58 protein-coding genes (1 of these 58 running past the window's edge) are annotated in these 57671 nt (G+C 47.6%); 54 read left to right on the forward strand and 4 right to left on the reverse strand.

Going from position 1 to position 57671, the window contains the following annotated elements; all coding sequences use genetic code 11:
- Positions 1 to 144: 144 nt before the first annotated feature.
- Both HUG15_RS10865 and HUG15_RS10870 read right to left on the reverse strand, forming a co-directional pair.
- The gene (locus HUG15_RS10865) at positions 145 to 1461 is read right to left on the reverse strand and encodes an IS1380 family transposase (RefSeq protein WP_200128630.1); all 1317 of its coding nucleotides are present in this window, start codon (positions 1459 to 1461) and stop codon (positions 145 to 147) included.
- Between the two features lie 230 nt (positions 1462 to 1691).
- Positions 1692 to 2300, reverse strand: a complete 609-nt coding sequence (locus tag HUG15_RS10870; RefSeq protein ID WP_200128631.1) for a CPBP family intramembrane glutamic endopeptidase — start codon at positions 2298 to 2300, stop codon at positions 1692 to 1694.
- A gap of 238 nt (positions 2301 to 2538) precedes the next feature.
- Here HUG15_RS10870 and HUG15_RS10875 point away from each other — a divergent pair, with 238 nt between their 5' ends.
- The 34 genes from HUG15_RS10875 to HUG15_RS11040 all read left to right on the forward strand — a co-directional run bounded on the left by HUG15_RS10875 (position 2539) and on the right by HUG15_RS11040 (position 34097).
- Complete coding sequence (locus tag HUG15_RS10875; RefSeq protein WP_200128632.1) at positions 2539 to 2796, forward strand: stage VI sporulation protein F; 258 nt, start codon at positions 2539 to 2541, stop codon at positions 2794 to 2796.
- Between the two features lie 749 nt (positions 2797 to 3545).
- Positions 3546 to 3746, forward strand: coding sequence for a DUF2768 domain-containing protein (locus tag HUG15_RS10880; protein WP_246476578.1), 201 nt, complete (start codon positions 3546 to 3548; stop codon positions 3744 to 3746).
- Positions 3747 to 3772: 26 nt separating this feature from the next.
- Positions 3773 to 4501 carry a hypothetical protein gene (locus HUG15_RS10885; RefSeq protein WP_200128633.1) on the forward strand — a complete coding sequence of 243 codons (729 nt, stop codon included), beginning with the start codon at positions 3773 to 3775 and terminating at the stop codon, positions 4499 to 4501.
- A gap of 238 nt (positions 4502 to 4739) precedes the next feature.
- Positions 4740 to 6221, forward strand: coding sequence for a stage IV sporulation protein A (spoIVA, locus tag HUG15_RS10890; RefSeq protein WP_200128634.1), 1482 nt, complete (start codon positions 4740 to 4742; stop codon positions 6219 to 6221).
- A 437-nt stretch (positions 6222 to 6658) separates the two neighbouring features.
- Positions 6659 to 7213: a GTP cyclohydrolase I FolE gene (gene folE / locus HUG15_RS10895; protein ID WP_200128635.1), complete on the forward strand. Its 555-nt coding sequence runs from the start codon at positions 6659 to 6661 to the stop codon at positions 7211 to 7213.
- Positions 7214 to 7227: 14 nt separating this feature from the next.
- Entirely contained in the window at positions 7228 to 7446 is a 219-nt protein-coding gene (gene mtrB, locus HUG15_RS10900) for a trp RNA-binding attenuation protein MtrB (RefSeq protein WP_114370351.1), read from the forward strand.
- Positions 7447 to 7522: 76 nt separating this feature from the next.
- The gene (locus HUG15_RS10905) at positions 7523 to 8305 is read left to right on the forward strand and encodes a heptaprenyl diphosphate synthase component 1 (protein ID WP_200128636.1); all 783 of its coding nucleotides are present in this window, start codon (positions 7523 to 7525) and stop codon (positions 8303 to 8305) included.
- A 32-nt stretch (positions 8306 to 8337) separates the two neighbouring features.
- Entirely contained in the window at positions 8338 to 9108 is a 771-nt protein-coding gene (locus HUG15_RS10910; RefSeq protein ID WP_200128637.1) for a demethylmenaquinone methyltransferase, read from the forward strand.
- On the forward strand, positions 9095 to 9928 hold the full coding sequence (locus tag HUG15_RS10915; protein ID WP_246516595.1) for a UbiA-like polyprenyltransferase: 834 nt from the start codon (positions 9095 to 9097) through the stop codon (positions 9926 to 9928). The genes HUG15_RS10910 and HUG15_RS10915 overlap by 14 nt, the downstream gene beginning before the upstream one ends.
- Positions 9925 to 10521 carry a UbiX family flavin prenyltransferase gene (locus HUG15_RS10920; protein ID WP_200128638.1) on the forward strand — a complete coding sequence of 199 codons (597 nt, stop codon included), beginning with the start codon at positions 9925 to 9927 and terminating at the stop codon, positions 10519 to 10521. Before HUG15_RS10915 ends, HUG15_RS10920 begins: the two co-directional genes overlap by 4 nt.
- Positions 10522 to 11379 carry a menaquinone biosynthesis protein gene (locus HUG15_RS10925; protein WP_200128639.1) on the forward strand — a complete coding sequence of 286 codons (858 nt, stop codon included), beginning with the start codon at positions 10522 to 10524 and terminating at the stop codon, positions 11377 to 11379. It begins immediately after the preceding gene.
- A gap of 12 nt (positions 11380 to 11391) precedes the next feature.
- Positions 11392 to 12363, forward strand: a complete 972-nt coding sequence (locus tag HUG15_RS10930; RefSeq protein WP_200128640.1) for a polyprenyl synthetase family protein — start codon at positions 11392 to 11394, stop codon at positions 12361 to 12363.
- Positions 12364 to 12546: 183 nt separating this feature from the next.
- Complete coding sequence (gene ndk / locus HUG15_RS10935; protein WP_200128641.1) at positions 12547 to 12942, forward strand: nucleoside-diphosphate kinase; 396 nt, start codon at positions 12547 to 12549, stop codon at positions 12940 to 12942.
- Between the two features lie 142 nt (positions 12943 to 13084).
- Positions 13085 to 13870 carry a CheR family methyltransferase gene (locus tag HUG15_RS10940; protein ID WP_200128642.1) on the forward strand — a complete coding sequence of 262 codons (786 nt, stop codon included), beginning with the start codon at positions 13085 to 13087 and terminating at the stop codon, positions 13868 to 13870.
- A 94-nt stretch (positions 13871 to 13964) separates the two neighbouring features.
- Positions 13965 to 15137, forward strand: a complete 1173-nt coding sequence (gene aroC / locus HUG15_RS10945) for a chorismate synthase (protein WP_200128643.1) — start codon at positions 13965 to 13967, stop codon at positions 15135 to 15137.
- Positions 15137 to 16225 carry a 3-dehydroquinate synthase gene (gene aroB / locus HUG15_RS10950; protein WP_200128644.1) on the forward strand — a complete coding sequence of 363 codons (1089 nt, stop codon included), beginning with the start codon at positions 15137 to 15139 and terminating at the stop codon, positions 16223 to 16225. Before aroC ends, aroB begins: the two co-directional genes overlap by 1 nt.
- Positions 16222 to 16614: a chorismate mutase gene (gene aroH, locus HUG15_RS10955; protein WP_200128645.1), complete on the forward strand. Its 393-nt coding sequence runs from the start codon at positions 16222 to 16224 to the stop codon at positions 16612 to 16614. The genes aroB and aroH overlap by 4 nt, the downstream gene beginning before the upstream one ends.
- A 216-nt stretch (positions 16615 to 16830) precedes the next feature.
- Positions 16831 to 18327 carry an anthranilate synthase component I gene (gene trpE / locus HUG15_RS10960; RefSeq protein WP_200128646.1) on the forward strand — a complete coding sequence of 499 codons (1497 nt, stop codon included), beginning with the start codon at positions 16831 to 16833 and terminating at the stop codon, positions 18325 to 18327.
- Positions 18324 to 19352 carry an anthranilate phosphoribosyltransferase gene (trpD, locus tag HUG15_RS10965; protein ID WP_211202375.1) on the forward strand — a complete coding sequence of 343 codons (1029 nt, stop codon included), beginning with the start codon at positions 18324 to 18326 and terminating at the stop codon, positions 19350 to 19352. Before trpE ends, trpD begins: the two co-directional genes overlap by 4 nt.
- Positions 19345 to 20115: an indole-3-glycerol phosphate synthase TrpC gene (gene trpC, locus HUG15_RS10970; RefSeq protein ID WP_200128648.1), complete on the forward strand. Its 771-nt coding sequence runs from the start codon at positions 19345 to 19347 to the stop codon at positions 20113 to 20115. Before trpD ends, trpC begins: the two co-directional genes overlap by 8 nt.
- Entirely contained in the window at positions 20112 to 20762 is a 651-nt protein-coding gene (locus HUG15_RS10975; protein WP_200128649.1) for a phosphoribosylanthranilate isomerase, read from the forward strand. Before trpC ends, HUG15_RS10975 begins: the two co-directional genes overlap by 4 nt.
- Positions 20743 to 21945 carry a tryptophan synthase subunit beta gene (gene trpB, locus HUG15_RS10980; RefSeq protein ID WP_200128650.1) on the forward strand — a complete coding sequence of 401 codons (1203 nt, stop codon included), beginning with the start codon at positions 20743 to 20745 and terminating at the stop codon, positions 21943 to 21945. The genes HUG15_RS10975 and trpB overlap by 20 nt, the downstream gene beginning before the upstream one ends.
- Entirely contained in the window at positions 21938 to 22738 is an 801-nt protein-coding gene (trpA, locus tag HUG15_RS10985) for a tryptophan synthase subunit alpha (RefSeq protein WP_200128651.1), read from the forward strand. Before trpB ends, trpA begins: the two co-directional genes overlap by 8 nt.
- Positions 22739 to 22771: 33 nt before the next feature.
- On the forward strand, positions 22772 to 23869 hold the full coding sequence (hisC, locus tag HUG15_RS10990) for a histidinol-phosphate transaminase (RefSeq protein WP_200128652.1): 1098 nt from the start codon (positions 22772 to 22774) through the stop codon (positions 23867 to 23869).
- A 369-nt stretch (positions 23870 to 24238) separates the two neighbouring features.
- Positions 24239 to 25372 (forward strand): prephenate dehydrogenase, encoded by a 1134-nt coding sequence (locus HUG15_RS10995; RefSeq protein WP_200128653.1) that lies wholly within the window; start codon positions 24239 to 24241, stop codon positions 25370 to 25372.
- Positions 25373 to 25387: 15 nt separating this feature from the next.
- Complete coding sequence (gene aroA / locus HUG15_RS11000) at positions 25388 to 26686, forward strand: 3-phosphoshikimate 1-carboxyvinyltransferase (protein WP_200128654.1); 1299 nt, start codon at positions 25388 to 25390, stop codon at positions 26684 to 26686.
- Between the two features lie 928 nt (positions 26687 to 27614).
- Complete coding sequence (locus tag HUG15_RS11005; RefSeq protein WP_246516639.1) at positions 27615 to 28877, forward strand: tetratricopeptide repeat protein; 1263 nt, start codon at positions 27615 to 27617, stop codon at positions 28875 to 28877.
- Between the two features lie 84 nt (positions 28878 to 28961).
- Complete coding sequence (locus HUG15_RS11010; RefSeq protein WP_200128656.1) at positions 28962 to 29432, forward strand: YpiF family protein; 471 nt, start codon at positions 28962 to 28964, stop codon at positions 29430 to 29432.
- 200 nt (positions 29433 to 29632) lie between these two features.
- Positions 29633 to 30130 carry a Rieske (2Fe-2S) protein gene (locus HUG15_RS11015; protein WP_281393615.1) on the forward strand — a complete coding sequence of 166 codons (498 nt, stop codon included), beginning with the start codon at positions 29633 to 29635 and terminating at the stop codon, positions 30128 to 30130.
- A 14-nt stretch (positions 30131 to 30144) separates the two neighbouring features.
- Entirely contained in the window at positions 30145 to 30816 is a 672-nt protein-coding gene (qcrB, locus tag HUG15_RS11020) for a menaquinol-cytochrome c reductase cytochrome b subunit (protein ID WP_200128658.1), read from the forward strand.
- Positions 30817 to 30911: 95 nt separating this feature from the next.
- Positions 30912 to 31820 carry a menaquinol-cytochrome c reductase cytochrome b/c subunit gene (locus HUG15_RS11025; RefSeq protein WP_200128659.1) on the forward strand — a complete coding sequence of 303 codons (909 nt, stop codon included), beginning with the start codon at positions 30912 to 30914 and terminating at the stop codon, positions 31818 to 31820.
- An 85-nt stretch (positions 31821 to 31905) separates the two neighbouring features.
- Positions 31906 to 32505, forward strand: a complete 600-nt coding sequence (locus HUG15_RS11030; protein WP_484593360.1) for a DUF1405 domain-containing protein — start codon at positions 31906 to 31908, stop codon at positions 32503 to 32505.
- Positions 32506 to 32570: 65 nt separating this feature from the next.
- Positions 32571 to 33353, forward strand: a complete 783-nt coding sequence (locus HUG15_RS11035) for a sporulation protein YpjB (RefSeq protein ID WP_200128660.1) — start codon at positions 32571 to 32573, stop codon at positions 33351 to 33353.
- 60 nt (positions 33354 to 33413) lie between these two features.
- Positions 33414 to 34097: a zinc metallopeptidase gene (locus HUG15_RS11040; protein WP_200128661.1), complete on the forward strand. Its 684-nt coding sequence runs from the start codon at positions 33414 to 33416 to the stop codon at positions 34095 to 34097.
- Between the two features lie 185 nt (positions 34098 to 34282).
- Here HUG15_RS11040 and HUG15_RS11045 read toward each other — a convergent pair whose 3' ends face one another.
- Entirely contained in the window at positions 34283 to 35095 is an 813-nt protein-coding gene (locus HUG15_RS11045; RefSeq protein ID WP_246516641.1) for a YitT family protein, read from the reverse strand.
- A gap of 217 nt (positions 35096 to 35312) precedes the next feature.
- On the opposite strand from HUG15_RS11045, the gene HUG15_RS11050 reads away from it, so the two are divergent.
- From HUG15_RS11050 to HUG15_RS11150, 20 genes are all read left to right on the forward strand, one after another.
- Complete coding sequence (locus HUG15_RS11050; protein WP_200128663.1) at positions 35313 to 35663, forward strand: nucleotide pyrophosphohydrolase; 351 nt, start codon at positions 35313 to 35315, stop codon at positions 35661 to 35663.
- A complete protein-coding gene (gene dapB / locus HUG15_RS11055; protein ID WP_200128664.1) occupies positions 35656 to 36447 on the forward strand; it encodes a 4-hydroxy-tetrahydrodipicolinate reductase in 792 nt (263 codons plus the stop codon). The genes HUG15_RS11050 and dapB overlap by 8 nt, the downstream gene beginning before the upstream one ends.
- 5 nt (positions 36448 to 36452) lie before the next feature.
- Positions 36453 to 36872 (forward strand): methylglyoxal synthase, encoded by a 420-nt coding sequence (gene mgsA / locus HUG15_RS11060; RefSeq protein ID WP_200128941.1) that lies wholly within the window; start codon positions 36453 to 36455, stop codon positions 36870 to 36872.
- A 33-nt stretch (positions 36873 to 36905) separates the two neighbouring features.
- On the forward strand, positions 36906 to 38039 hold the full coding sequence (gene bshA / locus HUG15_RS11065; RefSeq protein WP_200128665.1) for an N-acetyl-alpha-D-glucosaminyl L-malate synthase BshA: 1134 nt from the start codon (positions 36906 to 36908) through the stop codon (positions 38037 to 38039).
- The gene (locus HUG15_RS11070) at positions 38036 to 39178 is read left to right on the forward strand and encodes a tRNA nucleotidyltransferase/poly(A) polymerase-related protein (protein WP_200128666.1); all 1143 of its coding nucleotides are present in this window, start codon (positions 38036 to 38038) and stop codon (positions 39176 to 39178) included. The genes bshA and HUG15_RS11070 overlap by 4 nt, the downstream gene beginning before the upstream one ends.
- Complete coding sequence (locus tag HUG15_RS11075; RefSeq protein WP_200128667.1) at positions 39168 to 40136, forward strand: biotin--[acetyl-CoA-carboxylase] ligase; 969 nt, start codon at positions 39168 to 39170, stop codon at positions 40134 to 40136. Before HUG15_RS11070 ends, HUG15_RS11075 begins: the two co-directional genes overlap by 11 nt.
- An 18-nt stretch (positions 40137 to 40154) precedes the next feature.
- Positions 40155 to 41006: a pantoate--beta-alanine ligase gene (panC, locus tag HUG15_RS11080; protein ID WP_200128668.1), complete on the forward strand. Its 852-nt coding sequence runs from the start codon at positions 40155 to 40157 to the stop codon at positions 41004 to 41006.
- A gap of 548 nt (positions 41007 to 41554) precedes the next feature.
- Positions 41555 to 44371: an ATP-dependent DNA helicase DinG gene (gene dinG / locus HUG15_RS11085; RefSeq protein WP_200128669.1), complete on the forward strand. Its 2817-nt coding sequence runs from the start codon at positions 41555 to 41557 to the stop codon at positions 44369 to 44371.
- 123 nt (positions 44372 to 44494) lie between these two features.
- Positions 44495 to 45790: an amidohydrolase gene (locus HUG15_RS11090; protein WP_200128670.1), complete on the forward strand. Its 1296-nt coding sequence runs from the start codon at positions 44495 to 44497 to the stop codon at positions 45788 to 45790.
- Positions 45747 to 45950: a hypothetical protein gene (locus HUG15_RS11095; protein ID WP_200128671.1), complete on the forward strand. Its 204-nt coding sequence runs from the start codon at positions 45747 to 45749 to the stop codon at positions 45948 to 45950. Before HUG15_RS11090 ends, HUG15_RS11095 begins: the two co-directional genes overlap by 44 nt.
- 41 nt (positions 45951 to 45991) lie before the next feature.
- Complete coding sequence (locus tag HUG15_RS11100) at positions 45992 to 46483, forward strand: hypothetical protein (RefSeq protein WP_200128672.1); 492 nt, start codon at positions 45992 to 45994, stop codon at positions 46481 to 46483.
- Between the two features lie 107 nt (positions 46484 to 46590).
- The gene (locus HUG15_RS11105; protein ID WP_200128673.1) at positions 46591 to 47775 is read left to right on the forward strand and encodes a pyridoxal phosphate-dependent aminotransferase; all 1185 of its coding nucleotides are present in this window, start codon (positions 46591 to 46593) and stop codon (positions 47773 to 47775) included.
- Positions 47776 to 47835: 60 nt separating this feature from the next.
- Positions 47836 to 48537 carry a DnaD domain-containing protein gene (locus HUG15_RS11110; protein WP_200128674.1) on the forward strand — a complete coding sequence of 234 codons (702 nt, stop codon included), beginning with the start codon at positions 47836 to 47838 and terminating at the stop codon, positions 48535 to 48537.
- Positions 48538 to 48567: 30 nt separating this feature from the next.
- Complete coding sequence (gene nth / locus HUG15_RS11115; protein WP_200128675.1) at positions 48568 to 49239, forward strand: endonuclease III; 672 nt, start codon at positions 48568 to 48570, stop codon at positions 49237 to 49239.
- Positions 49236 to 52745, forward strand: a complete 3510-nt coding sequence (locus HUG15_RS11120) for a dynamin family protein (protein ID WP_200128676.1) — start codon at positions 49236 to 49238, stop codon at positions 52743 to 52745. Before nth ends, HUG15_RS11120 begins: the two co-directional genes overlap by 4 nt.
- Before the next feature lie 164 nt (positions 52746 to 52909).
- Positions 52910 to 53407, forward strand: a complete 498-nt coding sequence (locus HUG15_RS11125) for a GNAT family N-acetyltransferase (RefSeq protein ID WP_246516596.1) — start codon at positions 52910 to 52912, stop codon at positions 53405 to 53407.
- Between the two features lie 813 nt (positions 53408 to 54220).
- On the forward strand, positions 54221 to 54562 hold the full coding sequence (locus HUG15_RS11135) for a MerR family transcriptional regulator (protein ID WP_200128678.1): 342 nt from the start codon (positions 54221 to 54223) through the stop codon (positions 54560 to 54562).
- An 87-nt stretch (positions 54563 to 54649) separates the two neighbouring features.
- Positions 54650 to 54976 (forward strand): hypothetical protein, encoded by a 327-nt coding sequence (locus tag HUG15_RS11140; protein WP_211202376.1) that lies wholly within the window; start codon positions 54650 to 54652, stop codon positions 54974 to 54976.
- Complete coding sequence (locus tag HUG15_RS11145; protein WP_200128680.1) at positions 54973 to 55959, forward strand: ATP-binding cassette domain-containing protein; 987 nt, start codon at positions 54973 to 54975, stop codon at positions 55957 to 55959. Before HUG15_RS11140 ends, HUG15_RS11145 begins: the two co-directional genes overlap by 4 nt.
- Positions 55956 to 56765: an ABC transporter permease gene (locus tag HUG15_RS11150; protein WP_200128681.1), complete on the forward strand. Its 810-nt coding sequence runs from the start codon at positions 55956 to 55958 to the stop codon at positions 56763 to 56765. Before HUG15_RS11145 ends, HUG15_RS11150 begins: the two co-directional genes overlap by 4 nt.
- Before the next feature lie 253 nt (positions 56766 to 57018).
- On the opposite strand, the gene HUG15_RS11155 is transcribed toward HUG15_RS11150, so the two are convergent.
- Positions 57019 to 57671, reverse strand: the 3' end of a protein-coding gene (locus tag HUG15_RS11155; protein WP_200128682.1) for a transglycosylase domain-containing protein. It continues 1981 nt past the right edge of the window; 653 of the gene's 2634 nt are visible here — the last part of the coding sequence; its start codon lies beyond the right edge, outside the window; the stop codon is at positions 57019 to 57021.

Consider the following 57671-nt stretch of genomic DNA (forward strand, 5'->3'; position numbering starts at 1 on the left):
TATTCGGTTTTGTTCACAAAAATGAGGCGTAATAATTGAAATTGTAAAGAGGTACAATGACAACCGCTGAAAAATGCCCTTTTTTGGACATACGTCTCCCTTGGTCTTGAAAAGGCTTTTAAAAAAATGAGGAGCGATTGCATGTCACTCTAGTTTTAGCCTTTGAATGCGATTGAGCACATGCCAGAAAAAGGTTTCATAGACAAAACTTGAAGATAGTTTGAAATAAAGCGAACGCCCTGATTTCACCAATTTGCTTGCCACTTTAATGACCTTCGATCGTATGGTTTGGATTTGCATGCTTTTTTGTTCTTTCGGAAAACAAAGCGTGCGCAGCCAGTTCGTTAAATTGTACGCTAACAAGCTGACCATCATCCTTGCTTCGTTGGCCTGAAACGAATGGCTGCTCATTCGATCCAAGTCAAACCCATTTTTGGCTTCTTTGATATAATTCTCCATCGTTCCACGTTTTTGGTAAGAACGGACGATTTCTTTGGGAGAGAAGGCATCGAACAGGTTTGTGACAAAGAAGGCATGCGTAAAGAACAATTCGCCGGCCGGACGTACGGATTGAATGATGACTTTTCGAGGCTTGGCCCATGATTTGGCTTGGTATTCAGTTTCCTCATAATAGCATTCCGTTTGCGTGACGTCAGATGGCGGCGTTGCCGGATGCAGCTCATCGGCAAGCCGTTGCAGATTGGCGTTGGATTTCAAACGAATCACATAATAGACGGATTCGTCTTCACATAACTGATACAGCCCTGGAACCGCAAAGCCACTGTCCCCACGCAGAAATGGGATCGTCTCAGGAAACGTTTCGTTGTAATGGGCAATCAGGGGCTTCACAAAATCCACAACCCCATTGGATGTGTAGACATTTCCCGGGCGTAGTTTGGCTTTCATAAAATCACCGGTCAAGCCATCGAAAGCGACCATTGGGTGAAAGCCGACGGTTCCGTAATGGGCATTGAAAGCTGTTGATTCTTGCTCGCCGTATGTATCGGCATGTGTGGAGTCCAAATCAAAGATAAGACTCTTGGAGCCCCTCACTTGGTGGACTTTATCTAAGAGCTCCTGGTTGGCTTGATTGAGTTGGTCGATCGATGCTTCATTAAATCGCGGGAAAAAGCGAGATAAAGTGGGTTGAGAGGCTAACGCATCCGTTTCAATGATGTGCTTAAACACAGGATCATTTGTTAGTTTATCCGCCGCATCATCTTCAGCATAGCCGGCAATCATCTGGTAAATCTTTTGTCGAAGCATTTGCTCATTCGAATGGACATGGTACAGTCGCTCGTCTTTCAGATGCAGATGTTTATCCAAGGTGCGAAAGAAACCAAGTTTTTCATCGAACTCTCGAAATAAGATCTCACCTGTATCAGAGGAAAGAGCACCTCCATCATTCGACAGCTTCATTTTGCGATTGAAATCCAGGGTTACTTGCGTTAAAGTAGTCATTAGAAGAATCCTTTCTGTGGTTATTTTTTCCTTGATTTAACTCTAACAGAAAAGGATTCTTTTTTCATTTATTAGATGACTATTCATTTTAGCTGTATGCCCTATGATCAGGGGATTAATCATTCATTTGCGAATTTCTGTGAATATATCAGGATTTTGATGTTGGTTCGTTTACTTTTGTTCAATAATTCGTGTGCGATTGAGGCATACTTTATGTATTAGTTTTCATACTACTCTGTGTTTTTCCAATTACCAGTAACGACCGCAAGTATAAGCCAGGGCTCAATAAATAAGTTAATCAAAACATGAGCAACAATCGGTGCAAGTATATTTCGATCCGCAACTATATACAAAATGGCAAGTAATCCACCAAGGGCTATCGTAGCCAATATAGCCGGAAGAGCAATCTTCAAATCTCCTCCAAGTAACACCCACGCGCTATGTCCCAACCCGAAAATGATGGCTGACGCTAGCACTTGTATAGTTAGTGAAAAATCTAAACTCATTAGCCAATCCATCAATATTTGTCTAAATAAAATCTCTTCTAAAGTACTGGAAACGATTGCAATCCATATACCGATCACTTTAAGCCATGAAATTGTAAATAGGTTCTCACGTACAAAAGGAATCACTCTAGCAGTGTACATAATATATCCAATTGCAATTACAAAAGTTAGTATCCAAACAATCGGATTATTAAAAGTTTCAGGGTTAACTCCTAATCGATGCTCAATAAATTGTTGATTATCTCTTAAATACATAAACATAAGCCAAAAAGTAAGAAAAGATGAGATGCCTGCCAGTATGATCGCAGTTTTTTTCTCGTCACGTGTTTTCATTAGACACTCCCTGTAGTAACTCCATTAACTGGCACGACTGCGGTATAACTTTGTACCGACAAATGCCTCTCTTAGAAAAAGCATATCCAAAGGGTTAAATCTTTGCAACCTTTTTTGGACGTCGCGATTTTGTTTTAACACCTGCCACCTGCCACCTCCCACATCCAGAATGGCTCACACCTTTTTCATATCGTCATATAATGGGGATGAGTTATTAAATGGAAAGGGATGAGCGAATATGAATCGCCATGATTCAATCTTTGATCATATTCAAAACAAAACCAATGTTGACCAGGGGGACTTGCAAAATTTAGCAAGCGCAGCACAGGGTGCGAACTTTCAAGATGAGGAATCGGTTAGACAACTCATCCATGATGTTGCGCAAATGGCGGGTGTTCGAGTGTCAAGGGACAAAGAAGAATACTTGGTGCATGCAATTACCAACAACCAGGTTCCCCTTGATTTTGCATCATTAAGCGAATTATTTCGAGATTAGTTCTAACTGGGCGTTCGTCAAGCGCGTTCCGGGGATGTTACGCATAGGATATCAGGAACCATATCCTCAAAGGGTTCCACCTTTTTGGAAGAAAGGTTTAGTTAGCCGGAGATCATTGTCTCCGGTTTCTGTCATTTGGACAACCTGTTTTCTGTTTTGTCACTCATCCCCATGCGCAACCTGTTCATGAAGTCCGAAACTGTAGAAGCCAGCCCCGTTCGGTCGCCATGGAGCAATCATGAAGCCCGAAACAGTAGCCCCGTGCCCCGTTCGGTCGCCATGAAGCGATCATGAAGCCCGAAACAGTAGCCCCGTGCCCCGTTCGGTCGCCATGGAGTGGTCATGAAGCCCGAAACTGTAGAACCGCGCACTGTTCGGTCGCCATGGAGCAATCATGAAGCCCGAAACTGTAGAAGCCAGCCCCGTTCGGTCGCCATGGAGCAATCATGAAGCCCGAAACTGTAGAACCGCGCCCCGTTCGGTCGCCATGGAGCAATCATGAAGCCCGAAACTGTAGAACCGCGCCCCGTTCGGTCGCCATGGAGCGTTCATGAAGCCCGAAACTGTAGAAGCCAGCCCTGTTCGGTCGCCATGGAGCGGTCATGAAGCCCGAAAATGGAGCAGCCCGCGCTACTCGGTCGCCATGACGCGCCATGGATCTGCTATAAGCGGAATGAACCATCCGCCACGGTCGCCATGAAGTAGCTCGCTGTGCTATAATGTGACAGGGTTTAAAGGAGGGTAACTTTGTGAGCGCGTTAGATACAATGTGGCTTTCTTTTGTCGGTTTATTTCTCATGTTCGTCTCCTCCATCACAGCATTGCTCGGCCGTCAGAAATTGTCCGGTTTTTTTCGGTTTCTCGTCCTTGCTTTTTCATTTATTTGCTTATTGGTAGCGGGTATTATCATGCTGGTTGTCGTTCTTCCCGGTTCAAGGGCTGATTTATAAATGGACGAGGATTGGAGGATTCTCCTATGCTGCGGCATTTAAGACCATTCGTCATCTTGTTTATGTGTTTGTTTTTTGTTAGCGGTTGTTTTTATCCCGGGGATGCCGAATCAGATGATCATCGCGGTCATCCACAGGCAGAACAGCTTCAATCGGTGCAAACCGCTGTAGAGGAGTATCAATCTGCTCATGGGGTGCCCCCGATTGATGATTTCGAAGGGGATACCAATCTGTATGAACGTTATCAAGTTGATTTTCAAGCGCTTATTCCCGGCTATATGCAGGAAGCGCCTGCAAGTTCCTTTGAAAATGGCGGCAATTATCACTATACATTGATTAATGTGGAAGAAGATCCGGAAGTGCGGGTCATTGATGCGATGCAATTACAAGAAGCCCGGGATTTTGAGCGAGACATTCGTGAATATGAGCGGGCGAATGAATTTCCCCCTATCGAAGATATGATAGGCCCGGGTGTGTTTTCATTGGATTATGAACGTTTAGGCTATGATGAACAGCCGACGGTAGAGAGTCCGTATTTTGCGACGAGTCTGCCCCTGTATCTCGACGAGAATGGGGAAGTCATCATTGATTACAGCAGCGATTTGAACCGTATCCTTCAAGAAGGCGATCCGGAAATTGAGGATGAAGATGATATTCGCTCGATTTTGACGGATGAGTTTGCCGTGGCCCCTGTATTATCAAGGCCTTACACGATTGAAAACGGAGAACCGGCATTCACGGATAAAAGAGATTAAAGGTATTGTTCTAAACCTCTTTTTTTCTATCTATATATAGAGAGAAAGGGGTTTTTTATATGGCGACTGATCGCCTTTTTTGAAAATAAAAATAAAGACTTCATCCAATAGCGATTGGCGGTTTAGCCAAGGAATTCGAATGATGAACGTCATAAAGATATGGACAACATCATATGATGGAGTAGCAATCACGCATTTCTTTGAACGGAAGTGTATATTTTAGAACGGAGGGGATCTCGTGGAAAAAGTGGATATCTTTAAGGATATCGCGGAACGCACAGGAGGGGATATTTACTTAGGCGTCGTCGGTGCTGTGCGGACGGGAAAGTCTACATTTATCAAGAAATTTATGGAACTTGCCGTCCTTCCGCACATGGATGATGAAACGGACCGTATTCGAACACAGGATGAATTGCCGCAAAGCGCTGCAGGGAAAACGATTATGACAACAGAACCCAAATTTGTCCCCAATACGGCCGTGGAACTGCATGTAGATGAAGGGCTCGATGTCAATGTAAGGTTTGTTGATTGTGTCGGGTATGCGGTGTCCGGGGCAAAGGGATACGAAGATGAGCATGGCCCCCGTATGATCAATACCCCGTGGTACGAGGAGCCAATCCCGTTTCAGGAAGCAGCTGAAATCGGGACACGCAAGGTCATCCAAGAGCATTCAACCCTAGGCGTCGTTGTAACGTCGGACGGGACGATCGGCGAATTGCCGCGGGAAGAATACGTGGAAGCGGAAGAGCGTGTCATCGAAGAATTAAAAGAAGTGGGTAAACCGTTTATCGTCATCGTGAATTCAACGCAGCCCCATCATCCGGATACAAGGGAACTCCAACATCATCTCGAAGAGACCCATGATGTTCCCGTGCTCCCTTTAAGTGTGGAATCCATGTCCGAACACGACATTTACCGTGTACTCAGGGAAGTGCTTTTTGAATTTCCGGTACACGAGGTAAACGTAAACCTTCCCAGCTGGGTCATGGTCCTCAATGAAGATCACTGGTTGCGCAGAGAGTATGAAGAATCGGTAAAAGATACGGTGCGGGACATTAAAAGGCTTCGCGATGTCGACCGTGTCGTTGGCCATTTTGGCGAGGATTACGAATTTATTGACTCCGCTTCCCTCGCGGGGATGGAAATGGGGCTGGGTGTGGCCGATATCGATTTGTACGCGCCGGACGATCTTTATGACCGAATTTTAAAAGAAGTCGTCGGTGTAGAAATACGCGGAAAAGATCATCTCTTGCAATTGATGCAAGAATTCGCCCATGCAAAAAGCGAATACGATCTCGTCTCCGATTCGTTGAAAATGGTAAGGCAAACCGGTTACGGCATCGCGGCTCCGGCCCTTGCCGATATGAGCCTGGATGAGCCGGAAATCATTAGGCAAGGGTCTCGCTTCGGGGTCCGCTTGCGTGCTGTCGCCCCCTCCATTCACATGATTAAAGTGGATGTAGAGTCGGAGTTTGCTCCGATCATCGGTACGGAAAAACAGAGCGAAGAACTTGTTCGTTACCTCATGCAAGATTTTGAAGAAAATCCACTCTCGATTTGGAATTCCGATATCTTTGGCCGATCGTTGAATTCCATTGTGCGAGAGGGGATTCAGGCGAAAATATCGCTCATGCCCGAGAACGCGCGCTATAAACTGAAAGAAACCTTGGAACGAATTATTAATGAAGGCTCGGGTGGGTTGATCGCGATTATTCTTTAATACCGTTCCTCCGTTCATCGGGGGTTCGTTTTTTGTGCGGGAAGGAAAATTTTTCGGGCGAAGTGTATTTCAAACGGGAATGGATCCCTAACTGAAGTCCAGGGCAGCCGTTAGGTCGCCAACGGAAAAAAATAGAACCCTGACCGCGATCACGCGGACACTGCCCTGTCCCGAGTTCCGCCGCTCGGGGGCTTTTTTGGTTAAGGATAAGGAATTCTTGGTTTTCGCTAGAAACACTGGGCAAAAGCTATGCGACTATTTCGTTCAAGATCGATCCCCCCCTAAATATCCCTACATCCCCAAGCAAAAAAACCCCTTATCTTTCCTACATAGTGTTATAATAAAAACAGTGCGTGAAAAGCGCGCATCGATTGCTTTTAAGCATTTGCTATGCTAAAATCTCTAGCGATTAACGATTAGTATTAGGAGGTTCAAAAATGGACCATGAAAAAATACAAGCAGCGGTTCGGCAATTGCTTGAAGCAGTTGGCGATGATCCGGACCGTGAAGGTGTGTTGGAAACGCCCGCGCGTGTCGCGCGCATGTACGAAGAAATTTTCAGCGGTCTTCATGAAGATCCGGAAACCCATTTGCGCACGATTTTCGGCGAAGAACACGAGGAACTCGTGCTCGTTAAAGATATCACCTTTTATTCCATGTGCGAGCATCACCTTCTTCCTTTTTTTGGACGGGCACATATTGGATACATCCCGAAAAACGGAACGGTAACCGGACTCAGCAAGCTTGCCCGTGCTGTGGAGACAGTGGCGCGCAGGCCGCAATTGCAAGAAAGAATTACTTCCGATGTTGCTAATGCCCTTGTGGAAACCCTTGACCCTCACGGTGTCATCGTTGTCGTTGAGGCTGAACACATGTGCATGACGATGCGGGGCATCAAAAAACCGGGGAGCACAACCGTGACTTCTGCAGTGCGCGGTGTTTTTGAAAGAGACGCTTCTTCTCGTTCGGAAGTGCTGGCTCTATTAAAATAAGGAGGTGTAGACGTTTGCGCGAAAACGATTTTTTTGTCATCAAGGCAGAGGAAGACGGCGTTAACGTGATTGGACTTACGCGGGGGAATACCACCCGTTTTCACCATTCCGAAAAACTTGATGCGGGGGAAGTAATGATTGCCCAATTTACAGAGCATACTTCTGCCGTAAAAGTCCGGGGGAAAGCGACGATTCAAACCAACCATGGGGAAATGAAAACAGAAGGTTCTTGAGCACGGATTTCTTCGTGAAAATGGGGAGAACTGTGCTATAATGCCTATGAGTGTCATCCGGAACGGGGGAACAACGATGGAATGCGTGCGGACAGAGCAAAAACAGCTAAAGTGGGCGACGGAAAAATTTAGTAAACTTTCCCATCATCCTTTTTTGGTTACGTACGGAATCGAACCAAAGCATGATGAAGATAAGACAATTTTATTATTGCACGCGATTGAGAAACATGATTTTGATTGGGCGGAAAAATCGGAGCGGGTCACTACCGCGATGCTTGTCGAAGCCGCGCTTACTGCCCATGAACATATTCCATTACATAACAATGACGCCGTCGAGGTGAAAAAAAATCAATTAACAGTGTTGGCCGGAGATTTATACAGCAGTTTGTACTATTATCGGCTGGCAAAAATGGCGGATATACCGCTCATCGGCTTGTTCAGCGAATCCATCCAAACAATGAACGCTGCCAAGGCGGATTTACACGCCCTTAATTGGAAAACTGCCGAGGAGCTTGAGCAGTTAATCATGGATATGGAATCGACGCTGATTGTTAATTTGGCAAAATTTTACCGTCAAGAGATGATTCTTCGCATCGCTCCCCATTTTTTGGCAATGAAAAGAATAATAGAGACGATACAGATATTGGAGGAAAGAGGGGATCAGGATCAAGAATCACCGATCCCACACTCTCCTTTGTTGTCGGGACAACGTCCGCACGAAGAAAGGTATTTCCTGAAGAAAAACCTCAAAACGGTGATAACAAAGCAGCAAACACGCTTGCAAGAAGGGGTGGAAAACGCTAGTGGCAGCCTTCCGGCCCTCCTTTCGGACCGAATAATGACGGTCCTTCATGTCTGATCGATGATCGCCGTACAAAAGGGTGTATGCAAATGAATAAAGATAAAGAAAACCACGTGCATGACGTTTTCGAGTCGATCTCAAACCGATATGACCGTATGAACGGCGTGATCAGTTTAAAGATGCACACCCGATGGAGAAACGACATGATGAAACGCATCGATTTTTCCCCCACTTCAAATGTATTGGATGTGTGCGCGGGGACTGCGGATTGGACGATCGCGAGCGCCGGCCATCTTCAAGGCGGAGAAGCGATTGGGGTTGACTTCAGTGAACGAATGCTGGAGGTGGGAAGGGAAAAAGTCAAGAAAGCGGGGATGGAAAATGTTCATTTAGTCCATGGGAACGCCAGCCAACTCCCCTTTGATGCCGATTCGTTTGATGTCGTGACGATAGGGTTTGGATTACGGAACGTCCCGGACCCGCACTTGACGTTGATGGAGATGTTGCGTGTCCTCAAGCCGGGCGGACAAGCGCTTTGCCTGGAAACATCCCAACCGGAAAACGTGCTTTTTCGGCCTTTATACGGCTTTTATTTTCAACGTATCATGCCGAAACTTGGGAAGTGGTTTGCCGGTACGGATAAATATGAATGGTTGAATGAATCGACGATGAATTTCCCGGACAAACAAACGCTTGCCGATTGGTTTGCCGGTGCCGGTTTTGAAAATGTCGGTTATTGCAGCTATGCCGGCGGGGCAGCTGCCGGGCACTGGGGGTATAAACCGGGGAGAAAAGGAAAAAGAGAGGGAAACATGTGTGATACGGAAAATCAAGATCATATTCGAAATGATAAAATTTGAACATACCATTTTCGCGCTTCCTTTCGCATATATGGGGATGATTCTCGGGAGTTTTGAAATTAACGGGAGTTGGCCAACCCTCTCGCAATGGATTTGGGTAACCGTCGCCATGTTTGGGGCCAGAAGTGCAGCCATGAGTTTAAATCGGCTGATCGATGCAACCATTGACAGACGCAATCCGCGTACGGCTGAGCGGGCAATCCCTGCCGGCCTTATTTCGTACCTTGAAATTATTGCTTTTATCGTTGTTTCTTTTGTTTTGTTTTTTACGGCCGCATTTCAATTGAATATGCTCGCCGTTTACTTGTTGCCGATCGCGGTTTTCTTTTTGACGTTTTATTCATATACGAAGCGGTTTACGTGGCTGTGCCATTTTATTCTCGGCATGACGATTGCCATTGCCCCTTTAGGGGGGTGGGTCGGAGCAACAGGCGGGTTGCACCCCGAAAGCTTTTTGCTTTTCTTGGCAGTTATGTTTTGGACGGCCGGATTTGACATTATTTACGCAACCCAAGATGTTGAGCATGACAAATCGGTAGGCCTTTACTCCGTACCGGCACGCTTTGGCGTTAAGCGTGCCTTGCAAACAGCCAGAGGGAGCCATGTCGTGAGCATCGTCGCGCTCTTTTCCCTCTTTTTCCTATCGGAGCTTGGTGTTGTATATTTAATCGGAGCTTGTATATCAACAGCGATTATGATTTATGAACACTCACTCGTATCCGAGAGCGATCTTTCAAATGTAAATGTGGCTTTCTTTACAATGAACGGCATCGTCAGCATGGTGATGTTGGCATTTACGATTGGAGATTTTATTCTATGAATCAACGACAGCCGATTTATACGGTTGGGATGACCGGCGCAAGTGGAGCGATTTATGGGGTTCGTCTCGTCCAAACGTTGTTAAAAGAAGGGGTGAAGGTTCACTTCCTTATGTCCGGCGCCGCCTGGCAAGTGTTTGAGCAAGAATTGGAATTGGATGTGACGGACAAAGAAGCTTGTTTGCATCATTTGTTTCCGGAAGGTGACCTGCATGTTCATGGATTGCAAAACTTTTCCGCGCCGGTCGCCAGCGGTTCCTATCAAAATGACGGGATGGTCATTGTCCCGTGTTCGATGGGAACGTTATCAAAAATTGCCAACGGCAATTCCGGGAGCCTTCTTGAACGAAGTGCCGACGTTGCTTTGAAAGAAGGGCGGAAACTGGTGATCGTCCCCCGGGAAACCCCTCTGCACGCTATCCACCTCGGAAATATGAAGGCCGTTGCAGAAGCGGGAGGGGTGATTATTCCGGCAATGCCTGGTTTTTATCACAAGCCGGAAACACTTGATGATCTCGTCGATTTTGTTGTCGGAAAAATACTGGACCGGTTGGATGTCGAGCATCACCTTTTTAAACGCTGGGGAGATGATTAAATGGTACGTGTCGGTGAGATCCTTTATACAAATGTCCATCCTTTCTTTTTTTACATGGATCGGGAAAAATTAAGCGCCCATAGCCAGTTCATCCCAAGCATACCGGCAAGGTTAAATGCCGCGATGAGCAAAGGGGACATCGATGTTGGGGCAATCTCGTCTTTTGCTTATGGGGAAGACGCCGAAAACTTGGTCCTTATGCCTGATTTGGCCGTTACATCCCACGGGTCAGTCGGGTCGATCTTTCTTTTCTCGAAAGTCCCCATTGAAGAATTGGATGGAAGAAAAATCGCGCTTACCCATAGTTCGGCAACTTCCACGCATCTTTTAAAAATCATTTTGCAACGTTTCTACGGGCACCAAGACCTTATTTATACAACGATGATGCCCGTGTACCGGGAAATGATGGCTGAACATGATGCTTGTTTGTTGATCGGAGACGATGCCATCCAAGCGAGTTGGCGCGAACAAGGACAGATGTATGTTTATGACTTGGGTGAAAAATGGTATGATTTCACAAAGATGCCGATGACATTCGCCGTGTTCGCGATGCGAAAACAAGCGCTTAAGCAGGAGCCGGAAGCTTTAAGAGCGCTTTATTATGATTGGAAGCAAAGTGAGGAAAAGGCCCATGCGGACGGCTATGAACAATTGGCCCATGCGGTCGTGAAAGATCATGGCGGAAACGTTGATTTTTGGCAAGGCTACTTCCGGAAATTGCAGTACCGATTCGGACCCAGGGAACAACGGGGGCTTCTTCATTTTTACCGACTTGGCTTTGAAGAAGGGTATTTGCCAAAAGATGTCGACCATTTGAGCGTTTGGGACGTCGACATAGACATTCATTCCATTAATTGAAAGGGAAACCATATGAAATTAAAGGACCTTTACATGTATCTGCGAGGAGATATTCTTCGTATTGAAAAGGAGATGGGCGCTGCAGTTTCAGAAGCTTCTCCCGTTCTTGAAGAAGCGACGTTGCAATTGCTCGAAGCAGGCGGAAAACGTATTCGGCCTGTATTTATGTTGCTGAGTGCCAAATTCGGAAATTATGACATTCAAAAACTTAAAGATGCCGGTGTCGCTTTGGAGTTCATACATATGGCTTCGCTCGTACACGACGATGTCATTGACGATTCCGATCTTCGCCGCGGCAAAGAAACCGTGAAGGCAAAATGGGATAACCGTGTGGCCATGTATGCCGGGGATTATTTGTTTGGAAAAGCAATCAGCCGTGTTTCCCTGTTCAAAGAGCAAGGCATTCACGAAGCCATGTCCTGGTCGATGCACGAAATGGTGCTCGGTGAAATCGAACAAATTCGCTTTAAATATGCATGGGACCAAAATGTGCGAACGTATTTCCGTAGAATCAAGCGCAAAACAGCTGTATTGATCGCGGGCAGTTGCAATATAGGCGCCCAAGCTGCCGGCGTTTCCCGCCGGGAGCAACGTTCGCTTGCCCATTTTGGCCATCAAGTGGGGATGGCTTATCAGATCACCGACGATATTCTGGATTTTACGAGCTCGGAGGAAAAACTCGGGAAACCTGCCGGCGGCGATTTGTTACAAGGCAATATTACGCTTCCGGTTCTGTATGCCATGGAGAAGAGTCCTTCTTTTAAACAGGAACTGATCCGAGCATTTGCGGGTGGGCTACCTTCGAGGGAAGAGATGGACGAATTGCTTGAAAAAATTAAGGGAAGCGGCGGGATTGAACACGCGAGACAAATAAATGAACGCTATTTGCAAAAAGCGTATGAATCCCTGAAAACATTGCCGGATATTCCCGCTCGCCGATCCCTTTATGATATTGCTAACTTTATTGGTTCCCGTGAACATTAACGAGAAGTTTCAATTCAGGGTAAAGAGATGATATACTAGGGTGCGGACAAGTGTTTTAGAAAACTTGGCTTTCGACAAGCTTTTATGGCGAAAGCCTTAGTTGCACTTATGCAGATAAGAAAGTTGATGTATACTTTATTATCTGCCAAAAAAAAGATTAATGAATGAGGAGTGGAACATGTCATGGAAAAAACATTCATAATGGTGAAGCCGGATGGCGTGAAACGGCAATTGATCGGAGAAATCGTCACCCGCTTTGAAAAACGGGGGTACACATTAACGGATGCAAAAATGATGACGGTTAGCCGTGAAACAGCAGAAAGCCATTACGGTGAACATAGCGATAAACCCTTTTTCGGGGAGCTTGTAGACTTTATTACCTCCGGACCGGTTTTTGCAATGATTTGGGAAGGGGAAAACGTAGTGGAGAATGCTCGCACGATGATGGGGGCAACAAACCCGAAAGATGCGGCACCGGGATCCATCCGGGGAGACTACGCGGTGAATGTTGGCCAGAATATTATCCATGGATCGGATTCAGCGGAAAGCGCTGAAAGAGAGATTGGTTTATTTTTCTAATCGATAAAGCCGGCCGTTATGGCCGGTCGCTTTGTTACGCTATCAAAAAGTAGAAATGGTTCGGATGATAGTGTAAAAAAGACTATGACTTTCGCCATTCTTGGCGATAAGTCAAGTCTTTCTAACAGGTGAGGAGAGGGAGATGGAAGAAGATTACAAGTATTTCAAATCTGCGGTTTTGGAACGGACAGGCATTGATTTAACATTGTATAAAGAACGGCAAATGAAGCGGAGGCTCGAATCGCTTTATCAAAGGCATCGCTTTTTGTCTTTTCGTGCCTTTTTCCATGAAGGAATGCTAAAGGATCCCGTTCTTTTGCAAGCTTTTTTGGATAAAATGACGATAAACGTGTCAGAATTTTACCGAAACAAAAGTCGCTGGGATTTCTTTGAAGAAGTGGTATTGCCTGAATTGCTGGAGACGCGGCAAAAGTTGAAACTTTGGTCGGCCGCCTGTTCATCGGGAGAAGAAGCGTATACGGTGGCCATCATCGCGAGTAAACATCGGGATCTTTCGGACGTTTCAATCGTGGCGACAGATATCGACGCCGAGGCTTTGAAGAAGGCAGATGTCGGTTTTTATAAGGAAATATCGATACGGGAAGTGCCGACTGAGGAGATGAGGTATGCTTTCGATCTAGAAGCAGACGGTTATCGCATCAAATCAGTGTTTAAAGAAGCGATTCGATTTCAAAACCACAACCTGTTGGCGGATCCTTATCCCCGTGGCAATGACTTGATCATCTGCCGAAACATCCTCATCTATTTCACCGCCACAGCCAAAGATCAAATTTTTCGCGGCTTTAACGATGCGCTCAAAATTGGCGGCTTTCTTTTCGTCGGGAGCACGGAGCAAATTTTTTCACCCGAAACCTACGGGTTTGAGCATGTAGGTAACTTTTTTTATCGTAAACGTTGGGGACTGTAACCCTTTCCGGAAGGGGATATTTATGATACAATTTACTGCATAAAAGCGTTAAAGACTAATATTCTCATATGTACATATAGACAGGAGGGAGAACATGCGCTATTTAACGGCCGGTGAATCCCATGGTCCGGGACTGACAACGATTATAGAAGGGGTGCCGGCACATCTGCCGCTTGCCCAGAGCGACATCAACGATGAATTAAAGAGACGCCAGGGCGGATATGGCCGCGGCCGGCGCATGAAAATCGAAAAAGACCTCGTGGAAATTACGAGCGGCGTACGCCACGGGAAAACGACGGGTGCGCCCATCGCCCTTTCGGTGACAAATGATGATTTTGTGCACTGGTCAAAAGTGATGGGGATTGATGCCTTGCATCCCGAAGATGAAAAAATGGTCAAAAATAAAACAATCTCACGCCCCCGACCGGGGCACGCGGATTTGAATGGGGCCATCAAGTACAACCACCGCGACATGCGTAATGTGCTTGAGCGTTCGTCTGCCCGTGAAACGACGATGCGCGTGGCGGCCGGCAGCGTGGCGAAAAAACTGTTAAAGTCGCTGGGCATTACCGTCGGCGTCCATGTGCTCAACATTGGCGGAATCAAAGCTGACACAAATTACAAGGATGTCCACGATTTAATCCGGCGAGCTGAAAACTCCGATGTCCGTTGCGTCGATGAAGCGGCAAGCGAAAAAATGAAAGAAGCGATTGATGAAGCCAAAAAAAATGGCGATTCCATCGGCGGTGTCGTCCAAGTTGTGGCAGAAGGCGTTCCGATCGGGGTCGGGAGCCATGTTCATTATGATCGCAAGCTGGACGGGAAACTCGCGGGCGCGGTCATGAGCATCAATGCCTTTAAAGGTGTCGAGGTCGGCATCGGTTTTGAAGCAGCAAATCTTCCCGGCAGTCAAGTCCACGATGAAATTGCCTGGGACGAAGAGAGAGGGTACCACCGCAAAAGCAATCGTCTCGGCGGATTTGAAGGCGGGATGACAAACGGCATGCCGATTAAGATCAACGGGGTGATGAAGCCGATCCCTACACTTTATAAACCGTTGCAAAGTGTAGATATTGCTTCAAAAGAACCTTTTTCCGCGTCGATTGAGCGGTCGGACAGCTGCGCCGTACCCGCGGCGGCAGTCGTTTGTGAAAATGTCATCGCGTTTGAACTTGCGGATGCCATCGTGGATATGTTCGGCCATGACCGTTTTGACCGCATCCAAGAAGCGATTGATCGCCATCGTAGTGAAGCGAGGGAGTTTTAATGCAAACGATTGAGGTGGCTTCTTCCTCGCATCCGTATACGATTACGGTCGGAAAGCAGCTGAGATTGTCCCCTTACAAGTATTTGCCGGATGATTTCCCCCGAAAAAAAAACCGTCTTCTAATTCTTGCCGATGAAACGGTGGCTTCCTACTATTTGGAAGAGGTGTGCGCGGCGTACGCGGAAAAGCTGCCTGTGCATACGTACGTGCTGCCCGCGGGGGAAGAGATAAAATCATTTTCCGGATATGAGGAAGTTTTGAATGCCTGTGTACAAGCTGGGCTGGATCGAAAGAGCGCGGTCATTGCCCTCGGCGGCGGTGTGATTGGTGATTTGGCAGGGTTTGTGGCTGCCACTTACATGCGCGGCATTTCCCTAGTGCAAATGCCGACGACATTGCTTGCCCATGACAGTAGCATAGGCGGGAAGACCGGCATCAATCACCCCGAAGGCAAAAATATGATCGGTGCTTTTCACCAGCCCGAGGCCGTGATCTATGATATCGGGATGCTTGATACCCTGCCCGAGAAAGAATGGCTTTGCGGGTTCGGTGAAATGATTAAACATGGGTACATCGCGGATCAACAGTTGCTTGGGCAGCTAAAGCGAATGCACAAAGGCTCTGTCTTATCAATCAGTGATGAACTGCTGGCCTCCTCGATCGCCGTGAAAAAAGACATTGTTCACGAAGATGAACAAGAGCAAGGTATCCGCGCCCATTTAAATTTCGGGCACACCCTTGCCCACGCTTTGGAACAAACAGCAGGTTACGGGGTGCTGACCCACGGCGAAGCGGTTGTGAACGGCATCGTGTTTGCCCTGTATGTCGGCCGCCGACTCGGTTACGTTGGCCCCGATCCTGCTGAAGAACAGCGGTGGTTGCAAACATTCGGTTATTCATTTGCGCCTTTGCAGCAAATGGAGCCGGCTAAAATGTTGCAAGCGATGAAGCGTGATAAGAAAAATCGTGGAGGCAACATTCGATATGTAGTACTCGCTGATGCCCAACAACCGATCATCGTAACACTTGACGATGAACAACTTTTAACATACATGGATGCTTTCAAGAAGGAGATGGAGGTTACATGAGAGGCATTCGCGGAGCGACAACGGTAGATGCTAATGAAGCGGAACATATATGGACACGGACGAGACGGTTACTCGTGGAAATGATCGAGGCAAACAATCTCCACCCCGACCAAGTGGTTCACATGTGGTTTACCGTAACAACCGACATTGATGCAGCCTTTCCCGCGAAGGCTACCCGCATGCTACCGGGAGACTGGTCATATGTGCCGGTGATGTGTGCGACGGAAATTCCGGTACCGGACAGTTTGCCGCGATGCATTCGCGTAATGGTAACGGTAAATACGGAAGTTTCCCCGCGGGAGATCCATCATGTCTTTCAGGAAGAGGCTATTAAACTAAGGCCGGATTTGACAAAACAAGCCGGCGGGGATTATGCTAAAAAAGAGTAAAGGATAGTTGAGAAATATAGAATGAAAACGAGATGAGTGGAGAAGAGCAAGCGTCGAGAAGAGTTGAGACCAGTTGAGGTTTAGTGTGTCCTTCAGCCACTCATCCCGCACCCAGGGATGAGTGTTTATTAATAACGAAACTATGAAAAACCTCCGATTGCTATTCTTCCGGTGCCTTCCCGCGTTTCTCTTTTCAAGAGAGAGGTGTATCGATGTATGGTCACATCCTTTGATTCCTTTAAAAAAGAAAGCGAAGATTACCGACTTGTTCCCATCATTGAGCGCATGTTTGCCGATACGACGACGCCGATTCAAATGTTCCGGCAATTGCAAGATAGTGCCGTCTATCTGCTGGAAAGCAACGACCGTACGTCCGAGTGGTCGCGCTATTCATTTGTCGGTTTAAACGCTGCTTATCAGTTAATGGAGAAAAACCGAGGATTTCAGCTCACAAAAGCGGACGGAACGGTAGTTGTCACAGAATCGGATATGCATACAGCGGTCCAACAAGCTTTTCAGGCCTTGAAGCCATCCCCGGCTGCCGAAAGTGATGTTCCTTTTCCGGGAGGAGCCGTTGGCGCCCTTCCTTATGACGCGATTATGCATCAGGAAAAAACGCTTGACAAACCGAAAGAACAGGCAATTGAATCGGTACACTTTCTGTTTTGCGAGACGATGATCGCTTTTGATCATGAGCAGGCAACGATTACGATCGTCCATTATAAAGATTGCGCAGGGCGAGTGGCGGAGGATGCTTACCGGGAAGGAAAGGATTATGTTGATTCGCTTGTGAAGCGTATGCAAGAAAACAATCAATCTAGCTTCCCCGGAAAATTACCGGAGAAGAGTGCGCCTTCTTTTGAAAGAGTGACAACGAACTTTACCCGTAAAGATTTTTTGGAAGCCGTGGAAAAAATAAAAGCGTATATTGCACAAGGAGATGTGCTTCAGACCGTCCTTTCCCAACGGTTTGAGTGTGATATTCGCACATCGGCGTTTATGATTTATCGGGTATTGCGCCGTTTAAACCCTTCCCCGTATATGTTTTTTCTGAAACTGGGAGATAAGGAAATTGTCGGAAGCTCACCGGAACGTCTTGTGGAAGTCAAGCAAGGTGAAGTGGAAATTCACCCGATTGCCGGTACGAGAAAACGAGGCAAAAGTAAACAAGAAGATGATGCCCTTGCCGAACAAATGCTTGCCTCCCCGAAAGAGCGGGCCGAACATCAAATGCTGGTTGATTTGGCAAGGAATGATGTTGGACGCGTGGCAAGCTACGGGACTGTGCGAACACCGGTTTTTATGGAAGTCGGGAAGTTTTCCCATGTGATGCATATTGTTTCGAAGGTTAGGGGCGACTTACGACCAGATGTTCATCCACTGTCGGCTTTGCTCGCCGGTTTCCCGGCCGGGACCGTGTCCGGAGCCCCGAAGGTGCGGGCAATGGAAATACTCCAGGAGTTGGAACCGACAAACCGCGGCATTTATGCCGGAGGAATTGCCTATATCGCTTATAACGGATATATCGATTCTTGCATCGCCATTCGGACGATGGTAGTGGAGAACAATCGCGTTCGCATTCAAGCCGGAGCCGGTGTCGTAGCCGATTCGGTGCCGGAAGAAGAGTACGAGGAAACGATGAATAAAGCAGCGGCGCTTTTCAGTGCCATTGAAATAGCAGAAGAGATGAGTATAGGGGAGATGAGCCGATGATGATAAAGCGTGTTTTACAGTCCCTCCTCGAGGGAGAAACCCTTTCGGAAGAGACAGCTGAATCTGTCATGAGCGAAATGATGAGTGGAGAAGCGGAGGAGAGCCAAATCGGGAGCTTATTAACCGTTCTTCGCTATCGGAGTGAAACCGTTGAGGAGTTAACGGGATTTGCGCGAGCGATGCGCAAAAACGCCGTCCCCGTTTCCCGTCCGCTCCATACACGCTTGCTGGATACGTGCGGAACAGGGGGAGACCAACGGTCCACGTTTAACATTTCGACGGCAACAGCCATTGGGGTTAGCGCATGCGGGGTTGCCGTTGCGAAACACGGAAATCGTTTCGTTTCCTCGAAGAGCGGCAGCGCCGATGTGTTGGAACACTTAAATGTCCCCATTGACACCGATCCGGCAGAACTGGAAACGGCGATTGGCGAAAAAGGACTCTCTTTTTTGTATGCCCCTTTGTATCATCAAGCGATGAAACATGTAGCAAAAGCGCGAAAGTCATTGGGATTCCGCACGATTTTTAATCTTATCGGACCTTTGACGAACCCGGCCAATGCCGACGTCCAAGTCGTCGGCGTGTTCGATAAAGATTATGGTAAAATGATGGCTGAGGTGTTAAAACGCTTGGGGACGGAACGGGCGTTGTTTGTCACCGGCGAGGACGGCATTGATGAGATTACGATCAGCGGGAAAACGTATGTGACTGAATTGGATGGCGATCGTATACGTTCGTATACGATCGAACCGGAGATGTTCGGAGTGCAAAGAGGCACCTTATCCGACATTCAAGTGTCATCCGTTGCCGAAAGCGCTACGCTTATCCGGGATATTTTCAACAATTGCGCATCGGAGAGCGCTACGCAAGTATTTTTGCTCAATATGGCTGCTGGGTTGTATGTGAGCGAGGCGGAAAAAAGCTGGGAGGACGCTTACGAACGCGCGCGTCATGCGTTGACGGACGGCGCGATTCTTGCCCATCTTAGACAATTGCAAAGAAAGGCAGGAAAAATGCATGCTTGAGAAAATCGTCGACCGAAAAAAAGAAGACTTAAAATTTTTCCAGCTCCCTCGCCGGGAAGAAGTAAAGCCTCATTCGTTGAAGCAAGCCCTCGCTTTTGCCGCCAATCGTGACGGAATCGGTTTAATCGCGGAAATTAAACGCGCGTCTCCATCAAAAGGCGTGCTGGCCGAAGACCTTGATGTCGTCGAAAGGGCCAAAGCATATGAAGCGGGAGGAGCCGATGCCATTTCCGTGCTTACGGATGGTCCTTATTTTCAAGGCTCCATCATGGATTTGATCGCGGTGAAACGAGCGGTAAGTGTGCCGGTGTTGCGCAAAGATTTTATCGTTGATGAACGGCAAATTGAAGAAAGCGCCCGCATCGGTGCCGACGCAATTTTGTTGATTGCCTCGATCCTGGAGCCCGATCATTTAAAAGATATGGCCGAGATGGCCCATGCCGTTGGGTTGGAAACACTCGTGGAAGTGCATACGAAAGATGAACTTGAACAATTGCTCGCTGTGTATGACCCTTCACTCATCGGGGTTAACAATCGCAATTTGAAAACCTTTGCAACAGACACCGGGCAGACGCGCGCGCTTTCGGACTCTGTTCCGTCAGACAGTTTTATCGTTAGTGAAAGCGGCATTCACAATGCCGAAGATGTTGCTTCTGTTGCGAAAGCAGGTGCCAAAGCGATGTTAATCGGGGAAAGGCTTGTATCCGATGGCGATCCCGAAAAAACGATCCCGGATCTAAAGAAAGGGGCGCTTCTTGGGTGACAGACATTAAATTTTGCGGGATGCAATCAAAGAAAGATGTCGAAAACGCGGCAGCCGCAGGGGCGACCGCTCTCGGCTTCGTGTTTGCAAACAGCAAGCGCCAAGTGGCGCCGGAAGCTGTCAATGAGTGGCTCGCCTCGGTTCATTTGCATGAGCAAAAAACGGTGGCTGTTTTCGCGGACCCGGACGCTACGGAAGTAAAAACGACGCTTGAAAAGGTTTCCTTAGACGTGTTGCAATTCCATGGGGATGAATCTTCGGAATTTTTAAAGGCAGTCAAAAAAAGTACAGGTAAACGAGTGATCAAGGCGTTTCGCCATCAGGAAAAAACGTTGGATTTGCTTAGCGCTTTCGCCCCTGTTGCGGATGGATTTATCGTGGACGCCGGAACTAAGATGCAAAAAGGGGGGACCGGCCAACGTTTTGACTGGGGGTCCGTCCCTGTATATGTACATTTTGCGCAGCAGTTAAATCGCCCGCTTTGGATCGCGGGTGGCGTCTCGCCGGAAAATGTGCCGGAACTTCTATCTTTTCATCCCGACGGCATTGACGTATCCAGCGGGATCGAAACCGAACATCAAAAAGATCAGGGTAAAATGGAAACAATCGTAAAGCAGGTGAGAGAAGATGGCTATGTCGTATCCTGATATGCGCGGCCGATATGGAGAATTTGGCGGAAAATATGTGCCCGAAACGGTAATGGCCGCTCTCGAGGAACTGGAAACCGGCTTTCAAGAGGCACTGACGGACCCGGCGTTTACGGAAAACTATCATGAAGTGTTGCAGTCGTACGCGGGAAGGGCTACACCACTTACGTATGCGGAACGCCTGTCGAAGCATGTCGGCGGTGCGCAAATCTATTTAAAAAGGGAAGATTTGTTGCATACCGGAGCCCATAAAATCAATAATGCCATCGGGCAGGCACTGCTTGCCGTGCGGATGGGAAAGAAAAAAATTGTCGCGGAAACGGGCGCCGGGCAGCACGGCGTCGCCACCGCCACCGCCGCCGCTAAATACGGATTGGAATGCAAGATTTTTATGGGGTCTAAAGATATGGAGCGGCAACGCCTCAATGTGTTTCGCATGGAACTGTTAGGCGCCGAAGTTGTGCCGGCAACGAGCGGCAGCCAAACATTGAAAGATGCGACAAATGAAGCGATTCGCTACTGGGTCGCCAACGTTGATGATACGATGTATTTGATCGGCTCTGTCGTCGGCCCCCATCCATACCCGCAGATTGTCCGTGAATTCCAACGTGTCATCGGAGACGAGGCTAAAGTGCAGTTGGAAGAAACGCCTGCAACCGTCGTTGCCTGTGTCGGCGGCGGGAGCAATGCAATGGGGATATTCAGCGCGTTTCTCGCTGATGAATATGTACAGCTATACGGAGCAGAAGCAGCAGGACACGGCATTGATACGAACGACCATGCCGCGAGCCTTAGCAAAGGAAGCCCGGGCGTGATTCACGGCGCGCTTACGTATTTGTTGCAAGATGGGGCAGGCCAAATCATTGAACCCTACTCGATTTCGGCGGGACTGGATTATCCAGGGATCGGACCGGAACACGCCTATTTATCCGAATCGGGGCGTGTAAGCTATGAGGCAATTAGCGACGAGGAAGCGATGGAAGCCCTCGTGTTGCTTACAAAAACGGAGGGGATCTTGCCTGCCCTTGAAAGCGCGCACGCGCTTGCGCTAGCGATAAAAAAGGCAAAGCACATGCCAACGACTGAGAAAATGCTCGTTTGCTTGTCCGGCCGGGGCGACAAAGACGTGGAGACGATAAGCGATGTGCAAAAAGGAAAGGGGAGGCGAGACGAAGATGAATAGCGTTGAACAAGCTGCCCGTGCAGCAAATGACCAGTTGTTTATCCCTTACATGATGGGCGGGGACCCTTCCTTTGACGCTTCCGTTGAGATCGCCTTTACCCTGCAGGAGAGCGGGGCCCATATTTTGGAATTAGGTGTTCCGTATACGGATCCGCTCGCCGACGGTCCGGTTATTCAAGAAGCCGGTATGCGGGCGTTTGAAGAAGAAATGACCCTTTCGAAAACATTTTCACTCGTGCGCGCCATTCGTGATCGGGGTGTTACGATTCCGATTGTTCTTTTTTGTTATATCAATCCTTTATTAAGGTATGGCATTCAGTCCGGCGTCGATGCCGCGGCTCATGCCGGCGCGGACGGTTGGCTTATCCCGGATCTCCCATATGAGGAAAATGAAGAAGTGCGTAACCGTTGCCATCAAAATGAATTGGCGCTCGTCTCCCTTGTTGCCCCGACCTCAAGAGAACGTATACAAAAAATAGCGATGCAAGCGGAAGGTTTTTTATATTGCGTCTCGAGTTTGGGGGTCACCGGTGTCCGGAAAACATTTGACGAGCGATTGGACGCATTTTTGCAAGAGGCAAAACGATATAGCAACGTGCCCCTCGCCATTGGTTTCGGCGTCTCCGACAATGAACAAGTGAAGGCGATTCACGGACAAGGCTTCGGGGTGATCGTCGGAAGCGCGATTGTGCGGGAAATCGGCAAACATAAAGATGCTTTGCGACAAGCGAATTCGCGCCCGCAAGCATTGAAAAAAATCCGATCATTTGTGGGAACGCTCGTTACGCCGTAAAAAAAGGAAGAAAATGAAAAGGTGAGAGAAGCTATGAATCTAAAGATGAAACCCGTTGTCGACGATTTAAAACCATACGAACCGGGGAAGCCGATCGAAGCTGTGAAAGAGGAGTTAGGTCTTGATTCGGTGATCAAGCTGGCTTCCAATGAAAACCCCCATGGCTCTTCCCAAGCGGTGCAAAAACAGTTGCAGGAGGCAGGGGCGCCAAACTTGTACCCGGACGGACACGCGCAAGCATTGCGGCAAGCCGTTGCCGATCATTTGCAAGTAAAAGAAGGGCAATTGTTATTCGGCGCCGGTTCCGATGAAGTGATTTTACTCCTTTGCCGGGCCATGCTAGCTGAACAGACGAACACCGTAATGGCGACGCCGACGTTTTCCCAGTATAAACAGAATGCCGCCGTTGAAGGTGCACAGATTATTGAGGTCCCACTAAAAGACGGGGTTCACGATTTGGATGCTATGGTGGATGCCATCGATGACGAGACTCGCATTGTTTGGATTTGCAATCCGAATAACCCCTCCGGCACGTATGTGAACGCTGAAACGTTTTCCGCTTTTATGGAGCGGGTACCGAGCGATGTGCTCGTCGTCAGTGATGAGGCGTATGGGGAGTATGTTGAGGCGGGCGATTATCCGGATACGATTGCGATGATGAATACTTATGAGAACTTGTTGATCCTTCGCACGTTTTCGAAAATGTACGGCCTTGCCGGGTTAAGGATTGGCTTTGCTGTCGGCGCCGAAGCTTTAATATCGAAATTGGAACCGTTGAGGCCGCCATTTAATACAACGACCGTGGCCCAGGAAGCGGCCATCGCCGCGCTTGATGACCAGGCGTTTGTACAAGATTGCCGGGAAAAAAATCTTCGCGAAAAGTATAAGCTTGAAACTTTTTTTAAGGAAAAAGGTTGTATGCCCTATCCAAGCGAGACGAATTTTCTTCTCGTAAACGTGGGGGTGAACGGAGATCGTGCTTTTGACGCCCTCCTACAGCGGGGGATCATTGTGCGTTCAGGGGAAGCGCTCGGTTTTGCGAATTGCATTCGTGTCTCCATAGGAACGGAAAAAGAAAACGAACAATTTATGGCGAGCTTCTCGGAATGGATAAACGCGCAAGATGGATAGAGAAAGGCGCGATTGCGTCTTTCTGGAGATCAGAAGCCAGAAGCCGGATTGGGTGAAATCGGTGAAAAGAACCGATATCTTCACATCCAGACTTTTTCCTTAAACAAAATGAGTTCTTCACCGAAATCTATCGTTAAATGCAACCGCTGCGGAAAAACACAACGCTTTCCGTGGGCTTGCGCTCAGCCTTCTCGTTAGAAGTTCACTTTTTTCTGCGGGTTCTTCCCACTGCGCTTTCCCACAGTCTCCGTGTTTTGCCTACGCTAGCTAGTTGTCATTACACATTTATCCATATCTCAACCATTGATTTTTGGTGTTGACCCACAAATGTATATGTTTTTTCGTAAATGAAAGGAATAGGTGAATGGTATGGAAAATGAGACATCTGCGCATCCGCATGAATACCCTAAAGCTGTCGTTATCGGCCTGGGCCTGATTGGGGGGTCGGTAGCCCTCGCCATTCGCGCGCGTCATCAAGTACATATTACCGGAATTGATGTGCATGAAGCCTCTTTGCGTATGGCCAAAGCGTTGGAAATCATCGATGAAGGGCATACAACGATAGAAGAAAGCGTTCAAAATGCAGATATCATCATTATCGCTACTCCGGTCTCAAAGACATTTGAAATGTTGGAAGCAATCGCCCGTCTTCCCTTGAGGGAAGGAGTGATCATTACCGATGTGGGCAGCACCAAAGGAACGGTCATGGCCGAGAGTGAGCGCCTGTTCCACAAGAAAGAAGCCACGTTTATCGGTGGTCATCCGATGGCAGGCTCTCATAAAAGCGGGGTGCAAGGTTCTAGGGGCGATTTATTTGAAAATGCATTTTATTGTTTAACCCCGGGTGAAGAAGCGGGTGTATCAGAGGTAGAACGTTTGAAACGATGGTTAAACGGTACGAATGCGCGCTTTATCGAATTGGATCCCAATCTTCATGACTTGTTCGCAGGCAGCGTGAGCCACCTGCCGCATATCGTGGCGGCGTCTCTCGTCCACCAATTGGCCGAATTGCAACAGCACCACCCGGTACTTGGAGATCTTGCCGCAGGCGGTTTTAAGGATATCACCCGCATTGCTTCCGCGAATCCGGTCATGTGGCGGGATATTTTAATGCATAACAAACATGTCCTTCTGCCGATGATGGAGCGTTGGCAGTCGGATATGCAAACGATTCAAGACTTGATCGAAGAAGGAAACGATGAACGCTTGCAACAATTTTTTTCAGTAGCAAAAAACCATCGTGATGGTCTCCCTTCCAAAAAGAAAGGGGCTATTCCCTCCTTTTACGATTTATTCGTTGATGTTGCCGACCACCCGGGCGTCATTTCGGAAGTAACGGGAATACTGGCGGACAAAGAAATAAGTATCACGAATATCCGCATTATGGAAGCTCGCGAGGATATCATGGGCGTGTTAAGATTGAGTTTCAGAAAAGAGGCAGATCGGCAAAAAGGCATGGATTGCCTGGAAGCGGAACAATTCAGCGTCTATATCAGTGAATGATCGGGAGGGTTGTATATGGACAAGGAAACGATGACTGCTTCAAAAGCCTTGCGTGGAGAAATAACGGTACCCGGGGACAAATCCATCTCTCATCGCGCGGTGATGTTTGGAGCGATTGCTTACGGCCGTACGACCGTGAACGGCTTTTTAGACGGGGAAGATTGCCGGCAAACCATTGCTTGTTTTCAAAAAATGGGCGTTGCTATTCAATATGACCGAAAACGTGGGACGGTTGTCATTGACGGAAGAGGAATGGAAGGGTTAAATGAACCTTCGGAATTGCTAGATGTCGGCAATTCCGGAACGACGATCCGGCTTATGCTTGGGATTTTGGCTGGCCGGCCCTATTTTTCCGTTGCGGCCGGTGACAAGTCGATCGCAAAACGGCCAATGGCGAGAATTACCGAACCATTACGGTCGATGGGGGCACACATCCACGGGCGGCGGAACGGAACGTATACGCCGATCGCGATTCCCGGTGGGGAAAATACATTAATGGGAATAGACTACAGCCTTCCGGTCGCGAGTGCACAAGTAAAGAGCGCGATATTATTGGCCGGCTTACAGGCAGAGGGAAAGACAACCGTTCGGGAGGAGTATCGTTCGCGAGACCATACGGAGCGTATGTTACAGGCGTTCGGTGCCCGGGTTGATGTTTCCGGTAACGAGGTGTCGGTTTCCGGCGGTCAATCGTTACAAGCCCGGGACGTGGAAATCCCAGGGGATATCTCTTCCGCCGCCTTTTTGCTCGCGGCCGCGTCAGTCGTTCACGACAGCAGTTTACGCATTAAAAACGTCGGTGTAAATCCTACGCGTACAGGTATCATTGATGCCCTCATGGCGATGGGGGGAGATGTGACGTTCGAAAATGAGCGCATCCTCAGCGGTGAACCTGTTGCTGACATTGTGGTCCGGGAAAAAACGTTGAACGGCGCTACAATTGCCGGGTCGCTGATTCCGCGTTTAATTGATGAACTTCCCGTCCTCGCGGTTGTTGCGACGCAAGCAAAAGGGCGAACGGTCATTAAGGATGCCGCGGAATTAAAGTTTAAGGAAACTAACCGAATTGATGCGACGACTAAGCAATTGCGTCAATTGGGTGCACAGATACAAGCAACGGAAGACGGATTCATCATAGAGGGGCCGACCCCCCTCACCGGTGCGGAAGTCAGCAGTTACGATGATCACCGGATCGGGATGGCGTTTACGATCGCCGGTTTAATTGCAAGTGGCGAAACAACGATTCATGGAGCTCAAGCAAGCGCGGTTTCTTTCCCGGAATTTTATAAAACGTTGCGGTTGTTAAGCGAGTGAAAATGGGGGGGCGAAAAGTCGGGAGTTTTCGCTTTCCCCAATCTAGTGCAGGAGAGTTGAATTAAATGTTCACACCGCTTCCGACCACGCGTGAAACTGTTTTGTTGACGACCGAAAGACTTCTGACTTTCGGAGTTACGGCGTCAAAAATCGTCTTTGATAACCGAACGGCATTCGCTTACCGGCGTTAGGTCGTTAAAAGCTTTCGTTGGCGACCTAACAGCTTTTGAAAGCTCGAATTAGGGAACCAAAGCTATTGTAGTGGATTAGTTGGTCGATTACACGGGGATTGCCCGATGCTGGGTAGACCGAGTAATTCAACCACTAAATACTAGTGCTAATTGCGCTGGCACAGAATGAATCCTTGCCGTACAAAGGATAAGAACAAGTCGGCAAAGCGGCGTTCAATTGTATCAGATTAGCCCACGTAATTGAGTTTTGAGGACTCTTTGTGTTGCACGTGACCCATATATGAATCCTCAGGATCTGGTTGAGCGGGCTCATAATGAATGCCGAGCGTCAAATGAGTCTGCAATCGCAACAAACACGATATGCCAAAACCCTTGTCATCTCTGAGGGGCATAAAAACAAATGATCTACGAATAGGAGCGATGTTGGTTCGTGAAAGTAAATTTTGAGAACAAAGCGTGAACCTGGTCCCGTTTTTATGTCTAAAGCAAAAATCGGTACTGCCAAGAAGCTTAAAAAAATCATTGACAATTTTAAGATGTCGTTTATAATAATAATCAGCGTATGGTTTCTCTCCACTCCTATCCATAATCTTAGAGCATGTTTTGCTCGGCCTGAAATGTAAGCGTTTACGCGCGATGCATTCAGGTTTTTTTTATGCTTTTCGTTTGCTATACTGAAGTGGGTTAGCTACTAAAATGAACAGGAGTCTATCGCAGAGAGGGAGATTTGTTTGCAGATGGAAATGGAACGGGCGCTTGACCTTATTGAGCAAGGGGATGTGCAAGGCGGCCTACAAAAAATAAACCGGATCGAGAAAAACGCCGACGATGATCAATTGTTTGAAATTGCCACGCTTTATCAATCGCTCGGCCATTCGCATGAAGGGCTCCGAATTGCCGACAAACTATTGGAAACATACCCGTCTGAAGGAAGCTTGTTGACACTGAAAGCAGAAGCGGCCATTGATTTGGACCGGGAAGAAGAAGCGATTGATTTGTTGGAATCGATCGATTCAGCTGATGATGCCTTTTTGGAAGCGCAGATGTTGCTCGCTGATTTGTATCACCTCCAAGGTCTTGAAGAAGTAGCGGAGAGAAAATTGTTTTTGGCGCTTGAACAAGCACCGAAGGAACCGATTTTATTGGCGGGTATCGGGAGTTACTACGTTGAACAGGGGAGTTATCAAAGCGCCATTCCATACTTAAAACAAGCGCTTCAAGAAGGCTTTGATCCGAAAGAGTCGAATCTGCACTTGCTTTTGGCCGAGTCCTACAGCAATACGGGAGCATTTGAAACGGCAATGGCTTATTACGGCCAGGCCACCGAGGAGCAAAAAGAACCGCGTGCGCTGTTTGGGTTCGGGTTTACGGCTTTGCAAATTGGTGACTATAAAACAGCGATTGAACAACTCGAAGCTTTACGGGAAGCCGATCCCGAATACACCAGCTTGTATGCGCCGTTAATCGAGGCCTATGAGACGGACAAGCAGTATGAAAAAGCCTTAAAAACCGCTGAAGCGGGTTTGGAAGCGGATGAATATAATGAACATCTTTACACTGAAGCGGGACGCTTTCAACATGCTTTCGGAGAGTTGAAAAAAGCGGAAGATCATTTGCAGCAAGCGCTTGCGCTTAATCCCGGGAATATGGACGCAAGCGCCAAATTATTGGAAATATATGCCGAGCAAGAACGAAGCGATGATATAAAAAGAATCATTGAAGATTTGCGGCAAGCTGGAGAAGAAGACCCAATGTTTACTTATTACGAGGGGAAAGCCCATTACATTGATGATGAAATTGAAGAGGCATTGCCGTTTTATGAACGGGCCGCTGCATATTTGGAAACAGATGGAGAAGCCTTGGAAGAGTATGGTCAGCTTTTGTTGGAGAACGGAAGACAAAAGAAAGCCCTTTCCATTCTCATTGATGCGCTGCAACAGCAGCCGGAGAATCATGAATTGGCAATGTTCGTGGAAGAGTTACAATCCCGTGAACAATAGAATGTTTTTTCTTTATGGACTGGCTTTTTTTTACGCAAATCCGTTATAATTGAACGCGAGACGTTGAAAAAGGAGTTTCCCACGATGCGATGGCAAACGGCAGATATTGATACGTACCAACAATCCCAATCCTATGTGGACACGGTTCTCGTTCCGCTGTTATCCGTTTCCCTCGGAGAGGAGATGAAAAACCACGTAGCGATGGGGGAATATATATCATTGATTGCAATGGAGATGGAAAAGCAGTTTCGCGGGAGATTATTGCAACTGCCTCCGCTCGTCTATCCGCAAAATGAACCCCGGGAGCAACTTCTTCGGCACGCGGGGGCTTGGGTCGATGAATTGAAGGCAAATGGAAAAAATCATGTTATTTGGATAACGTCGGATCCCGCGTGGAAAAATGATGAAAATGATCTTCCCGGACTTTTGCTATGGTTCCCGCATTTGCCGATCGAGCACATGGACAAGAAATTACAACAAAAGACGATGAATGATCAGATGAAAGAAATTTTGCCCCAAGTGATGAAGGAGTGGCAAAAGGAAAACGGGATATAAACACATATGCAAACACCTTTGTGCAAAAGATTGACATGCTCTGAGCAGCTAGGCTATTATGTATATGTCTTAATCTTGTCCGTTTATTCGAGCGGCAACGGCAAAAAGGTGCACATATCGAGGTGCCGTTCAATAATATCCCGGCATCATAGAGAGCGAAACTTTCGTGAAAAGTTTTCAAGTACGTAGGGGGGAGTATGATGGAGAAAAATCACAATGTATCAAGACGGCAATTTTTAACCTATGCGTTATTGGGAACGGGCGGTTTTATGGCCGCCGGGTTGATCATGCCAATGGTGCGGTTTGGCGTAGACCCCATCTTGCAAGCCGATGCAGAAGATGACATGATTGACGTTGTAGGTGTAGATGAATTGACGGATGTGCCCCAAGCTTTTGATATGGAATATGAACAGGATCATGGGTGGCACGTGGAGCAGGTGACGGAAACGGTCTGGATGTTTTTAGAGGGTGACGAGGTTGTCGCGCTGTCGCCAACCTGCACACACTTAGGATGTACTGTGAGTTGGGGAACAGATGCGGATAATCCGGAGCAATTCTTTTGCCCCTGCCACTTCGGAAGGTTTGAGAGAGACGGAACGAACGTTCCTGGCACACCGCCAACGGAACCGCTTCACCGTTATGATCACGAAGTCCGCGACGGCAGAGTATTACTGGGGAGTCCATCACCACAACTCTAGGAGGGGCATTGATAATGTTACAACGTATCTACGATTGGATTGATGATCGTATAGATGTCACCCCACTATGGCGGGACGTGGCCGATCACGAGGTGCCCGAACACGTAAACCCCGGGTACCATTTCTCGGCATTTGTATATTGTTTCGGGGGATTGACGTTTTTTACGGTCGTTATCCAAATTTTATCCGGCATGTTTTTGACGATGTATTACGTACCCGATATTGTGAACGCACACGCGTCTGTGGAATATTTACAGACCGATGTGGCTTTCGGAATGATTGTGCGGGGGATGCACCATTGGGGAGCCAGTGTTGTTATTGTCATGGTGTTTCTACATACGTTACGGGTATTTTTCACAGGCTCATACAAAAAACCCCGTGAAATTAACTGGGTTGTAGGTGTGCTGCTATTTTTCATTATTTTAGGCCTTGGGTTTACCGGCTATTTACTCCCGTGGGATATGAAGGCTTACTTTGCCACCCAAGTCGGTTTGGAGATTGCCGAAAGCGTACCCGTTGTCGGGGACTTGGCAAGCAACTTGTTAGCGGGAGGAGAGTTCATCGGGGCACAGACGCTGACGCGTTTCTTTGCCATCCACGTTTTCTTCTTGCCGGGAGCATTGCTCGGGCTCATTGCCATTCATTTTATTATGATTCGCAGACAGGGCATATCCGGACCGCTATAGGAGATTGCCCCCAATAAGTTGAAATGAGATAAACCCGATGGTTCTCGCCATTTAAGGCGAGTTCCGGGTTTTCTAAACTCTGAGGAGGGGAACCGATGCATCGAGGAAAAGGAATGAAGTTCGTTACGGACTCCAGAATTCCGGAACGCGAACATCGTATGGAAAACATACCTAAAGATTATTCGGAATACCCCGGCAAGACAGAGGCTTTTTTCCCGAACTATTTGCTGAAGGAATGGCTTGTCGGTGCCGTATTTCTTATCGGCTTTCTCTGTTTAACGGCCGCTCATCCGGCGCCGCTTGAACGGGAAGCAGACCCTACAGATTCAAGTTATATCCCATTGCCGGACTGGTTTTTCCTGTTCTTGTACCAGTTGCTCAAGTATGAATTCGCAGCCGGTGATTACATTGTATTGGGAACGGTCGTCCTTCCCGGACTTGCTTTCGGCGCATTATTATTGGCGCCGTGGCTTGATAAAGGGCCGGAACGAAGGCTGTCCCAACGGCCGATTGCAACCGCGATGATGACACTCGGGGTTGTGAGTGTGATTTATCTAACTTGGGAATCGGTCGATCAGCATGACTGGCAAGCAGATGCAGAGCAGGCCGCGATGGACGATGAAGACATACAAGAAGTCGACCAAGGGCTCGAAGGTTACGAGATCTATCAAGCCCAGGGTTGTATTTCCTGTCACGGAGAAAATATGGAAGGGAACCCCGGGGTCAGAGGACCTGCCCTCTATGACCTTCCTTATGACGCGGAAGGCGTTGCCGAAATTTCTCTGGAAGGGATCGGAGAAATGCCGGCGGATATGTTTGATGGTTCAGAGGAAGAATTGCAAATTCTATCCGAGTACGTTGTTGACGGCGGCGGCACGAATGAAGAACTGGAATACCTGGATGATGACGTCGATGCAGATGATGCAGAAGAAGAAGATGAAGACGACGAAAATGGCGACGATGAAGATAACGGTGAAGAAGAAGATGCAGAAGAGGAAGCATAGTGACGTCCTGAAAAAAGCTGACATTGGTCAGCTTTTTTCATCATGCTCAGCAGCATTTCAACATATCGAATGAGGAGTGGCCGTCTTGCGAGTATTCATTGGTTTTTTAGCCCGTCCGTCAATGCTATGGGTGTTGTTATTAATCAACGGCGGGGGGACGCTATATGGATTTTATTGGTATGAAGGGCAACTGGCGCAAACACCTGTTTATTTTCTGCCTTTCGTACCTGATAGCCCAACCGCCAGCTTGTTTTTCACCGGAGTGTTGGCGGCATTTCTTTTGCGCAAACATATCGGGTTATTGGAAGCATTCGCGGCAGTCACGCTCATTAAATACGGCATTTGGGCGGTCGTCATGAATTTGGGTGCCGATCTCATGGGAGGGCCGGTGAACTGGCAAAATTACATGCTGATCGCCTCCCACTTTGGAATGGCGTTGCAAGCTGTGTTGTTTTTGCCCTATTATCGCATTAAGCCTTGGCATCTCGCTGTGGTAGGAATTTGGACCGTACATAATGATATCATCGACTATGTTTATGGAATGCATCCTTGGGTAAGTCCCGCTATGATGCCTTATATCGACACAATAGGCTATTTTACGTTTTGGCTCGGGTTGGCAGCGATTGCCGTTGTTTACATTTTCAATGTGCGTCACCATCGCTACCGTCTTTCTTTGCCCCGTTAAAATGGTCTACTCTTGTCCTTTTTTTCATATGCTTTCGGTAAGAGGACAAGGGAGGAGGCTGTTCGGTGCGCGGCTGGTTAATCATGCTTACGGCGGTGATCTTTCTTATGGGTCTCGGCGCGGAGCAGGAAGAACAAGGACGAGAAGAATGGGCATACATCGATGCCGAAGCTGAAAAAATCGTTGCACACGTTCAATCCGAAAATGATGAAGAAGGGCGTGCCCGGGTGCAGGCACTTGCCGATGAGCTAACAGTAGCAGATTATGAGTCAATGGCATTGGATGTTCACGATATGGGCACGATTATAATGAGTTATGAACGCTTACAAGGGGCACTGACGGAAGTGTCACTTGAGCGGGATGAACGGCTTGCGCAGGCGCTTAGTTTTCACTATGCCATTGACGCCGTTATAAATCCGGAGAATCCGAAGTGGAAAGAAACAAGGCGTGATGTCGAAGAGCAATTGGCTCAGTTACGGGAAGCAGCGTCAGAAGGCGGAAGTTCTTTTGAACATGCGTGGAATGATTGGCGCAAAACGTTTGAAATGATTCATCCTGCAGCGACGTTGCGCTTGTCGCCATCCGAACGTGAAAAAGTGCGTTCGCTCGTAACGTTCATGGATGAACATAGTCATCGCTTAAAAGATGAACAGGCAGCGCGGCCGTTTTTTGATGCCCTGGAAGCACAAATGACCCGTTTATATGAAGGCGACATCGAGGAGAATGACCCATCACTCATCACGGTCATTGCCATCATTAGCGGAGCGATTCTGCTTTCGCTCTCGTATGCCGGGTGGAAAAAATACCGGGGAGAAGCAAGACGGAGCCGCAGAAAGCGTGATCGTTGACGTAAACACGCAATTTCATTAAAATAAAAATAGGGTAGGAGAACGTGTGGAGGTGAAAGCATGGATTTAACGACGCTTTTGATTTATTTTGCCCTGATTATGATTATCCCCATTTATGCGCAAATGCGTGTGAAATCGACGTACAACAAATATTCGCAGCTAAGTAACAGTTCAGGGATGACTGGCGCACAAGTGGCGATGAAAATCATGCAAGATAACGGCATTTATGATGTCAACGTTGAACCAGTCAAAGGAAAACTTACAGACCATTATGATCCCCGTTCGAAAACGGTAAGGTTATCGGAAGATAACTATTACGGAACTTCAATTGCCGGCACATCCGTCGCGGCACACGAAGTTGGACACGTCATCCAGGATGCGGAAGATTACAGTTTTATGCGCCTTCGTTCTTCGCTCGTTCCTGTAGCGAGTTTTGGGTCGAATGCGGCGATCTTTCTCATCATTGGCGGTATGCTTCTGCAATTCAGCGGTTTAATGCTTGTCGGGATTTTCGCGATGGCAGCAGCTGTCGTGTTCCAACTCGTTACGTTGCCGGTTGAATTTAACGCGAGCAGCCGGGCGATGACACAGATGGTCTCAAGCGGCATCATCCGCAACGACGAAGAAAAAGAATCAAAAAAGGTATTGAACGCCGCTGCCCTTACGTACGTGGCGGGCGCGCTCGTCGCCGTACTGGAACTTGTCCGCTTCGTCCTCATGTACGTGATGATGAACAACGACTAATCAATGTGTAAGCCATGCGCCAGGGAGCCCCACGGCCCCGGCGCTTTTTGTTATCCAATGGACGTATAGAGGCTGATCATTTCCGTTTGGCTGATAAAACGTTCAGTTCCGCTGATATGTTGCTGGTTTTGGCTGATATTTTAACGATTTCGGCTGATAAAGCAGCATAAGCCTGTGGTCCGATGTTATTGCAACGGTTTTTGTTCGTCATCGAATGTAAATCCTTCACCGGCAATATCCTGCACGTTGGTGATGGATACGAACGCTAAAGGATCGACTTTGTCGATAAGGTTTTTTAAACGAGTGATTTCATGACGACTGACGACACAATAGAGAATTTCCTTGTTCGTACCGGTGAAAGACCCGCGTCCGCTTAGTAGCGTTGCCCCTCTGTCCATTTCGAGCAGGATTGCATCTGCAATAGCCTCGCTATTTTCTGATATAATAAAGGCAGCCTTCCCTGAGTAGGCACCTTGCTGGATGAAATCGACGACCCTGGACGCCACAAATACGGCAACGAGCGTGTACATCGCTTCCCGGTAATTTAAATAGACGAGCGAGGAAGTGATGACCAACGCATCGATGATGAAGAGCGTTCGCCCAATACTTACGCCGGAATAATTAAACATAAGTTTGGCGATAATGTCGGCGCCGCCGGTTGTACCCCCGTATCGGAAGACCATCCCCAAACCTGCCCCAATAAAAACGCCGGCGAAGAGCGCGGCAAGTGTAAGATCGTCTTGAAGAGGGACGTCAACAATCCGGTAGGTTTGGAATAACCATAGAAAGAAGGAAAGCCCAAACGTTCCGATCAATGTGTAAATGAAAAGGGGACGGCCAAGCACACGATACCCAATAAAAAACATGGGGATGTTGAGCACGATGTTGGAAATCGCGGGATCAATCGTGAAAACGAAAAAGAGGATAAGAGTAATTCCCGTAAATCCACCGTCAGCAAGATTGTTTTCCATGTTAAAATAAACGAGTCCGAACGACATGAGCGCGGTTCCGAGCAGCACAAGAATGACGCGTTTGCCGTGTTGCAAAAAATGTTTCACGTGCGTGCCTCCTTTGTCGTGAGGTAAGCCCATCATACTATAGGCTTTTTTGGTAACAGGGGCAAATGTTCTTTAGAAGAACTTGGCTTCCGCCAAGTTCTTAGAGCACAAAAACTAAACATTCTTAAAGTGTAAAAAATGGAAGGAGGAGGAAACAATGAACGAGCCATCGATGAAAGCGATGCAATCGGAAGTGGACAAATACATAGGCCAGTTTAAAGAAGGTTATTTTTCCCCGTTGGCCATGTTGGCACGCATGTCGGAAGAAGTTGGCGAATTGGCACGGGAAGTGAATCACTACTATGGAGAAAAGCCGAAGAAAACAACTGAGCAAGGAAAGGAAATGGAAGAAGAACTTGGGGATCTTCTCTTCGTTCTCATTTGTTTTGCCAACTCGCTTGACATTGATTTGTCCGAGAGTTTTACAAACGTCATGCATAAATTTAACGATAGGGATCGTAATCGTTGGACATCCATTAAAGAAGGAGAGGAAAATAACAATGGCTAATCGTGACATTCGTATTGTTTTGGCAGGTCCGCGCGGGAAAATGGGGACGGCGGCCCGGAATTTGATTGCCAATACCGCACATTTTTCACTTGTTGCCTGCTTGGACCATAAACCGCCAACAGAGACACACTTTTCGGAAGAGGAGGTACCGATCTTTACGGATGCCGACCGCTGCTTTTCCGAAGTAGAGACGGATGTATTGATTGATTTGACAACACCGCAAGCGGCAAAAGCTCATTTGGAATGTGCCCTCGATCATCATATTCGTCCGGTGATCGGTACAACGGGATTTACGGATGAAGAAATTGAACAGTTAAGGGCCAAAGCGGAGAGTAAGTCGCTCGGTGCCATGATTGTGCCGAATTTTGCCATAGGCGCGGTGTTAATGATGAAATTCTCGCAAATGGCTGCCCGGTATTTCGATGATGTAGAGATTATCGAGCGGCATCACGACCGCAAACTTGATGCTCCGTCGGGGACAGCTTTAAAAACGGCGAATCTCATTTCCGACGTTCGCGGGGAGAAAAAACAAGGGCATCAGAATGAAAGTGAGACGCTCGAAGGCGCGAGAGGCGGACAGGTCGAAGGAATGCCGATTCACAGTGTCCGTTTGCCGGGTCTTGTGGCTCATCAAGAAGTTGTTTTCGGCGGCAGCGGACAAACGTTAACGATACGGCACGATTCCATTGACCGCGGTTCATTTATGCCGGGCGTGAAACTGGCAGTGGAAACGGTAATGGCGACAAAAACGCTCATTTACGGGCTCGAACAGGTTATAGAGTGATCGTGATGAATATCGCCTTGATTGCTCATGACCGTAAAAAAGATGAACTCGTCAATTTCACCATTGCCTATCGGCATATTTTAGCAACGCATGCTCTCTTCGCGACGGGCACGACCGGAAAACGTATTTCCGAAGCAACGGATCTCCCCATTACCCGTTTTTTGTCCGGGCCGTTAGGAGGGGATCAACAATTGGGCGCGCGTGTCGCGGCAGGGCAGCTTGATTTGGTTCTTTTTTTTCGTGACCCTTTACAAGCCCAGCCGCATGAACCTGATATTACCGCGTTGATTCGCCTTTGTGACGTGCACGAAGTGCCGATTGCGACGAACATGGGCACGGCTGAAATCCTTGTGGGCGCCCTGAACGATGGAGCATTTCAGTTTCGCAAAAAGACAGACAATGATAGCGATGGCTGTCATGAATAGCAGGAAGGGAAGGAGGGCGGGTTTCGTTTTACTATGAAAGCTTTAAAAATCGGGATCACATGTTACCCTACTGTTGGCGGATCCGGAATCGTAGCGACCGAACTTGGTAAACGCTTGGCGGAAAAGGGGCATGAAATCCATTTTATTACGTCCGGCTTACCTTTTCGGTTGGAACGAGCCTATACGAACATTCATTTCCATAAGGTGGAAGTAAACCAATACCAAATTTTTCGGTATCCTCCATATGATTTGACATTGGCCAGTAAAATGGCCGAGGTTACAGAACGGCATGAATTGGACCTTTTGCATGTTCATTATGCCGTTCCCCATGCCGTTTCGGCGGCTCTTGCCAAAGATATGAGCGGCGGGAACGTGAAAGTGATGACGACGTTACATGGCACGGATATTACCGTGCTTGCGCATGATCCGTCCTTGCAAAATATTATCCGTTATGGCATTAACCGTTCGGATAAGGTTACGGCCGTGTCCCGCTTTCTCGTTAACGAAACAAAAGAACAATTGGACATTGCAAAACATATGGAACCGATTTATAATTTCGTTCCGCCAAGTATTGCCGTCCCTGCCAATCGGCATGCATTACGACGCGAATACGGCATCAACGATGATGAAGATGTGATCGTACATATGTCTAATTTTCGTCCGGTGAAGCGAGTGGAAGACGTGGTTCGCGCTTTTCGTCTCATTCGGCAAGAAAAACGCAGCAAGCTGCTTTTGATTGGAGACGGCGGGGAACGACATTCGATTGAAGCGCTTGTCGAAAATGAAGGCCTCCAAAAAGATGTTTTATTTCTCGGCAACCAAAGCCGCATTTATGAATTGATTTCCCTTGCCGATGTTATGCTTTTGTTATCGGAAAAGGAAAGTTTCGGCCTCACGGCATTGGAAGCGATGGCTGTCGGTGTGCCGGTCATCGGTACCAATATCGGGGGCATCCCCGAAGTAATCAGTGATGGAGAAACAGGGTTGATCTGCCCGGTTTACGATTATAAAGCAGCCGCCGAAGCAGCACTCGCGCTTCTTAATGATAAAGCGATGCATCGTCGAATGTCCAATGCCGCGAGGGCGCGTGCATTCTCTAAATTCAACAGTGATACGATCGTCGCCGGTTATGAAACCCTTTACGCGGAAATGCTGGGATTGCCGTGAACAAAAATACTGTGTGGCAGTTGGGCCTCCTCTTGCTACAAACGCTGACAAGCAATGGGCATGATGCATATATTGTCGGCGGGGCTCCTCGCGATTGGCTTTTAAAAGAAGCTTCTGCGGATCTTGATATCGTCACCTCGGCAACTATGGGTGAACTGGAGGGGATTTTTCCAGGAGCGGCCATCATTCGCACGAACATTCCGCTCCTTTCGATGATGAAGGCCAATGTGCGCGTGGAAATTAGTGAATTACACGGACGCTCATTGGCGGAGAATTTAGCGGCAAGAGATTTTACCGTAAACGCGATAGCGATAAATGCAAGGGGCGATTGGATCGATCCTTTTTATGGAAAGATCGATATTGAACACCGTGTGCTCCGGCTTGTCCGTGAGGATTCGATTCAATCAGACCCTTTGCGTATGCTACGTGCCGCTCGCTTGATGGCTGACTGCCAATTCGCGGTGGACCCCGGTGTTGCCAAAAGTAGCAAAGCTGAGCGGCAGCGCTTAAATTCAATCGCTGCCGAAAGAATCGGCGAGGAATTGAACCGTTTGTTGCGAAGCCGCGATGCTGCCTTAGGGATGCAATGGTTAGGCGAACAAGGCATTCTTTCGATTTTATGTCCCGAGGCCACACGGTTGCATAAACGTCCCGTTTTTTCAGCGCTGAATAACGTCGATACGCTTGCGGAAAAATGGGTGGTATTTTTCTATCTGCTCGGGGAGAAAAACGTGGACCACCGCTTGAAAAAATGGCGATTACCGAAAACAATGGCAAAAAAAGCGGAGCGATTGTTTTTTTATACCGAAAAGCGAATGGAGGCCATATGGGATCGGCGGCGTCTTTATGAAGCCGGGGAAACGGTAGCGTTGGCAGCTGAGAAGACAGCGCACGTTCTCTCGGATTCGGTTCCCGGAGGGGAAATAAACGTGAGAAGCTTTTTGGCCGAACTGCCAATTCAAAGCCGGCATGACCTGGCCGTTTCTCCGCTTGAAATCAGTGCTCATATGAATTGTGAACCGGGGCCATGGCTCGGGGACATGTTGCACGCGTTGGAATTGGCTGTGGTGGACCGTCAGGTGGCAAATGAGCGGAAAGCGTTACTTACTTGGGCAAAGGAGTGTTTTTGTGAAACATGATCTGTTGCAAGTGTTAACGGAAATGAAGGACGGTTATGTTTCCGGACAGCAAATAAGCGACCGCTTAGGCGTGAGTCGAACGGCAGTGTGGAAACATATGGAGGATTTGCGCAAAGAAGGGTATGTGATTGAAGCCATTCCCAGGAAAGGCTATCAATTGAAAGCACGCCCGGAAACATTAAGCGAAGCTGAAATCAAAGCGGGTTTATCGACAAACAAGATTGGGCAGACAACTTTTTATAAATCGAAAGTGACGTCGACGCAAACGCTTGCAAAAGAAGCATATCGTGAAGGCACTCCCCACGGAACAGCGATCGTTGCCAGTGAACAAACAGGTGGCAGGGGACGGATGGAACGGCCCTGGCAATCGCCGGAACAGACGAGCATTAGTGTATCCATCGTTGTCAAACCGGACATTTCGATTAGAGAAGCCCCGCAGTTAACATTAGTGACCGCGGTGGCGGCAGCAGAAGCGTTGGAACAGATGACCCAACTTCCCGTGCAGATCAAATGGCCGAACGATATTTATATAAATAACCGAAAAGTTTCAGGCATTTTGACGGAAATGCAAGCGGAAGCGGAAGTGGACAAAATACAAATGATGATCGTCGGGATCGGTCTGAACATTAATCAAAAACAAGCCCACTTTCCCGAGGATCTCCGGGAAAAAGCGACGTCATTATACGTGGAAAGCGGAAAGGAATGGCCGCGGGCATATATTTTGCAAGCTTTGTTTATCGCTTTTGAAAAATGGTATGACACGTGGATGGAACATGGATTTGATCATATTCGCGAAACGTGGGAAAAATACGCGGCGCTTTATGAGCGGCCGGTAAAAGCCATGCAGGGCAATAAAACCGTCGTCGGGCACATGATAGGCATTAATCGTGAAGGCGTCTTGCAATTAAAGGATCAACATGGGGAGGTTCATTTGATATACAGCGGTGATTTGGAATAATCCAAAGGAGGAACGAGGATGCTTATTTGCCGAACAAAAAAAGAATGGCAGAACTGTCGTGATCAAATGGAGGGAAATGGTTCCATTGCCCTCGTTCCGACAATGGGGGCGTTGCATCAAGGGCATCTGCAGTTGGTGAAGCAAGCAAAGGCCGATCATGACCAATTGGTTATGACGATTTTCGTCAATCCCTTACAGTTTGGGGAAGGGGAGGATTATGACCATTATCCCAGGCAGGAAGAGGCGGATATTGAAAAAGCAAAAGCAGCAGGTGTCGACGTCCTTTGGTTGCCGTCGGTGGACGATATTTATCCACGTGATCCGGCTGTAACCGTTAGGGTAGGCAAAATGAGCGAACGTCTTTGTGGGCGTCACCGTCCCGGCCATTTTGACGGCATGGCGACGGTTGTTATGAAATTTTTACAACTAATTCGGCCTGACGCTGCTTATTTTGGAAAAAAAGACGGCCAGCAACTCGCGATTTTAACGCGCATGTGTGAGGATTTTCATTTAGACGTTACCGTTGTAGGCGGAGAAACGGTTCGAGAAGATGACGGCTTGGCGCTTTCCTCCCGAAACGTATTTTTAAGCGAGAACGAACGAAAGGAAGCGCCTTTTTTATACAAAAGCTTACAAGAAGGCTATGAACGGTTTCGTCAACAGAAGGAAAGCCCGGTGAAAACAGAGCGTGAGATCATTGCCGAGCTCTCCGAACGTATTACCGCTTCCATCGATTACGTGGAGCTTTTGACATACCCGAGCCTGGAGCCGTCAGATGAAAATGACACGGACGAACAGCTCATTCTCGCCGCTGCCGTTCGCTATCCGCAAGCGCGTTTGATTGACAATGTAATTTTTGAGCGGGATTAACCTTCAGCGCACCCACCGCTTAAGGGATTACTATGTCACTTGTTCCTCTCGGAGCAGCTCGATCTCCGTTAAAGGGATTACTATGACTCACTTGTTCCTCTCGGAGCAGCTCGATCTCCGTTAGAGGGATTACTATGCCTCACTTGTTCCTCTTGGAGCAGCTCGATCTCCGTTAAAGGGATAACTATGCCTTACTTGTTCCTCTCGGAACAGCTCGATCTCCATTAAAGGGATAACTATGCCTTACTTGTTCCTTTCAGAGCAGCTCGATCTCCGTTAAAGGGATTACTATGACTCACTTGTTCCTCTCGGAGCAGCTCGATCTCCGTTAGAGGGATTACTATGACTCACTTGTTCCTTTCAGAGCAGCTCGATCTCCGTTAAAGGGATTACTATGACTTACTTGTTCCTCTCGGAGCATCGCGCCCTCTGTTAGAGGGATTACTCTGCTCTTCTTGTTCCTCCCCGGGAAATTGCCGGTATGACGATCACGACGCTTTATGATAAAATGTAGACATTGAATAGCGAAGAATGATGTGATGATTGCCATGAACATAGATAAACCGAATAAATTCATTGTGATTGACGTGGAAACGACGGGGAATCGCCCGCGGGACGGCGACCGGATCATCGAAATAGGTCTGGCTGTTGTCGATAATGGTCAAGTCATGAAGACGTTCTCTTCTTTTGTGTCTTGTGATCGGCAAATCCCCTCTTTCGTTAGCCGGCTTACAGGCATAACAGAGAATGACATAATAGATGCTCCGTCATTTTCGGAGTTGGCGCCTTCTATTTTAGAGGATTTGGATGGCGCTTGTTTGGTCGCCCATCATATTGATTTTGATTTACAATTTTTGAATAATGAGCTCGTTGCAGCCGGTTATGAAGCATTCCGGGGCCACATGTTGGATACGGTGGAAATGGCGCGTATGCTCTATCCGGCGCTTGATGGTTATCGGTTACCGTCACTGGCGGAGCAATTCAACCTGTCTCACGAGAACCCTCATCGTGCCGGAAGTGATGCCGAAGTTACGGCTCATCTTTTGCTTCTGATGTTGAAAAAAATGTATACATTGCCCCATGTCACGTTGCAACAGCTTGAAGCTTGTACCTCTGATATGTATAAAGGCTTGCAATTATGCGTATACGATGCGATGAAAATGGCGAGAACACGCCATCAAAAGAACGACAGTGCCTATGACATTTATCAAGATTTTGCCTTGAAAAAGCAAACAGACACCCGAACGGAACCGAAAGCGTCAATCGCGTTTAATGCCGAAAATTTTTTCGGAACGAACGGTGCCCTCGCGAGTGTTTCTTCTTCGTTTGAACATCGCAACGGCCAAGTGGATATGTCCGATCACGTCTATGCTTGTTTTGCGGACGCCAAGCACCTTATCGCGGAGGCGGCAACCGGCACGGGGAAAACGCTGGCTTACTTGTATCCTGCCGTTTCCAAGAGCAGAGAGAAAAATCGTCCGGTCGTGATCGCGACGGAAACCGTTGCTTTACAGCAGCAAATTAAAGATCGGGACGTGCCTTTATTGGAAAAAGGACTTGACCTTCCGATTGAAGCGACCGTGCTGAAGGGGCGCAGCCATTATCTATGCTTGCAAAAATTCGCCCATTTTTTGGAACAGATAAGAGGGACGAGACAAGCATCTTACGATGAACAATTGAGTACTGCCCAGATTTTGATTTGGTTAACGGAGACGGAAACAGGCGACGTGGAGGAGCTTAATTTGCCAAACGGGGGATATGCCCTTTGGGACGAATTAAAAAGCGACCCGGAATCTTGCACCCATTCGAATTGCACTTTTTTCTCCCGTTGTTTTTATCCGAGAGCCAAGGACAACGCCAGACAGGCAGATATCATTATTACGAATCATGCGCTCTTGTTCACTGACCATTTTCAAGGAACGCGCACGCTCCCTGCCTATGACTATTTGGTCGTGGATGAAGCCCATCATTTGGAAGAAGCTGCGGGGCGTCATTTGGGAGCAACCATTAGCTACCAACATTTTATGCGTTTGTACAATCAATTTGGGGTACAGGAACACGCTGGATTATTTGCCGATATTTCCGTTTTAATCGATCGCCATTTCACTGTGGTTTCCGCCGATTGGCTGAGGGAACGCAAACAGGAATTGCAATCGCTGCACCATGAATGGAATCAATTGTTTATCGCTTTGCAATCGGCGATTGTAAAAAAAGACAAACGGCAAAAAAGCGACGTCTATATCCCCGAAGACGTAGTCAATGCTCATGTGTTTGATGTATGGAAGCGGACGGAAGCAGGAGGAAGCGATGTCATTCGTGCCTGGCGTTCGTTCATTCGCACGTTCAAAAAAGAGGCGCTTGTGCCTGCGGAAGAAACATTGCTTCAAAAAGTGAATACGCTCTGTAACGATTTGGAGGAAGCGCAAAAGACATTGGCATCGCTCTTAACTTCCGAAGAAAAAAACGAAGTGTACTGGGCAGAAAGCGATGCCAATAAGCGCCCGGATCGTTTACGGCTGTACCGTAGACCAATAAATATTAGCGAGCAACTTGCCGATGAATTTTTTTCAAACACGAAAAGCATTGTTCTCACCTCGGCAACCCTTACCGTGAAAGGGTCTTTTCAATATACGATCGATCAACTCGGATTAACCAACGCGCAGCCGGAATGTTTGCAGCTGCCTTCTCCTTTTCAGTATGAGAAACAAGCGCAGTTGCTCGTCCCTGAAGATTTTCCGGAAATCCGCCAGGACGGAGAAGAACGTTTTACGGAAGCAGCCGCTCACTTTCTTTGTTCGCTTACATCTCGTGTCAACGGCCGGATGCTCGTCTTGTTCACCTCCCATCAAATGGTAAAAGACGTGTCCCAAATGATAAAGCCGCATATGCAAGATTTGAACTACTCCCTCTTTGCTCAAGGCGTGAGCGGGGATAATCGTTCCAAACTTGTGAAACAGTTCCGGAGTCACGAGCGATCGATTTTAATGGGTACGACGACATTTTGGGAGGGCATTGATTTGCCGGGGGAAGACGTCCGGGCGCTCATTATCGTACGTTTGCCTTTCGCCCCGCCGGATGATCCGGTATACATGGCAAAAGCAAAACAGATTGAAGCAGATGGGGGCAGTGCATTTAGCCGACTTGCATTGCCTCGGGCGGTTCTCCGTTTTAAACAAGGTTTCGGACGTTTGATTCGTACAAAAAGGGACCGCGGACTTGTCTTTGTTTTAGACAAGCGACTGATCCAAGCCCGTTATGGAAAGGTGTTTTTGCGCTCCTTGCCGACATTGCCGAGTCTTTTCGCGCCTTCGGAACAATTGCTGGCACGCGCCGAGGAATTTTATCACGGTGGTAAGCGCCCGTAAAACTCCCGCTTCAACCCCGTAAGCGGGAGATAACGGGCGACTAACACCCTGATTCGTTCAACTAACCATCAGAGGAACCCCACCTCTGATTGAAGTTTCACTTTATCAGGAGGATGAGTCCCGATGACACGCCCATATGTGGTAACGAATGTAACGATTATCGACGCAGTGCGGATAATACCCGAAGGTTTTATCAAAGTAAAAGACAAAAAAATTGTTGCAGTCGGAGAGGGCATGCCGCCGCCCGAAGACGGATGGGATCGTATAGACGGACAAAAGAAAACCCTCATGCCCGGGCTTGTCAATACCCACGGCCATACACCGATGACATTGCTCAGGGGAATAAGTGATGATTTGCCCCTTGAGCGTTGGCTAAACGAAAAAATATGGCCCGCAGAAGCTGCATTGGGTGATGAAAGTGCCGCTGCCGGAACGGCACTCGCGATCGTTGAAATGATTCGGTCCGGTACGACTTGTTTTGCCGATATGTACCATCTCAATTGGGAAGGAACGGCGGTGTTGACGGAGGAATCGGGCATGAAAGCTTCTCTCGCGCGTGGAATGATTGCTTTCGGCTCAAAGCAAGCGCAACGGGAAAAGCTGAAAACGGCCATTGATTACGCGAAATCCTGCCAAACGTCGACGAGCGGACGTCTACGGGGCGCGATTTTCCCTCATGCCCCTTACACGTGCCCGCTAGAATTTTTGCGTGATGCTAAAGCAAAAGCGGAGGAAGCATTCCTGCCTTTTCACATTCACATTGCCGAAACACGCAAGGAAGTAAACGAACACGAAGCAAAGCATGGCTTACCCCCTGTCGCTCACCTTTTGGAGGAAGGCATCTTGACGGAAGGGTCACTCGCCGTGCATGCGGTCCATATTAGCGATTCGGAAATCACGGGGCTGAAAGAAAACGGCGTCCACGTCTCCCATAATCCGCAAAGCAATTTAAAATTGGGGTCGGGGATCGCGCCGTTGCCCCAACTGTTGAACCAACATATTCCCGTTTCCCTCGGCACGGACAGTGCAGCTTCGAATAACACGTTGGATCTATTTGATGAAATGCGACAAGCGGCGATGGTTCATAAAGGCTTGCAAGAAGAAGCGAACGCGACGGATGCGCAAACGATTGTGAAAATGGCAACGGTCAACGGCGCAAACACGCTCGGCTTTTCCGGCGCGGGATTGATTGCAGAGGGCTATGATGCCGATTTTATTTTCATTAATAGCGATCAAGCACACATGATCCCGCGCATCAATTACGGAACACTCGTTTATTCCGCTTCAGGACGGGATGTTACCGACGTTTTCGTTGAAGGGAAACCTCTCATGCGTGATGGCAGACTTCTCACTGTGGATGAGGAAAAGATTCGCCATGAAGCGATGGATACTTCAGCAAGGCTTTTTGCCGGTCGTTAATCAAAAAAATGAAAGGCTGCATGGAACAGCCTTTCGTGTGCGGGCGTATTTTTTATTTCTCCCTAAAAGAGAGCAGTCTTATTATGTGCAACGGAGGGGCGGCGCTTACGAAGAAAATCACGGCAAAGGTGCAAGTCCGTCCCTCATTTGGGAAGTTTGACAGCTACTAAAAGAAAGGATCGATCAGTTGGGAGGTGCGCGATGCGGAGTTGGATCATTTTGGGCGTTGTTATCCTTGTTCTTTTATTAGGGTTGGGTGTGTATGGATTTTTCCAAACCATTGAAGCCCCGAAAGAAGAACAAAAAGAAGCAGTTGCATGGCTCGTTTCGGAGGATGAAGACGCGGAAACATTTGACGACTTCCATGTATTTTTCGGGATGGAAACGATCTATGTTGCCACGACAACGCAAACAGACGGCGACCAATATTATTGGTTTTATGACGATAGCTATGAACAGATCGAACGCGTCCCCCTTGCCGACGTAATGGATGAGGAGACGGTTATTGATGGCGTTCGTTCCGAGCATGGAGACATCGACTTACGAGAAGTCCGTATCGGTTACGAGGAAGAGGAAACTGTCTACGAACTCATCTATACGGATGCAGACAACACGCTTTATTATGACTATTATACAGCGGAAGACGGAGAATCATTCAAACGGTACCGTCTGTCCGGCAGCGGTGAGGCCTAAAAAGCATACAGGGGGCACAACACGCATTTTCGGGTGTTGCAGTTCATCTTGTCATTGCGTACACTTTAAGTAAGAAAGTCGGCTAAAGGGCTAAAAGGAGGAACGACATGAAACTGTCGAAACGAGTTGAAACGATAACCCCATCATCAACGCTCGCCATCACGGCGAAAGCGAAAGCATTGAAAGCAGCAGGCCATGATGTGATCGGATTGGGTGCTGGAGAACCGGACTTTAACACGCCTGACTACATCATTGAAGCAGCCACTCTTTCCATGAAAGAAGGAGAAACAAAATATACGCCGTCCGGAGGTTTGCCTACGCTTAAAGAAGCGATTATCGAGAAATTTAAAAGAGACCAGAATCTCACTTACATACAAGAAGAAATCATGGTATCTTCGGGCGCCAAGCACGCGTTGTATACGATTTTTCAAGCTTTATTGGACGAGGGAGACGAAGTGATCGTACCCGCTCCCTTTTGGGTGAGCTATCCCGAACAAATTAAACTCGCCGGCGGAACTCCCGTCATTTTACAAACAAAAGAAGAAAATGACTTCAAGGTGACAAAAGAAACTTTAGCGAACGCGATAACGCCGAAAACGAAGGCAATGATTGTAAATTCCCCGAGCAATCCGACCGGGGGAATGTATACAAAAGAGGAATTGCAAGCCATAGGCGAAGTGGCCGCCGAGCATGATATTTTGATCGTTTCGGATGAAATTTATGAAAAACTGATCTATGGGGATGCAAAACATTACTCCATTGCAGGCCTTTCGGAAGATTTAAAAGCGCGTACCATTATCGTGAACGGTGTTTCCAAATCGTATTCCATGACGGGATGGAGAATTGGCTACGCTGCAGGTGATAAAGAACTCATCCGGGCAATGAGCAACTTGGCGAGCCATTCCACGTCGAACCCGACGACGCCGGCGCAATACGGCGCAATCGCTGCTTATAATTCGGATCAGGCACCCGTTGAAGAGATGCGACAGGCGTTTGAAGAACGGTTAAACCGGGCATACGAGCAACTTGTGCAAATCCCCGGTGTCAGTTGCATGAAGCCGCAAGGCGCATTTTATTTATTTCCGAATGTAAAGGAAGCTTCGGACGCCGGCGGATTTGCATCTGTGGACGATTGGGCTGCCGCTTTGTTGGAACAAGAACAAGTAGCGATCGTTCCCGGTGCAGGATTCGGCGCTCCTGACAATGTGCGTTTATCCTATGCTACCTCCCTTTCGTTCATCACGGATGCCTTAGAGCGCATCGAACACTTTATTAAGCGCACGACGTCCTAAATCGCAGAATGGAACGACCCGATCAAAGGGAGACAATCACGAACGAAAGGGAGAATACGCATGGAACGGGACGTTATGATCAAGCTTTTGGAAAAAGGTCATGTATCGATTCCAGCCGTATTTCTTGATTATTACGATGCGCTCGGCATAAACGAAAATGATATGATGCTGCTGCTGCACATCCATCGTTTTGTCCAACAAGGGCATAACTTCCCGACCCCGGAGCAATTGGCACAAAAAATGACATTAACTGTGAATAACTGTCAACAGGCGATCGGTCGGTTATTAAAACGGGGAGTCCTTCGTCTTGAACAAAACGAGGATGATAACGGTGTAATGTATGAAACGTATAGCCTGGGGCCTTTTTATGACAAAGTCATTGCTTATCTTGAAGCAGAACATGCACCGGATAAAAATGAGAACGATGTAGATGCCGGCGAGCTGTACCGATTATTTGAAAATGAATTCGGGCGACCGCTCTCCCCGATGGAAGGGGAGACGCTCGCCATGTGGATAGACCGGGACCAGTACACGTACCCATTAATTAGGGCGGCATTGCGGGAAGCTGTGATTTCGGGCAAATTAAATTTGCGTTACATTGACCGCATCTTGTTTGAATGGCAAAAAAATGGCATTAAAACGCCTGAAGAAGCGGATGCTTTCAGTGAAAAGTTCCGGCAAAAACAAAGGGGCAAAGCACCTTCGGGTGAACAGCCACAGACCCAGCCTTATCCAAATTATAATTGGCTGGAAGCTGATTAGAAGCCTGAAAAGGGGAGGGCAAGAGACACAATGTTATCAAAAAGAGACACCGTCTATGCCATTGAAACGATGGAAGCGATGTTTCCGGAGGCCAAATGTGAGCTTTGGCACCGGAACGCTTTTGAGTTGCTTGTGGCTGTCATATTGTCTGCCCAATGCACCGATGCTCTCGTCAATAAAGTGACCCCGCGTTTATTTGAAACATATAAAGGTCCCAAAGATATAGCTGCCGCCTCCCAAGAAGAACTGGAACAAGCGATACGATCCATCGGCCTCTACAGGAATAAAGCAAAAAACTTAAAGAAAATGAGCCATTCCCTTCTAACGCAATATAATGGCAACGTGCCCGCCGATCGCGATTCATTAATGGAACTTGCCGGTGTCGGGCGCAAAACCGCGAATGTGGTGGCGTCAGTTGCTTTTGATTTGCCTGCCATCGCCGTGGATACGCACGTGGAACGCGTGTCGAAAAGACTCGGCATTTGCCGTTGGAAAGACAGTGTCCTGCAAGTAGAAAAAACACTCATGGAAAAACTGCCGGAAGAAAAATGGTCGAAAAGCCATCATTTGCTTATTTTTTTTGGCCGTTATCATTGCAAGGCACGGAATCCGGCCTGTCCGGAATGCCCGTTGTTGTCTATCTGCCGGGAAGGGCAAAAAAGAATGAAAGCTGTTAACGAGGAGGAGGAGGAAAAGGCGTGACGACGGAAACCCTCACCCCTTTGGAAGAACGAAAACGAACATTGCCATTCGGCGAACCTGAAAAAGCAAGGTTGGAAAAGCTTGACGGGAAGCTCGCGTACGATGCCCCGTTTTCCGTTGCCGTTTGCGGCCATTTTTCCGCTGGAAAATCAACGCTGTTAAACCATCTGCTAGGAGCTGAACTTTTGCCATCCAGCCCTATTCCGACGACCGCAAACATTATGACAATTGCTGCCGGGGACCCTGGGCTTACAGCCATTACAAATGATGGCGAAACACATGTGTTTACCGACCGTATTCCTTGGGAAAAGTTGCAATCCTTTGCGCTCGATGGCGTGGGTATTCGTGAGGTTAAACTTTCCCTCCCGCTTCCTTTTCTTCCTGAGAATGTAACACTGGCGGATACACCCGGGGTTGATTCCACCGATGGCACTCATGAAAGCTATACGGGGACCGAATTGTTAACGACAGATGCGATCATTTATATTACAGATTATAATCATGTGCGTTCGGAGACGAATCTACGTTTTTTACGGCAAATGCAACGGGAAAACAAACCAATCGTCCTCGTCGTCAATCAAATTGACAAACATGATGAAAATGAATTGCCTTTTTCTATTTTCTCCCATGGCTTGCGGGATATGTTGCAACGCTTCGATATTCATCCGATTGGCATTTATTTTACATCAGCCCATCAACTCGATCATCCCGAAAATGAGATAACAAACTGGATCGGGGACATGCGCTCCCTTCTTTATCACGCCACGTCGCTCAAAGACCAATCAAAAATGCGAATGATCCGCAGTGCCGTCTCCGCGCTTTTGGAACGATTGTACCGTGACCGTGCCCGGGGAGAACAAGCCATTGAAGATTCTTTGCAAGCACACGGGTTTTCTGTCGGAGATCATCAAACGCTCGTGCAGATTCGCGAACGGTTAAAACGTTTGGACGAAGAAACACGGGAAGCGATCGCGGATATGCGCCATCGGCTTGATGAATTTTTTAAGCAAACCTACTTATTCCCCAACGACTTGATGGAAGGTACAAAAACATGGATTGAATCACTCGATCCATCGTTCAAGGTAGGCGTGCTCGGGTCGAAAAAGAAGAAGACAGCCGAACAAGAGAAGCGGGAAGAAGCGCTTATCGAGGCGTTAAACAGGCGGTGGGATACGGAAGTGCATTTGTATTTAAGTGAATACTTTAAGAAATTATCCCTTTCGCCGTCGATCGCCCGACATGCAGAAGCGGCTGTTCAAGCCATTCCCTTCCGGGCCGGGGAAGCCGGTTGGTTGCGTTCGTTCGTGTCCGACGGAGTTAAAAACGATCAATACGTTTACACATTGGCATCCCGTTTGAATCACGCGTTGCTAAAAGAAGTCAAGGATGTGGTTGAACCTTTATACAGGGAAATCGTTGCCGATTTTGAACAGCAAGCCGAAGATGAACGCTTCCGGCTTTTGGAAAAAACCGGAGAATTTGAAGAGATTGAAACGTTGGAAGCGGAAAATGAAGAACACTTGAAAACAATCGATGATACAATCACGCGTGTCAAAGCATCGTTGGAAACGTTAGCGGAAGATGGACGTTTAGAAGAAGACATGAAAGCATTATTGGGACGCTCGCCGGATCTGGACGGCTTGCAAGCCGACATAGAAGTAAGCGAACAAGCCGAGCCGGTAAGCACGAAAATGAACGCTGTCCCGCGTGATGAATTTTCACAGGAAGCGAAAAGCCTGCCGCAAGTTGATTGGCAGGCATTGAAAGAAACCGTGGAACAATATATGAGCCAACCGTATGCCGAAGATGAGCGCGAGGATTTGCTCACAACCATTGAAAAGGCACAAACGTGCGATTATACGTTTGTTATGGCAGGGGCATTCAGTGCCGGCAAATCAACGTTTTTAAATGCGCTCGTCCGGGATGAGATTATGCCGGTGTCCCCCCATCCGACGACGGCATCGCTGACGGTCGTTCGCTACCCGGATGAGACGCATCAACACGGCGATGTAACCGTCCAGATAAAATCCGAAGCCGTCTTGGACGCGGAAATACAAGCGGTCGCCTATGAATGTGGCTATACGTTTAATTTAACGCGCTTGAAAAACGCCGAGGGACTTTCGATTGCAAAAACGAATACGTTGGAGGAAAAACAACGGCTCGAGTATTTACGTGCGTTACAATTAGCCGTGAAAAAAGAACAATATGACTACGGAAAAACCTATGACATGTCGATGCACGATTGGCAAGAAATCGCCGCTAAAGAAGATCACGCCTGTTTGATTGAAGAATCAACGGTTTATTTTCATTCGGATATTACCGGCAAAGGTTGGTCACTCGTGGATACCCCGGGTGTCCAATCCGTAAACGAGCGCCATACGAGAATGGCGATTGAAAAAATAAAGAAAGCCGATCGGTTTATGTATCTGACGTATTATCATCATGCCTTTTCCCGGGCCGATCAATCGTTTATTAAACGCATCACAGAGGTTCAAGTGCCCCATTACATGGTGATCAACGCGGCAGATCTGGCAAAAGATGAACAAGAAGCGCAGTATGTGACGTCATTCGTTAATGATCAATTAAAACAAGCCGGCTGCCACGAAAGCATTACGGTTCCCCTTTCAAGCAAACGTGCCCTTGCCCCCGAGGGCGATCGGCGGTTTTCCGACTTTATGCATTATTTGGAAACAGAGGAAGGCCCTCGTTTGCAGATGGAATCTGTTTGGGAAATGAATAGGCAGATGCACACGTTAATCGATGCGCTTCATATAGTTGCAGATATCGGTAAACGGCCGTTGGAAGAGCGGAAAAAGCTAGCCGAACAGGAAAAACAAACATATGAAGGCGTAAATCTTAAAAACGTCGATGCAGATGATGGAGAAATAAAGGTTTGGGAAGGACATGCAACGAGACGATTGTTATTGGTTTTTGCGGATCGTTTCGCCGCGTCGATCCATGTGGCCTCCGTAAATGGCAAGGATAAAAGTGCACGGGAAAGCCAGTTGCTGCAGGCATTGGACGCATTTATAGATGAATGTGAAGAGGAATGGCAAAAAGAACAGCTTGCATTGGAAAAACAAGCGCGTGCATCGTTGAGAGAGCAAATGACTCGGGCATACGGGGACGGGCGTTCATTGGAAGACATGGATGTCCGTTTGGAAACGGCGGTTGACTTTCAATTGCCGGTCCAATCGCTCCAAACGTTGGCGAAACAGCGAAAACTGAAAAAATCCTTTTTCTATGATGGCGAATTTGACGCTTTCAAAACGGATGTATTTTCTCTATTGGAGGAACATGTTCGCGCACGCGTTCAAATTGCGGCCGAGTCAGTCAGAAAAGGCAAAAAGGCGCAACTGGGCAAAATCAAAGCGCAAGTGCAAAAAGAGATGGAAATTAAAGAGAAAAAACAAGCGGACAGGCTCCAATTTCTCACCTCGGAAGAGCCGGATGTGACCCCGATAGAGGAAGAGATAAAAACGCTGAAATCGCAGATTAGGTTGTAAATGTGCACCGTTTGTGAAGGTACGGGCATATTGCCGGATGAAGAGTTGCGGAAGTAAAAGCATTTAAGTTCGAAAAAGCGTGATTGTGGAAAAACGATACTCTCAGTTTATCAAAAGAACCCCCCTTATCGGGTAGGAAATGTTGCGCCGACAGGGGGCACAAGATGGGATTTATTTTTATGAGTACATTAAATCAGAAAGTAAAATTACAACGGTATCAACCTGAGTTTCTACAAATATTAAAGGGATTTGATTTACCTGAAGAAAAGGCACAATATACAGCCTTCCCAAGCGATGTATTAGAAAAATTAACAGACGGGCAGTTTCCAATTGTAATATTAAATAATGATGAACCAGTTGGTTTTTTCTTATTACACTCAACCGACAGGGTAAAGGAATATACAAATAATGTGAATGCATTGTTACTAACTGCGTTATCGATAGACAATTTCCAACAGGGAAAGGGATTTGCAAAACAGGGGATGAGTTTGCTAAAAGACTTTGTTAATCGAGAATTCTCCGAATACGACGAGATCGTATTAGCAGTCAACCACAAAAATGTTCCGGCACAAAGGCTGTATGAAAAGGTTGGATTCAGTGATACTGGCAGAAGAAAAATGGGGAGAAAAGGTGAGCAATTAGTTTTTAGTACCTCAGTTTAGTGGTTATATAATACAAGCAGGCGCGATTACTTAATACTAATTTTTTACAATGGTGAATTTGACGCTTTCAAACTTATGCCCCCTTTGTCAACCATAGATGCTAGTGCAACCTGTCGAAAATAAGCGGTCACACCGGCGATCGGAAGACAGGATTAGGGCTTCAAACTGGGGTCAGTGATCGATTGGATTAAACCGCCACAGCCCGAGTTAAGGTATCAAAGGCTATCGTCAATGATCGAATGGTTTCTTGCGAAGCAGGCTCCCCGGTCGCCATGAAACAGTTCATGGCGACCGAACACGAAAGCCAATCGCTCATTCGGTCGCCATGAGGCAGCCATGCCGACCGAATATCTTTGATACAAGCCTTTTTCGGTCACCATGAAGCGGCTATGACGCCCGAACGCTTTCGATTCAGGCCACTACGGTCGTCATAAAACGGTTATGACGACCGAACACGAGAACCGACCGCTTTTTCGGTCGCTATGAAGCGGTAAATTGTCCGTTAGGGAGACAGAAGCGTTGCCGACCAAACTTCTTCCAACTGTCTCTATGATTGGGTAATTAATCTATCTTGCACTAGTTTTGACCCGTTAAAAACGGTCGGTTCGGAAAAAATTGGAGATATACAGATTAAATTGGGAAGAGGGTGCTACATGGATGGAGAGGTTCACCTAGTCGGTTATTAAGTACATGAATGTATGAAAACATAAAATGGGATGCAACAACTTTAATAAACGCAAAAAACCCCTTGCCCCTGACCCAACGTCAGGGGCTATGCTATGTATAGAAGAAAGTGAGGGGGGAGGAGTATTCATGGAGAATAAAACGTTTACCGTAGGAAAGTTTGCCAAGTTGACAGGTGTCACTGAACGTACACTTCGCTACTATGATCGGAAAGGATTGCTAGCGCCATCGGAATTTAACAAACAAGGACATCGCCTTTACACCGAAAATGATTTATTTCATTTACAAAGAATCTTGACACTCAAATATTTAGATTTTTCTCTGGGAGACATTACTAAATATCTTGAAAAATCCGGAAAGGACTTAAAGGATTCTTTGGCAGTGCAAGCAAACCTTTTGGAACAAAAGCGAGAACATCTTGATCAGGTGATCGGGACCATCGAACGCGTACAAGCGATCATTCAAGAGTAGGAAAATCAGATGGATAGCGATTTATTGTTAGGACTCATTCATGCGCTTCAACGTGAGGAAGATTAAAAGCAATGGATGGCTAATTATATGTCGAAAGAGTTGCTGGATCGCATATTCATGGAAGGGAAGACAGAAGAAGAAAAACTTGAATTGGAGAGGAGAATAACAGCTATATTTTCAGATATTGGTCGATTCTATCATGAGAGAAGACCCGTGGATGATTTGGCAGTACAGGAAAAAGGGCTGGAACTAATGAATTTACTGACCGAAGTATTTGAATTGGAATATTTTGATGAACTTGAGGAAATCTCAGAAGGATTTGGGGATGAAACACTGCTCCGTACAAAAGTTCTGACGAACGAAGTAGAAGCATATTTGACGGATATTTTAAGTAAGGTTCGCGAGGGGCGATGAATATGTTAAGCAATGATCAAGATCACACTGAGCTAGCTATTGAAGCCAAGGGGGTCGTCAAAACGTTTGGTAAAAACCGCGCCGTCGATGAGGTTGACCTAACGGTGGAAAAGGGAGCTGTATACAGCTTCTTAGGTCCAAATGGTGCCGGAAAAACGACGATTACCCGTATGCTCGCAACGTTGTTGAAACCGGATGCCGGCCATATCCGAATACTTGGCTATGATCTCGTGCAAGAGACGGACGAAGTGCGTAACCGTATCGGTTTGACCGGACAGTTCGCTTCACTGGATGAAGATCTGACCGGTCGGGAGAATCTGATCATGATCGCCCGTCTTACGGGATATTCATGGAAATGTGCCAAGAAAAGGGCAGATGAACTGCTCAACGCTTTCGGTTTACAAGAAGCAGCCAAACGCCTGGTCAAAAAATATTCAGGGGGAATGCGGCGGCGTATTGATATTGCTGCGAGCATTGTCGTCTCACCGGAATTGTTATTTTTGGATGAACCGACCACCGGATTGGATCCGCGCAGTCGTCATCAAGTGTGGGACATTATCCGCGTGTTGGTGAATACAGGTACAACGGTTTTGCTCACAACACAGTATCTTGATGAAGCGGATCAATTGGCCGATCGGATTGCCGTTATCGATGAAGGTAAAATCATTGCTGAAGGGACTAGCAGCGAACTGAAAGCCTCCGTCGGTTCAGGAACATTACAAGTACGATTGCTTGATCCGGAAACCCGACCGGAAGCGGAACAATTACTGGCTGATAAACTTGACACAGTTATTCAGCTTTCATCCGATCCAGCCGTCCTTTCAGCTCGAATATCAGATAACATGCTTGCTACACATGCGCTCGGAGAATTGGGGCGTGCCAATATTGCTGTTAAGGATTTTTCCCTTGGTCAACCAAGTCTTGATGAAGTGTTCCTTTCTGTGACGGGCCGCCCTAATTCAGCTGAAGAGGTGAGTCAATGAATAATAAAACATTGCGTGAAGTACTGGCAACCGGAGAGCGTCCGAAGAAACCCAGTGCATTATCAGCATCTCTCACATTTGGATGGCGGGCACTTTTGAAAATCAAGCATATGCCGGAACAAATGTTTGATGTGACGGCGATGCCGATTATTTTTTTGCTTATGTTCACGTATCTTTTTGGCGGTTCCATCGCAGGATCTACCGGGGATTACCTACAATTCATCTTGCCGGGTATTCTCGTCATGACAGTAACTATGATAACGATGTACACTGGGATGGCCTTGAACAGTGACATCACCAAAGGGGTATACGATCGATTTCGGACCTTGCCGATTTGGGGGCCTTCGGTTCTCGTTGGGGGACTATTGATAGACGTTGTGCGTTTCGCGATGGCTTCCGTAATCTTGATCGTGCTGGGAATGATCCTCGGTTTCCAACCTGATGCAGGTGTATGGGGTGTTTTGGCAGCCATCGGTTTACTGTTGCTGTTCGCTTTTAGCTTATCATGGATATGGATTGCTCTTGCAATGGTCATACGAACGGAACAGACACTTGCAGGCGTCTCGATGATGGTGATCATGCCCTTGACGTTCGTTAGCAATGTGTTTGTTGATCCCGATACGTTGCCAGGTTGGTTGCAAAGCTTTGTTGACGTTAATCCGATCTCCCTGTTGGTCACAGCAGTGCGTGGGCTGATGCATGGAACAGCAACATTTGAAGATATTGGCTGGGTAATCTTGGCTTGCATTATTATATTGGTGATATTTACGCCGGTGACGATGTATTTGTATCGCAACAAAGAATAAAGAGCGAATTGTGATGTAGTATGAAATACGAAAAATTGTATCATGCGCTGTCTGCGATTTTATTCCAGAATCGGGGCGGATTGTTGAATAAATTAGGGCAGTGATTAAACTTAAACACACAAAAGCCTATTGGAAAATACTATTTTGATCAATCTTTTTTACAAATGGTTTGTTGCGATGATTAGATCAAAGCCAAAGAACAGAAAAAAGCGGCGCATCACATTCTTTAGTGATGCGCCGCCGTTATTATTGCTTATTCTTCCTGATCGTCCTCGTCGTCATCCCCCGAAGATTCGTCGCTTTCGTCATCGTCATCTTCGCCGTCTTCATCTCCGTCCTCGTCGTTCTCCTCATCTTCTTCGCTATCCTCGTCTTCTTCGGCATCTTCATCTTCAGCGTCCTCATCCTCATCTCCCTCATCGTCCTCGTCTTCATCCTCGTCATCATCTTCGGAACGTCCTTCTTCGTCGTCATCCTCATCCGAATCGTCTTCGTCTTCCTCGACGCCTTCCGGGACTTCAACGCTCGTTTCTGCAGTGTCGATGGTGTTTCCATCTTGCATGGCCACCACTTCAAAGTTGTGATCACCAGTTTCGGGGTCGGAAAGAACGTATTCTTGTTCATCGCTATCGGCAACTTCACTCATGCCATCCCCGGGATCATGGCTGACCGAGAACGTAGCATCGTCCGCTTCTTCTTCAGGGAAGTCCCAGCTAACGACGATTTCCTCGTCCTCTTCATCATAGGTGGCATCTAGTCCCGAAATTGAAGCGTCCACTTCATAGGTGTCAGAGGTTTCCTGTGGTTCGTTTCCGCAGACGAATAACTCTGTTGAGATTTCATTGCTCGGTGTAAATTCACTCGGCAGTTGCCCGCTGCCTTCTTCCATCTCACTTTCACAAACGG

Origin of the sequence: Salicibibacter cibarius, from assembly GCF_016495725.1 — a bacterium.
Taxonomy (GTDB): Bacteria; Bacillota; Bacilli; order Bacillales; family Marinococcaceae; genus Salicibibacter; species Salicibibacter cibarius.

Coding starts and splice junctions, on each gene's coding strand:
- aroH (WP_200128645.1), top strand. CDS start 16,222: ATGAGAGGCATTCGCGGAGCGACAACGGTAGATGCTAATGAAGCGGAA.
- aroC (WP_200128643.1), top strand. CDS start 13,965: ATGCGCTATTTAACGGCCGGTGAATCCCATGGTCCGGGACTGACAACG.
- HUG15_RS11005 (WP_246516639.1), top strand. CDS start 27,615: ATGGAAATGGAACGGGCGCTTGACCTTATTGAGCAAGGGGATGTGCAA.
- bshA (WP_200128665.1), top strand. CDS start 36,906: ATGAAAGCTTTAAAAATCGGGATCACATGTTACCCTACTGTTGGCGGA.
- qcrB (WP_200128658.1), top strand. CDS start 30,145: ATGTTACAACGTATCTACGATTGGATTGATGATCGTATAGATGTCACC.
- hisC (WP_200128652.1), top strand. CDS start 22,772: ATGAATCTAAAGATGAAACCCGTTGTCGACGATTTAAAACCATACGAA.
- nth (WP_200128675.1), top strand. CDS start 48,568: ATGTTATCAAAAAGAGACACCGTCTATGCCATTGAAACGATGGAAGCG.
- panC (WP_200128668.1), top strand. CDS start 40,155: ATGCTTATTTGCCGAACAAAAAAAGAATGGCAGAACTGTCGTGATCAA.
- HUG15_RS11045 (WP_246516641.1), bottom strand. CDS start 35,095: ATGTCGTTCGGACTCGTTTATTTTAACATGGAAAACAATCTTGCTGAC.
- HUG15_RS11135 (WP_200128678.1), top strand. CDS start 54,221: ATGGAGAATAAAACGTTTACCGTAGGAAAGTTTGCCAAGTTGACAGGT.
- HUG15_RS11110 (WP_200128674.1), top strand. CDS start 47,836: ATGGAACGGGACGTTATGATCAAGCTTTTGGAAAAAGGTCATGTATCG.
- trpB (WP_200128650.1), top strand. CDS start 20,743: ATGGCTATGTCGTATCCTGATATGCGCGGCCGATATGGAGAATTTGGC.
- HUG15_RS10920 (WP_200128638.1), top strand. CDS start 9,925: ATGAATCAACGACAGCCGATTTATACGGTTGGGATGACCGGCGCAAGT.
- HUG15_RS10915 (WP_246516595.1), top strand. CDS start 9,095: ATGATAAAATTTGAACATACCATTTTCGCGCTTCCTTTCGCATATATG.
- HUG15_RS11150 (WP_200128681.1), top strand. CDS start 55,956: ATGAATAATAAAACATTGCGTGAAGTACTGGCAACCGGAGAGCGTCCG.
- HUG15_RS10885 (WP_200128633.1), top strand. CDS start 3,773: ATGCTGCGGCATTTAAGACCATTCGTCATCTTGTTTATGTGTTTGTTT.
- HUG15_RS11010 (WP_200128656.1), top strand. CDS start 28,962: ATGCGATGGCAAACGGCAGATATTGATACGTACCAACAATCCCAATCC.
- HUG15_RS11105 (WP_200128673.1), top strand. CDS start 46,591: ATGAAACTGTCGAAACGAGTTGAAACGATAACCCCATCATCAACGCTC.
- dapB (WP_200128664.1), top strand. CDS start 35,656: ATGGCTAATCGTGACATTCGTATTGTTTTGGCAGGTCCGCGCGGGAAA.
- aroB (WP_200128644.1), top strand. CDS start 15,137: ATGCAAACGATTGAGGTGGCTTCTTCCTCGCATCCGTATACGATTACG.
- trpC (WP_200128648.1), top strand. CDS start 19,345: ATGCTTGAGAAAATCGTCGACCGAAAAAAAGAAGACTTAAAATTTTTC.
- HUG15_RS10995 (WP_200128653.1), top strand. CDS start 24,239: ATGGAAAATGAGACATCTGCGCATCCGCATGAATACCCTAAAGCTGTC.
- HUG15_RS11090 (WP_200128670.1), top strand. CDS start 44,495: ATGACACGCCCATATGTGGTAACGAATGTAACGATTATCGACGCAGTG.
- HUG15_RS11145 (WP_200128680.1), top strand. CDS start 54,973: ATGAATATGTTAAGCAATGATCAAGATCACACTGAGCTAGCTATTGAA.
- HUG15_RS11125 (WP_246516596.1), top strand. CDS start 52,910: ATGGGATTTATTTTTATGAGTACATTAAATCAGAAAGTAAAATTACAA.
- HUG15_RS10930 (WP_200128640.1), top strand. CDS start 11,392: ATGAAATTAAAGGACCTTTACATGTATCTGCGAGGAGATATTCTTCGT.
- HUG15_RS11050 (WP_200128663.1), top strand. CDS start 35,313: ATGAACGAGCCATCGATGAAAGCGATGCAATCGGAAGTGGACAAATAC.
- HUG15_RS10905 (WP_200128636.1), top strand. CDS start 7,523: ATGGAATGCGTGCGGACAGAGCAAAAACAGCTAAAGTGGGCGACGGAA.
- HUG15_RS10910 (WP_200128637.1), top strand. CDS start 8,338: ATGAATAAAGATAAAGAAAACCACGTGCATGACGTTTTCGAGTCGATC.
- HUG15_RS10925 (WP_200128639.1), top strand. CDS start 10,522: ATGGTACGTGTCGGTGAGATCCTTTATACAAATGTCCATCCTTTCTTT.
- HUG15_RS10870 (WP_200128631.1), bottom strand. CDS start 2,300: ATGAAAACACGTGACGAGAAAAAAACTGCGATCATACTGGCAGGCATC.
- aroA (WP_200128654.1), top strand. CDS start 25,388: ATGGACAAGGAAACGATGACTGCTTCAAAAGCCTTGCGTGGAGAAATA.
- mgsA (WP_200128941.1), top strand. CDS start 36,453: ATGAATATCGCCTTGATTGCTCATGACCGTAAAAAAGATGAACTCGTC.
- HUG15_RS10940 (WP_200128642.1), top strand. CDS start 13,085: ATGGAAGAAGATTACAAGTATTTCAAATCTGCGGTTTTGGAACGGACA.
- HUG15_RS11095 (WP_200128671.1), top strand. CDS start 45,747: ATGAAGCGATGGATACTTCAGCAAGGCTTTTTGCCGGTCGTTAATCAA.
- trpA (WP_200128651.1), top strand. CDS start 21,938: ATGAATAGCGTTGAACAAGCTGCCCGTGCAGCAAATGACCAGTTGTTT.
- HUG15_RS11100 (WP_200128672.1), top strand. CDS start 45,992: ATGCGGAGTTGGATCATTTTGGGCGTTGTTATCCTTGTTCTTTTATTA.
- HUG15_RS11040 (WP_200128661.1), top strand. CDS start 33,414: ATGGATTTAACGACGCTTTTGATTTATTTTGCCCTGATTATGATTATC.
- HUG15_RS11015 (WP_281393615.1), top strand. CDS start 29,633: ATGGAGAAAAATCACAATGTATCAAGACGGCAATTTTTAACCTATGCG.
- folE (WP_200128635.1), top strand. CDS start 6,659: ATGGACCATGAAAAAATACAAGCAGCGGTTCGGCAATTGCTTGAAGCA.
- HUG15_RS11140 (WP_211202376.1), top strand. CDS start 54,650: ATGTCGAAAGAGTTGCTGGATCGCATATTCATGGAAGGGAAGACAGAA.
- dinG (WP_200128669.1), top strand. CDS start 41,555: ATGAACATAGATAAACCGAATAAATTCATTGTGATTGACGTGGAAACG.
- trpE (WP_200128646.1), top strand. CDS start 16,831: ATGGTCACATCCTTTGATTCCTTTAAAAAAGAAAGCGAAGATTACCGA.
- HUG15_RS10865 (WP_200128630.1), bottom strand. CDS start 1,461: ATGACTACTTTAACGCAAGTAACCCTGGATTTCAATCGCAAAATGAAG.
- HUG15_RS10875 (WP_200128632.1), top strand. CDS start 2,539: ATGAATCGCCATGATTCAATCTTTGATCATATTCAAAACAAAACCAAT.
- HUG15_RS11025 (WP_200128659.1), top strand. CDS start 30,912: ATGCATCGAGGAAAAGGAATGAAGTTCGTTACGGACTCCAGAATTCCG.
- ndk (WP_200128641.1), top strand. CDS start 12,547: ATGGAAAAAACATTCATAATGGTGAAGCCGGATGGCGTGAAACGGCAA.
- trpD (WP_211202375.1), top strand. CDS start 18,324: ATGATGATAAAGCGTGTTTTACAGTCCCTCCTCGAGGGAGAAACCCTT.